The following is a 56,446-nucleotide window of genomic DNA, read 5'->3' on the forward strand; positions in this document are numbered from 1 at the left end:
CCCCCGCTCCGGCGGCGCCCCCGCACAGTCCGACCGGGCCGAAGAGTTCGGCTCGCGGGGACATGCCGAACTCTTCGAACTCTTCGAACCCTTCGCAGGCCACACGGGGTTCGGGTACCGAACTCTTCAGCGATCCCTTCGAACTCTTCGGGCCCGGTTGGGTGGTCGGTGTTTCGGGTCGGTGGGTGGTTGTTCGGGAGGCTGGAGCATCGGGGGGTGGTGCCCGTTCCCCGAGTGCTTCAGCCTGCCGGGCACTGCCCGCTGTGGAGCGGCTCTCACGGGCTCGTGAGTGGCTCACAGAACGCACGGGACGGCCCGCCCGGTGTGATCACCCGGAGGGGAGCAGTGGGACCGGCTCACACGTGGGGTGCTGCGGCACCGTACCGGGGCGGTCACTCCACTCACTTACTCACTTCTCGCGGCGTTTTCGCAGCTCGCCCCGAGTGAGTGGGAAAGTGACCGGTGAGTGGCTTTCCACTTGCCGAGTCCTGCCTCACTCGCCCCGTCACTCGACACTCACTTCCCCGCTGCGGGCCGCGAGAGCGCTGTGACAGGGCGGGGTTAGTTAGTCCGGTGGGGAAAGCCTTCCCACGGGATGTAGGGCCGCGTGGGTGCGGTGTGGGGTGGGACTAACCCGACTCACTCACTAACTTCTCGCAGGCCAGCCGGTACGCCAGGGCGACTAACCCGCACGTTAGAAAACTAACCCACCACACGCGAACTAACCCGATGAGTAACTCACGAGACAGGCTTCCAATCCCGCCCCGGACGGCAGGGAATCGCCAGGGAACCGGGCAGGGAACACCGCAGGGGTGAGGGAAAACTCCCTCACCCGTTCCCTGCCCCATTCCCTCGGTATGACCAGCAACAACGACCGGAGAGGGAACGAAGGGCACCGAAGGAATCCCCTTCCCGCAGCCTTCGAGAAGCCCGCACAGCGCGAGTTCCGTGGTTAGCTTGTCGATTCCCTCCCGCTGCGTTTGTCCACAGCTCAGACCACAAGCGAGGCCCTGCGATCGTCTCAGTTCTAGTCTCAGTTCATTCCCGTTCACACTGACCCCCAATGTTCCAGCATTGCTGCTGACCAGCATCGGAGGACTACAGCGATCCTCGTTGAACCCGGTAGCTGTGACCTGAAAAGCGGAAGGTCGGCGGTTCGACCCCGCCCCTGGCCACGCGGAACGACCAGCGAGAACGGCCCCCACCGGAAACGGTGGGGGCCGTTCTCTTGTTCAGGGGTCTCAGTTCCGGTCTCGGTTGTTGGTCCGGTGGCTTCCGATCCCGCCTCGCTGTGGGGGTGATCACTGAAGTGGCCGTGGGCCAAGCAAGTCCCAGCGGTTGCCCGCGACGTCGAGGAAGACCGCGACCTCGCCGTAGGGTTCCCGGCGCGGCTCGGTGACGAACTCGACCCCCGCCGCGCGCATTCGGGCGTAGGATTCCTGGAAGTCGCCGACGCGCAGGAACAGGCCGACCCGAGCCGCGAACTGTTCGCCCACCACTCGTTCCTGCCGCTCACCGTCAGCTCGTGTGAGCAGTAGGCCTGTGGCGGCGCCGGGCGGTCGTACGACGACCCACCGCTTCTCGCGCCCGTCGTTGGTAAAGGAAGGCGAATCCTCGACGAGCTCGAACTCCAGTGCGTCCAGGAAGAACCGGATCGCCTCGTCGTAGTCGTCGATGATCAGAGTCAGCTGCTCAAGATGCACAACGCCAGGCAACCACGACGACCAGCGTTTGTCTGGAAGCGCGGTCGCTTCGGAATCCCCAGCTCATGTGTGATCGCCTCGATCGACGCACCGTGCGACCCCCGATTCGCGCAGCCATAGCCGCTAAGTTGCTGGTTACAAACTGGATACCGTGGGGCGATGGATGGGAACACGTGGGAAGGCACCGACCTGGCCGACCACTATGCCGAAGATGCCTTCGCCTCGGCGAAGGGCTACGTGCGTAGTTACGTGCTGCATCAGCAACTGCTGGAGCACCTGCCACCGGCTCCGGCGACGGTTCTCGACGTCGGCGGTGGCGCGGGGCATCATTCGTTCCCGCTGGCCCGAGCCGGTTACGAAGTCACGTTGCTCGATCCGTCGCAGGCGATGTTGGACAAGGCTCAGCAGCGACTCGAGCGGTTGACCGAGCAGGAGCGGCGGCGGGTGACGTTCGTGCGAGCCGACGGCGAACGCGCGCACGAGGTGGTGAGCGGCGAACAATTCGCCGCTGTGCTGTGCCACGGCGTGCTCGGGTACCTGGAGCGGCCGGAGACGTTGGTCGATCAGCTGTGCCGTTGCACTGGCGCCGACGGCGTGCTTTCGATCATGACTGGCAATGCCAGGGCGATGGCGGTACTCCCCGCTTTGGAACGTCGGTGGGATGACGCCCTGGCGGCGTTCGAGGCACGGACCGAGACGAACGTGCTGGGAGTGCAGAGCCGAGCCGATACGGTGGAGGAGCTCAGCGAGCTCGTGCGGAACCACGGTGTGGAACCACTGTGCTGGTACGGGGTGTGGCTGTTCGTCGACTGGCTGGAGTTCAGCGGAGCCGAGCTGGATCCCAACGCCTCGCAGGAGGTGGCAAAGGCGGCCGCGGTCGAACTCGAGGCCAGTCGACGAGACCCCTACCGTCAGCTCAGTCGCGCTTTTCATCTCGTGGCGCGCAAAGATCCGAGCTGACGGGAAAGCAGCAGTAATGGTCGCGCGGTGAAAGGTACGATCGACTTCTGAGTCGTTCTGGATCTCGACTCGCACCGTTCGTATCGTTCGGAGTGGCAACGGGAACCGTGCTCGCCTTGGTACGGGCAGCCGAACCAGGACTTGGAGCGATCTCTCTTGGGGTACAGCCATCGCCTCGCCACACGTGAGGATCTGCCCGCGATCGTGGACATCTACAACGCCGCGATCCTGGAGAAGGCGAGCACCTGCGACCTGGAACCAGTCAGCGTCGCTTCCCGCGAGGGTTGGTTCGAGTCCTCGCGGTTGGATTTTCGCCCGATCTGGGTCGGCTACGAGACGGACGATCCCTGTACCGTGACCGGCTATCTGAGCTTCGAACCCTTTCTGAACGGTCGGCCGGGGTACAACGTGACCTCGGACGTGGCGCTGTACCTGCATCCCGAGCACCGTGGTCGGGGACAGGGGACGTACTTGCTGGGCGAGGCCGTGACACATGCTCCGAAACTCGGCGTGCGCACAGTGGCCACCACGATCTTCGGCAGCAACCGGGCGAGTCTGAGCCTGTTCCGCTCGCACGGCTTCGAGGAGTGGGGGAGGTTGCCCGCCGTGGCCGACCTGGGTGGTGGGGTGGTTCAGGACGTGGTGTTCGTCGGGCGCAAAGTGGACGGTTCCGCGGGCTAGGGCTGCCCGGTTCTCCGGGCGACGAGAAGCGGTCGTTCGGCCTGGCCGGGTCGAAGGTGTCGAGCACTTCGCCCGCAGTGAGTTCGATCCAGGTCATCGCCCCCCAACCCGTGTCGGGATCGACGGCGACGCGGAGGTAGGCGGGTGGGTACTCGGGTTGACCATCGTCGTGATGGGAGCGGGCCGGTCGGTCCCACACGGTGACCAGCGTGGTGCGGTTTCCCTCGGTGGATTCGGTGACCACGTGGTCGAGAAGAGTAGCGATTTCCTCGGCTGTATAGGCGTGATGTGACCGGCGGTACTGGTCGAACTTGACCGTGAGCACGGTCGCGGTGCCGCTCATTTCACGTTGCTGGACACTCACTTCGTAAAGCATCGTTCGCTTTTCTTGCTGGGTAAATGGAAGTGGGTAAATGCCGCCCAGTCGAGCGAGCGGAGAAGAACTGCCCGGGCGGTGGACGGCCCGATGCCGGTTGTCTTGGGTGTTTCTGCTCTGTGTCAGAGTTCCAGGATGTAGCGCTGTTCCCGTTTGGCCGTGGTCGGGTGCGGACTCGGATCGTCGAGGGGTGACCATCCGTGTCGCCGGTAGAGCCGGACGGCCGGTTCGTTGTCGGTGTAGGCCGTGAGCGTTGCTCGGGTGAATCCTCTGTCCCTCAGATGTTCGGGCAGTGCCTGGGCGAGTCGACTGCCGATGCGTTCGCCCCAGGAATTGGGAGCGACGCCCGGATAGCGAACCTCGGCTTTGTCGTTCGGACAGCCGCTGCTTCGTGGTTTGGCGGCGACGAATCCGACCGTTTCGGTGGCCGTGCTCGCTACGAACAGGGTGCACCCTGGTGCCCCGACGACCTGTTGGATGAGTGGCCGCGCTTCTTCCGGGGAGGGGGTGTCGCGTCGCCGTCGCGGGTGGCGGTGGCCCAGAGTTGGGTCGCGGCATCGACATGGGTTCGCGTGCCATCGATGATCTCGATCGAATTCATGGTCCCTCCTGAGGGATGCCAGTCGCCCCCGAAGTGCTGGTGGTGCCGTAGAGCCGGGCGGTGATCGAGCGCAGTGCGTGGGCGGTATCGAATGACCGAAGATGAGCCATTCCGGGGACATTGAGGGGACATTCCAGTCCGAACGGGGATCGAGCACCTAGGGTTGGGGACATGGCCGGGGCTTTTGCGGCACGTACCCAGAACTCAGCTCTGATCGGGCTTCGCGAGGACGCTGGACTCTCGCAGGACGATCTGGCCGAAGAGCTGAACGCGTTGGCCGCGAAGAGGCACGGGAAGTACCCGAACGTGACCAAGAAGACCGTGGGTCGTTGGGAGCGTGGTGAGGTCGCGTGGCCGCAGCCGCTCTACCGCGGGTTGTTGGCGGAGTTCTTCGACTGCGCCGCCGATGAGCTGGGATTCCAACGACCGCGTAGGACCACCGAGACCGTCCCTACCAGTGATGGGGAACTGCTGACCCTGGTGGCCTCCCCCGGCACGGTCGATCCGCGCGTGGACAAGGACCAGCAGGATTGGAAGGACACGCGTGCGGTGCTGGGCACGTTCCGGCGGGGTTTGGCCGTCGAAGCCGAGCGGCTCTATCCGGATTCGACGGTGCCGTGTTCCGAAGGGAGCGGCGTGATTGCCGGAACGGATTGGCTCCCGAGCGTGCCGGTGCCGTTGTCGGAGCTGGGGCTCGAACTCGACACGGACGACTCCGCGGTTCCGGCTGTCGATGGTTCGGAGCGGCAGAGCGCAGGCGTACGTCCGTTGGCGTCAGCCGAGCAGCGCTACCATCGCTACAGCCACGCGGTGCGAGACGTGGCCGCGCCACGCCTGTTCGAGAACCGGTTGTGCTTCCGGCTGACCGCCCTGGACCGGTCACAACCGAATCTGCGGTTGCGGTTCGGCACGATGGGGTTTTTCGACTCGATCGACACGAACGAAGTCCTGGCGCACGAGATGGCCGCGCATCACCTCGTTCGCGACCGGCACGGGGATCTCGGTGTCGGTCGTGCGTCGTGGCGGCGGCTGACGTTTCGCAAGCACGTCGGTGATCCGTTCGACCTCTCCCGGCGGCCGTTGCTGGGCGCGATCGACACGTTGACGATTCGGGCGGGGGAGAGCCCGAGCATGGTGCTGCACCAGCGGGACGGCGGCCGGGTGGCCGGTGGCGGCGGGATGGCGCACCTGTTGCCAGCCGGGATCTTCCAGCCGTCGAGCGTCATCCCCGGGGCGGTGCGCAACGACTTCTCGATCTGGCGGAACACGCAGCGCGAGTTCGCCGAGGAGCTGCTCGGGCACGTCGAGTACGACGGCAGTGGCAGGCCGATCGACTACGAGAACCGCGAACCGTTCGCGGGGATGGATCGCGCCCGGAATGAGGGGCGGATTCGGGTTTACTACCTCGGCGTCACGCTCGACGCGCTCACGCTGTCCGGTGACATCCTCACCGTGGCGGTGATCGAGCCCGACACCTACGACGAGTTGTTCGGTGCGGCCGTCACCACCAACGACGAGGGCCGAATCCCTGCCCGGCACCTGCCGTTCGAGGCCAACACCATCAGCCGTCTTCACGAGCTGGGCCCACTCTCGCCCGGAGCCTCGGCCGCGGTGAACCTGGCCTGGCAGCACCGAAGGGCATTGCTCGGCCGGAACTGAATTGTCGGCCGTATGGAGTATTCGGGTGTTCGTCCGCTACCGATGAGCTGTGACGAAGGACTGCGGCACTCTTCGGTGAACCCGGCATGCGCGACTCGAAAGGCGGAACGTCGGCGGTGTGGTGTCCGGTCAGCAGCCAGGCTGCTGGCCGGAGCCGGAAACGCGGCGGAGAAGGGAGAAGCGGCTCCGCATGCCTTCCAGCTCCTGGTTACGGAACCGACGGGGAGCGCGTGCGTTCAATCGTGCTGTTTTCCTCAATCATCCTGTTGAGCAGTGGTAGCGAGCTTCACATTGAATAATTGGGTGCTTTCGTGCTACATCTCATGGTCATGTGGATAGTCAACCTTGTCGTGCTGCTGGGTGCTGTTTTACTCGTCGTTTCGGGAAATTATCTTCTGGCTGGGGTCATCCTGCTGGCGGCGACAGTAACGGACTCCGTTGTTTCCTCGATTCGCCGCCGCAGAATTCACGCCGAGTTTCGCGAGAGATTTCCGAATTCGGATGATGTGGCTCGGGCGCTGGACCGCGAAAAGATTCGACGACTGCGTGACAACGAAGGAAAAGTGCAGGCCGTTCGTCAAGCGCGTCGGGACGTGCCGGGGCTACCGCTCGTGGAGGCTGCGAACCTGGTGGATAAGCTGTGAGTTCGCACCGTACGGACAACCACGACCTCACGGGTTTCAGACCTTGGCCCGCCGACTGCTTCGGCAGGGCCGGCTCGACACGTCGTCTCGTCGACTGTTCTTCGACTGGATTCCTGGGGGATCCACACCGGGACTGAGGAGTGCCGAGCCGGCTTTTCAGGGGATTGTGCGCGGAGCGGGAACGGCGCGCGGGTCGCGATGATGGCACCGGGGGTGGCGGCGACATTCGCGGTTTCGAGCGCCGCGATCGCCGTTTCGACGACCGTCAATGATCCGGTGGATCGTTCGAGCGGCAACACCGGCGTGAGGCCGGAAGTCGCCAGCGACAGGCGCCCGACGGTGCTCGGCAGGAAAAAGCGAGCGACTCCTCGTGTGCGCGGCACGGCTCGACAAGACGCTTGGTAAGTGGACACACAGTCCCCGGTGGAACGCACCCTCGACGTTCTGGTCCACGCCACGAATGGAAGATTTGTCCACAGGTCCGGGAAGCGCGCCCGAAAAGCGCGTTCGCCCCCGCTCGGGCCGGTGGTGGGACGCGAAGGGGGATCCGGGAACTCAGGAGACGCTGAAGTCGACCATCGAGAGATGCGCTGGTCGCCGTCGCAGAAACGATGCATTCGGTTTCGGACATGTCGAGCTGATCCGGCGTCGGAGTCCTCACCGGCCGCCGCGTGCCCGCCACCCGCCCGAGGGCTGGACCGCGCCACGGGTTCGCTCTCGGCGCAGTGCTGACGGCTGCCCGCGCACTCTCTTCCGTGACATGGTGCGGGTGTGACGGATGAGCGGATCGAAGTGTCGGTACAGGCGACTCCGGACGACGCCGGTACGTGGGCGCGTTTGGCGCGTCGCTGCGAGGACCTCGGGGTTCGGGCGCTGTTGGTGGCCGACCACCCCGGTGTGAGCGCCTCGCCGTTCGTGTCCTTGGCCGCGGCGGCCGGTGCCACCTCGACGCTGCGGTTGGGCAGCTACGTACTCAACACCGGCGTGCGGGACCCGCTGCTGATCGCCTCCGACGTGGCCACCCTGGACGTGGTCTCCGGTGGCCGGGCCGAGGTCGGCCTCGGCGCCGGGCACACCCCCGCCGAGTGGGAGATGATCGGACGTCGGCGTCCTTCCGCCGCCGCGCGGGTGCACCGGTTGCGCACCACGGCCTCGGCCGTGCGTCGGCTGCTCGACGGCGCCACCGTGCCCGCCGACGACCTCGGTGCGCTGCGCGACGTGTCCCTGCGGGACCCCCGTCCGGTCCAGCGGAAGGTGCCGCTGCTGGTCGGCGGCGCCAACCCGGATCTGCTGCGCTGGGGCGGAGCACACGCCGACGCCGTCGGGCTCTCCGGTCTGGGGCGCACCCTCTCCGACGGGCACTCCCACACCGTTTCCTGGTCGCCGCAGCGCGTGGACGCCCACATCGAGCGGGTGAACCAGGGCGCCCGAGACGCCGGAACCGGTCCGCCGCTGATCGAGGCGCTGGTCCAGCGGGTCGTGGTCACCGACGACCGTTACGCCGCCGCCGCGCCCCTGGCCGAGCGGCTCGACACCCCGGTCGAGGATCTCCTGGCTGTGCCTTACCTCTGGATCGGCACCACCGACGAGATCCTGGAGCAGCTCCGCGACGCCCGTCACCGCTGGGGCATCACCCGCTGGGTCGTCCGCGAGGACTCCCTCGGGCACGCCGAGTCCGTGATCGAACGCCTGTGAGTCACCCGATTCCGCTCACGTCGCCGACCCGGTAGGATCCGGATCGTGATTACCGGGACGGCCGCTGGCCAAGCACGGATTGGTGACCCGGCGACGCATTGACCCCGCCGTGGGCGTCGCGACGACGCCCACGGACTTCGGCGCGTGGACCGCCGAACCGAGCCCAGCTCGGTTTCCACACACCACGCGACGAACGAGAGGGACACGTCCGCATGCCAGTCACCTTCAACCACACCATCATCGCCGCGCGGGACCGGCACGAGTCGGCCCGCTTCTTCCGCGAGCTCTTCGAACTGGACGAAGCCCCGTCGTGGGGCCTGTTCACCAACGTTCAGCTCGACGAGGGAGTGCTGCTGCAGTTCGCCGAGCCACCGGTGGAGATCCAGATGCAGCACTACGCCTTCCTGGTGGACGACGAGCTGTTCGACCGCGCGTACCGGCGGATCGACGACGCGGGCATCGAGCACTGGGCGGATCCGCGGATGACTCGCCCCGGTGAGATCAACAACGAGCACGGCGGCCGTGGCGTCTACTTCAAGGACCCGGCGGGTCACTTCATCGAGATGATCACCCGGCCGTACCTGTAGTCGCACGCGGTGGGGTTTCCGGTCGTGCGAGCACCGCCGGAAACCCCACCGCGTGCGGCTCCTCGCCGAACGCCTCCTGCGGGGAGCGCGAAGCCGATCGCGACTCCCGTGACCGGGCGGTTCGTTCAAGAGCCCGTCCGCCCCGGTCGACTGGAGCGTCGCCCCATCGTTCTGTGGCGACCCCATCGACTTGTGGAAGGGGCGGCGTACGGCCGCCCGCTTCGTCAGTCGTCGAGTTCCTCGGTGAGCTCGTCGAGGTCGACGAACTTGAAGTTGGTGGCCTCGCGCCCACCGTCGCCGGGCGAGTCGTGGCCGTCCTGCACGACGAGCAGCCCGTCCTCGTACTTCTCGCCGAGCGGGGCGTTGAGCACGGCGACCCCGTCGCACTCCTCGGAACCGTCCACCGGGCCGGAGCCGGGTGCCACCCGGAAGGTGGCCTCGTGCTCGTTGTGGTCCTCGCGCTCCCGGTCGTAGAGCACGAAGGTGTCATCGCCCTGGCTGGAGGCGACCACGTACCCGTCGCCATCCGATTCGGACAGCAGGGTCAGTCCCTCCACGTCGGCGGTCAGGTGTTCCCCGCCGAAACCGGGGTCCGCACCGTTGACGCCGCACTCGTCGGTGCCGGGGTCGTACTCGGCGGGCACCCCGAAACCGCGGACCCGATCGATCAGTTTCGGCTCGCCGCGCAGGTCGGCGCGCACGCGCCACAGCCCCACGGTCTCCTGCCCCGCGTAGAGCGTGCCGTTGGCCGGGTCCACGACCATGCCCTCCACCTGGGGCAGCTCGCCCGGCTCGCCGCACGGCGACCACGAGGACCCGTCCGGCAGCCGGAAGGACGACGGCAACCGGAGCGAACGGACTTTCCGGTAGTCCACCTCGCCCCAGGCGGTGGGGATCAGCTCGACCAGCGCGATCTCGGTGCGTCCGCTCCCGCTGACCAGCGCGTACGAGCGGCCGCTGCGCTCGTCGGTCCAGGTGGTCAGGCCGTACGCGGTCCGTTCCGCGTTGATCTCCTCCTGGTCGGCCGCGAAGATCGGTTCGACTCCGGGCGCGGTGACGTCGACGAGTGGCCCTCCCCGCGCTCCGGGGGCGATGCGGTACACCCGCAGCCGGTCGCGGCCCCGGTCGCTGACCACGGCGAGATCCCGCGTGCCGTGGCGCTGTCCCGCCGCCGGGACGACGTCCACATTGTTGAACCGGCCCGGTGCGTCACCTTCGCCCGGTGCTTCGGGGGCGGGGATCGACTGCACCAGCCGCGCGTCGAGGTCGTATACGCGCAGTCCGCCCTCCTTGGCGGTGCCGATCACGAGGCTGCGTTCGGGGTTCTCGGGGTCGCGCCAGATCGCCGGGTCGTCGGCGTTGGCGTTCCCGCCCGCCGCGTCGTCGAACACGGTGGCGGTTTCGGCCTCGGCGGTCACCGAAAGCGGTTCGGTGGAGCGTTCGGCGAGCGCCTGGCCCGGTACGACGGCACCGAGCAGCGCCAGTGCACCCGCGAACGCGGCCGTCGAACCTCGCTTGGCGCTGTTTCCTGTCACGAATGGCCTCCCGGACTCGGATGTGACTTCCGGGAAATCGTGCGGGCTGTCGGTGTACCCGGATGATCGACACCGTGAGTCCGGCATGGACGGAAAATGAACGGTGGGACGCGTGCGGTTCTCCACCACGGGCTCCCGGTGCGCTCTTCCCCGCCCGCCGGTCCCCTCCGTGGCGGCTGCTCCGTACCCGGCCGCGCGGTGACGCGGGGAGTGGGACGCCGCTCCGTTGGGGACGGTGCCGGTTCGGAATCGCGTGCGCGCACCCCGAGCCGAGTGGTTTCCGCCGTGTGTGCTCGTCGAGCCCGCCGGGGCGGGGGAGTCAACCGGTCTGTGCCGACTGGGAGTCCGCGTACTTGTACACCCAGAATCCGCGCCCGAGGTGGTGGTCCCGTTCGTACCAGGCGACTCCCGCGTTCTCCTCCGAAGCGCGCGGCACGGGCAGGGGGGACAGCGGCTCACCCTCGCCGCTGACGGGAAGCGTGATCTCGCGGCCGTCCTCCGGGCCGCCGAACAGCTCGATCCGGGCGTGCAGATTCATGGCGTGCCTCCGTGTGAAAAACCTCCGCCTTTTATTACTGACGATTAGCTCTCGGGTTTGGTTCCGCTTCTTCACTCGATCGGGGGAAGGTCCGGTTGCCGAACGGGCCTTCGTTCCCTTGTTCGACATCTCCCCGGTGGGTCGCCCCGCCTCTCGACCGGAGCATCGCACGAGGCGCCCGGACTCTCTCGCCGAATCGGGAGTTCACGGCACGAGTCAGCCGGAAAGGTGACACCCGGGGTAAAGGTGCGCCCCCGCTCTCAACCGGCCTGGGGGTCACCGGGAGTGCGGGGGCGCCAAGTCCACCCCTGGGGGTCAGGTGGACGTCCCCCAGGTTACTAAATAGGACCGCAAATGTCTCTAGGGGAAGAGATCTTTTTTCGCCCCGATTCACCGGCTACAACCAGTCGCGTCTCCGGAACGCCGCGTACAGGGCGACGGCCACCAGCAGCATCAGCACCAACGACAGGGGGTAGCCCAGCGGCCAGTCCAGCTCCGGCATGTGCGTGAAGTTCATCCCGTACACCGTGCCCACCAGGGTGGGAGTGAACAGGATCGCCGCCCACGAGGAGATGCGCTTCATGTCCTCGTTCTGCCGCAGGCTCGTCTCGGTGAGCCTGGTGGCCTGCTCGTTCTGGCGCTGCGAGTGCAGCGAGGAGTTGACCAGGAGGATGTTGGCCAGCAACTGCCGGTGCGACTCGACGCGCTCCACCACGTCGGCGGCGTGGTCCCGGACGTCCCGCAGGTGGCGGTTCAGCTCCACGCCGTCGCGCAGCTGTTGGAAGGCCTCTTCCAGCCCGTCCAGCACGTCCGTGATCGGACGGGTGGCCCGCTGGAACTCGATCACCTCGCGCGAGAGGCGGTAGATCCGCTTGGACACCGTGGGCTCGCCGCCGAAGACCTCGGTCTCGATCTCGTCGAGGTCGTTCTGCAGTTCCCGCTCCACCGGCTGGAAGTCGTCCACCACCCGGTCCACCAGCGCGTAGAGCACGGCCGGTGGACCGTGCTTCAGCAGCTCGGGCTGGTCCTCCAGGCGCCGCCGCACCGCGTCGAGGTCGGGTTGCCCGCTCTGCCGCGCCGTGACGACGAAGTCCGAGCCGATGAAGGCGTGCACCTCGCCGAGGGTCACGTTCTCGGTGTCCTCCTGGTACAGCGCCGAGCGCAGCACCATGAACAGTGTCCCGCCGTAGCGGTCGAGCTTCGGGCGCTGGTGCGCGAGCCTGGCGTCCTCCAGCGCGAGTTGGTGCAGCTCGAACTCGGCGCCCAGCCTCTCCAACTCGGAGCCGTCCGGCCGGGACAGATCGATCCATCCGAAGGTGCGCCCCGAGTCCGAGGTGTTCCGCAGTTCACGCAGGGTCTCCTCGATAGCCCCGCACCGCCGCCTGGGCCTGCCGTCCACGTAGATCGCACTGTCGGCCAGCACCATGCCCCGAACCTCCGGAAGTCAGGGGGTATCAACCGTCCGGTGTGAACTCCACGACTGCCAGCGCCTGGTCGTCGTGCCGTTTCGGTCGGGGCCAGCGCCTGCCGTCCGGATCGGACCGTTCGGCGGCCCGGACCCGCTCCAGCACCGCCCCGGGGGAGTCGGTGCGGGCGTGTTCGAGCAGTTCCCGCCAGTCGCGGTAGCTGCCGTACTGGTCGACACCGCAGGAGACACCGTCGCTGGCCAGCAGCGCCGAGTGGACCGCGTCCCTGGGCCAGTCGCGCCGGATCGCGCGGTGGGCGGCGCGCGGGTCCGCTTCGGCGACCCAGAAACCACCCTCGACGTTGCGCCAGCGGCCCGTGGCGTCCACGGCGGCGCGCAGTTCGCGGTGGTGCCGCTCGTCGAACCCGCCGCCGTCGCGCAGCCACTCCCGATAGCCGCCGTTCCCCGGGGTGCGCAGCGCGTCCAGCCGGTCGTCGGTCACCGCGTCCACGCCTGAGCCGGTGAACACCACGACCGGGCTGTCGGCCAGCACCAGTGCTTCCACCAGTCGCTCGTTCCAGCGCAGCACCGACACCGTGCTGGACGGCGAGTGTCCGGGGCTCAACCCGTGCGTGGCACTGACCTCCGCGATGGCCGCTTCGAGCGACTCGGCCAGGTCCGGCTCGGCCGGGGAGTCGAGGTGAGGACGCAGCGCGGCGGCGAGTTCGGCGGCGTACCAGCCGCCGGTGCGCTCCGTCGGGCGCAGCGAGGTGGCACCGTCCAGCACCGCCACCGCGTTCGGCAACGTGAGCACCACGTCCTCGCTCGGTTCGGTTCCCGCCCGTTCGGCTACCTCGACAGTGGGCATGGCCGGATTATCCCGCCGTCGGGCTCCGTACTGCCACCACGGGCATCGCGAGTTGCGTGATCGGCCCGATCGCGAGGGCGTACAGCGCCGTGCCCGGCCCGACGGAACCGCCCAGCAGCCACCCCGCCGACAGCACCGAGAGCTCGACCCAGGTGCGCACGGCTCGCAGCGAGAATCCGGTCCTGGCGTGCAGCCCGGTCATCAGACCGTCCCTCGGTCCGGGCCCGAGCCGTGCCCCGACGTAGACGGCGGTGGCCAGACCGTTGCACAGCACACCGCCCAGCAGCAGTGCGATTCGGGGCGGCAGCGCCGTGACCGGCGGAATGACGTGCAGCGCGGCGTTCACCGAGAGGGCCACGACGCAGACGTTCGCGACGGTTCCGACGCCGGGGAGCTGGCGCAGCGGTATCCAGCAAAGCAGCACGACGGTGCCGGTGATCGCCGTCACGGTGCCGAAGTCGAGCCCGGTGCGTTCCGTCAGGCCGTCGTGCAGCACGTCCCACGGTGAGAGCCCGAGTTCCGCGCGCACCATCATCGCCATGCTCACGCCGTAGCAGGCCAGTCCGACGATCAGCCGCGGCAGCCGGGTGCTCGGCCGATACCTCACCGGTATGGGGGAAAGGTCCACTGAAGCCGGGTTTCGGGGCATATCTCCTTGGTAAGCGATACTGGTATTTCGATTAAGAGCCAATAGTGGAATATTGGCTCCTATGGAAATACCGGAAGCTGGCAGGGTCGGGGCCGAAAGCATGGCCCGGCTGCTCGGGAACTGGTCCCCGGCGGGCCGGCCAAGCGCCGAAGCGCTCCACTCGGCTCTGCGGCGATTGGTGCTGGCCGGGCAGCTGCCGCCGGGTACGCGGCTTCCTCCGGAGCGGGAGCTGGCGCGGCGGATAGGTGCCAGCCGCAACCTGGTGACCGGTGCGCTCGACCGGCTCCGGGAGCAGGGCTTCGTCCGGAGCAGACGGGGTGCCGGGTCGTGGATCGGTCTGCCCCCCACCGCTGGTGGCACGGCCGACTCCGGGGGCTGGTACCCACCGCGGGAGGGCGAGAGCATCAACTTCGCCCAGGCCACCCCGGCCGCCCCGACCGAGGTGTTCGAGGCCGTCGAACGGGTGAGCGAGGAGTTCCCCGCACGGTTCCACGGGCACGGCTACCAGCCGCAAGGGCTGACCGAGCTGCGGGAACGGGTGGCCCGGCGGTTCGAGGAGCGCGGGCTGCCCACCGATCCCGACCAGGTGCTGATCACCAACGGCGCCCAGCACGCCTTCGCGCTCGTGCTGCGCACCCTGCTCATGCCGGGGCAGCGGGTACTGCTGGAGCATCCCACTTACCCGAACGCGCTGGAAGCCGTGCGCGGGGTGCGCGCGCTGCCGTTGCCGGTACCCATGGTGGAAGGGCGCTGGGACGTCGAACTGCTGGAGGCGACGCTGGCCCAGGGCGCACCCCGGTTGGCCTACCTGGTTCCCGACTTCCACAACCCGACCGGTGCCCTGATGTCGGCCGCCGAACGGGAGCGGCTGGGCGACGCCCTGCGACGGCACCGCACGACCGCCGTCGTGGACGAGACGCTGGTCGACATCGACCTCTCGGACGAGGAGCCGCCCCCGCCCCTGGCCGCCTTCGCGGAGTCGCGGACGATCACCGTGGGCTCGGCGAGCAAGTCGTTCTGGGGAGGACTGCGGTTGGGTTGGCTCCGCGCCCCGCACGAACTCGTGCAGCGCATGGTCCTCGGTCGGGCCGCGATCGACCTGGGCAGCCCGGTTTTCGAGCAGCTGGTGCTGGCCGAGCTGCTCGAACACGCCGACGAGGCGTCGCGGCGCAACCGCGCGAGGATCCGGTGCCGGCGGGACTGTCTGGTGACGGCGCTGCGCGAGCATCGACCGCGGTGGACGTTCACGCTTCCCGAGGGTGGACTGTCGCTGTGGTGCCACATCGGTTCCCGCCGCGCCGGGAGGTTGGTCGCGGCCGCCGAACAGCGCGGAGTGCGCCTGGCCTCTCCCGGCAGGTTCGCCGTGGAGGGTGATTTCGAGGACCGCCTCCGGCTGCCCTACAGCCTGCCGGAGGACAGGCTTCGCCAGGCGGTGCGCAGGATCGCCGAGGCCGATGGCTCGCTCACCGACTCCGGTGCGTCAGACCTGGTCACCTAGCTCCCGTTCAGTGCCCCCGAAGGGTCGGCCACCCGCCGGCACGGCCCCTCGACGTGCCGGTGGGTGGCCGCTAACCCCGGTGTCACAGGGGCAGTGCGACACCGGGGCGGGGCTGTCTGCCGCTTTCGTGACGAGTCGTTCGCCGCGACGGCGGCGCCCCGGCCGATCCGGTCGGGCGCAGGCAACCGGATCGGGAGTCTCGGCGTTCGCCGGTGCCCGGCCCGGACGTCCGGTGAACGCTCGTTGCGTGCTGTTGCGTGCTGTCGGTCGGTCGTCGTCGGCTGTTCGCGCGTACTACCGGGGAGGGGAGCCGTGTATCGGGTTCCGGCCCCTCTCCGGTGGGGTGCTCGGCGTCGGTGAGCCCGGATGCTCCCCGTCGTTCGACGTCGTTCGCGTCATCGGAATCACCGCCCCGTGCTTCTCCCGCGCTTCGACCATCATCCTGCCGTGGACTCGGGGGATTGGCATCCGCAAACGCCGCCTGTCACCTGGTCAGGCGGTGTCATATTCCAACGATCGCCGGGTGTGATTCGTCGGTTCTTCACAGTGCGTCCACGGGGTGAGCTCGAACTGGTTCGTTCCGGGAGTCCGAGTCCGGTGTGGTGGCGGTGCGGGTACGTAGGACTACTCGAAAACATGCCCCGTTCGGGGGTTTGCGATCTCGGGACGAATCCGTCGACCGCCTCGGCGTCTCCTATTCGGCGAGACCCGCCGGACCGTGCCCGCTCATCGGTGGCGCGGTTCCGGGAGCGGGACCGGAGCCGAAATACGAAAGGTGTTCCAGTGACGGAGCAGGGACGAACCTGTGGTACCGCCGCGCTGCTCGACCGCGTGGCGTTGGGGGACGAACGTGCCTGGCGCGATCTGGTGGACCGCAACAGCGGTGTCGTGTGGGGAGCCGTTCGCGCCTACTCGGCCAACCGGGCCGACGCCGAGGACGCCTGGCAGGCGACCTGGTTGCTGCTGGCGGAGAACCTGCACCGGCTCCGCGACGCGGAGGGGGTGTCCGCGTGGCTGGTCACCACCGCGCGTCGCGAGTCGCTGCGGTTGGCCCGCGCCCGTCGTAGGGAGTCGCCCAGCGGTCTGGCCGGACTGCTGGCCGAGGTCGACGCCGGGACCGAGAGTCCGGAGAGCAGTGCGGTGCGTTCGGTCTCGGCGGCTCGGATGGCACAGGCGTTCGCGCAGCTGTCCCAGCGCTGTCAGCAGCTGTTGCGGATCATGGCGGTGGCTCCGGACGCCAGTTACGAACAGATCGGGGCCGCCCTGGGGCTGGCCCGCGGCTCCATCGGGCCGAAGAAGCAGCGCTGTCTGCGAGCGCTACGGCAGCGGATGCTCGTCTCGGGGAGTCCGGACAGTGTCGAGGGGGTGGCCGGGTGAACGTCGGCGTCCCCGAGGAACTGCGGTCGTTGGGGAGGTTGTTCCGGCAGGTCGACCCAGCGCCGGAGCGGGCGGTCGGCGTGGCCTACGGGGCGGCCGATCGCCTCGTCCGGCGGTGCGGGTCCGGCGTGGTGCTGGCCCGGGTCGGCGACTCCGCCGCCCCGGTACACCCGGACGGGGCCTCCGGCGCCGTTCCGCGGGTACGGACGCTGAGTTTCGCCGCCCCGGGCAGGCGCGTCGAACTCGAACTGCGGGGCCCGCTCGCCGGGGCGTTCCGGTTGCGTGGCATCGTGCTGAGCCGGTCCGGACAACCCAGCCCGTCGGGAGTGGTGACCGTTCGGCACGGCAGGGGCGAGTGCCACGGTGAGCTGGACAGCTGCGGCGGATTCACCGTTCGGGACGTCCCGACGGGGCCGGTCCGCCTGCTGCTGTTCACCCGGCGGGCCGACGGTGCTCTCGCGCACCGTGCGAGCAGCGACTGGTTCGTGTGCTGATCCGTGGGCCGGGTCCGGAACCCCGCGCACCACGAGGTTCCTCCGATCGGGCGGGCGGCCCGGCCGCCCCCGGCCGCCGGGCCCGCCGCCGCGATACCTGCCGGGAACAGTGATCAGCTCAGCTTCCGCAGCCGCCGGACGGCCTCGTCGATCACCTCGTCGCGCTTGCAGCAGGCGAACCTGACGAGATGGCGCACCGGTTCCGGGTCGTCGCAGAGCACCTGCAGCGGAATGGCCGCCACCCCGGCGCGCTCGGGAAGGGCGCGGCAGAACTCGGCCCCGTCGGTGTAGCCGAGCGGTCGGATGTCGGCGCACAGGAAGTAGGTGCCCTCGCAGGCCAGCACCTCGAAGCCGGTGCCGCGCAGTCCGGCGGCGAGCCGGTCGCGCTTGTACTGGAGTCCGGAGCGCAGTTCCGGCAGCCAGTCCCGTTCCTCGCGCAACGCGTGGGCCACGGCGGGCTGGAAGGGCGCGCCGCCGACGAAGGTCAGGAACTGCTTGGCGGCACGCACCGCGGCGACGAGCTCCGGTGGGCCGCACACCCAGCCGATCTTCCACCCAGTGACGTTGAAGCTCTTGCCCGCGCTGGACACGGACAGGGTTCGTTCGGCCATGCCGGGGAACGTGGCCAGCGGTTCGTGCTCGCGACCGTCGAACACCAGGTGCTCGTACACCTCGTCGGTGATGGCGAGCAGGTCGTTCTCCCGGCACACCTCGGCGATCTCCGCCAGCTCCGCCTCGCCGAACACGGTTCCGGTCGGGTTGTGTGGGGAGTTCACCACGATCGCCCGGGTGTTGGGCCCCACGGCCGCCCGCAGGGCCGTGGTGTCCAGGCCGAAACGTCCGTCGGTCACCCGCAGCGGCACGGTGCGCCGCGTCCCGCCAGCCAGCGACACCGCCACCGGGTAGGAGTCGTAGTAGGGCTCCAGCAGCACCACTTCGTCGCCCGGTTCGACCAGACCGAGCAGCGCCGCGCTGATCCCCTCGGTGGCGCCCACCGTCACCAGGACCTCGGTGTCCGGGTCGTGGTCGAGGCCGTAGTCGGCGGCGCGTTGAGCCGCGACGGCCGCACGTAACTCGGGTTCACCCGGTCCCGGCGGGTACTGGTTCGTCCCGTCCGCGATCGCCCGCTCGGCCCTGCGGAGCATGCCCGAGGGGCCGTCGGTGTCGGGGAACCCCTGTCCCAGGTTCACGGCGTCGTGGCGCCGGGCCAGCTCGGTGATCTCGGCGAAGATCGTCGAGGTGAACGGGCGCAGTCTGCTGGTCAAGGCTGGAGTACGCACGCGAGGCAGCCTAGTACTCGTGGTGGTGCTCACGTAGGTGGTCGGCCGGTACGTGGGACGTGCCCGGTCACCTCGCCGGGACGGCCCGATCCGCTGTGCCGCCTGCCCGCGCGCCGCGAGTCCGCCTCACCGGCCGGAATGGCCCGGTCCGTTCGGGTTGTGCTTACCGGCCGGAGGGGCCGGGCGGTATCCCCGGAGTTCCGGTGACGCGGGGCCGGACCGGTGCTGCCCCGCCGGGGGGGGCTCGGCTCGTGTCCGGAGGGCGGCGGAGCGCTGCCACAATCGTGGGGTGTCGGATACTTCGGTGGCCGAGCTCGCCCGGGTGCGCGGACTGCGCCGCATGAAGGCCGTCGCCACGGGGCTGTTCCTGCTGGCGGCACTGGTCTACCTGGTGACCGGCTGGCTGGTGCCCGACGGTTCCGGGTGGGTCGGTTACGTCAACGCGGCCGCCGAGGCCGGGATGGTCGGCGCGCTCGCCGACTGGTTCGCGGTGACCGCGCTGTTCCGCAGGCCGCTGGGGCTGCCCATCCCGCACACCGCGATCATCCCCACCCGCAAGAACGCGCTCGGGCAGAGCCTCGGCGACTTCGTGGGCACCAACTTCCTGTCCGAGCGGGTGGTGGTGGACAAACTGGACCGCGCGGGAATAGCCCGCCGTGCCGGGGAGTGGCTGTCGGAGCGGGAGCACGCCGAACGCGTGACCGCGGAGCTGGCCACGGCGCTGCGCGGGGCGGTGCGGGTGCTGCGCGACGAGGACGTGCGCCAGGTGTTGGAGCAGACCGTGCTGCGCAGGGTCGTCGAGCAGCCGTGGGGCCCGCCGCTGGGACGCGTCCTCGGCCGGGTCTTCGAGGACGGTTCGCACCGTGGCCTGGTCGATCTGGTCTGCGACCGCGCCTACGACTGGGTGAAGGACAACTACGAGACGGTCTCGCGCGTGGTCGGCCAACGTGCTCCGTCGTGGTCGCCCAGGTTCTTCGACTCGTTGGTGGCGGACAAGATCTACAGCGAGGTGCTGTCCTTCGCGTGGGCGGTCAAGACCGACCCCGAGCACCAGATGCGCGAGGCGGTGGACCGGTTCCTGGTCGAGTTCGCCGGGGACCTGCGTCACGATCCGACCATGATGGCCAGAGCCGATCGGATCAAGTGGCAGGTGCTGGAGCACCCCGAGGTTCGGAACCTGGTCGGTGACGCGTGGACGGCGGCCAAGCACACGCTGCTGGAGGCCGCCGAGGACCCGGACAGCGAGCTGCGGTCGAGAGTCCGTGACGGGCTGGTCTCGCTGGGTGGCCGCCTCGCCGCCGAACCCGAGTTGCGGGACAAGGTGGACGGCTGGCTGCGCGAGGCGGCCCGCTACGTCGTCAACCACTACCGTGCCGAGATCACCACGCTGATCACCGACACCGTCGACCGCTGGGACGCGGCCGACACCTCCCGCAGGATCGAGTTGCGAGTGGGTCGCGATCTGCAGTTCATCCGTGTCAACGGCACGGTGGTGGGGGCGCTGGCCGGGCTGGCCATTCACGCGGTCGCGGAACTGCTGTGGTGACCTTTCCGGCCGGGGCTCACTGGGCGGTGTGGCGCTCCCGCCAGGAGCGGGCCTTCTGCCGGTTGCCGCACACCCGCATCGAGCACCAGGTGCGCGACCGGTTCCTGGAGCGGTCGTAGAAGGCCCACAGGCAGTTCGTCGCGGGGCAGATCTTGATGCGGTGCCAGCGGCCCACCGTGGCGATCCGGAACGCCGCCGCCAGCACGGCGCCGAGCGCATCGCCGCCGGAGGCCACCGGCACTCCTTCCTCGAGGTGAATACGCACCGGCCATTCCGCCGTCCCGGGGGGTATGGCCGTCGATTCGACCGAACCGCGACTGATCGAGTCGCGCATCAGGTCGCGAATCTCGCGTGCTGCTGCCGTGTCCACGGATGCCTGCCCGGTGTGCCGCAGGCACCACTGCTGCCATTGTTCCGTTTCTCTGAGCACGTCCGTGCCGGTCTCGGCGTCGACGGTGTTGAGAAACGCCAGCAGAAGGTCGATGTCCTGTTCCGTGTCGGGCCCGACGGGCTCGGAGGTTGCCGCTGATAGCCCGTTCGGCGCGACGGCTGCGACGGCTTTGCTGTTCACAGTCCCATCGTATGCCAGTGCTTCCTGGCGGTAACGTGGTTGCGAGGTCATGCTCCTGGGGTGGTAACCGTCAAAGTTCTTACGGGAGTTGTGGAGATCCCGGATGGCAGGAACACAACGCGCCGCCTCGGCCCCGTGGCGTCTGGTCTCCTTCGTGCCGGACCGCCCCGATCCGCGCGGGCTGGCCGAGTTCTACGCCGAGCTGCTCGGCCGGCCGGTCGACGAGTCCGAGTTCGACGAGCGGTGGGTGGAGCCGGCCGATCCCGAGGGCGGTGCGCGGGTCTCCTGCCAGCTGGATCCGCACCACACCGCCCCCGGCTGGCTCGACTCGCCCCCGCCGCAGCAGGGCCACCTGGACATCCGGGTGCCCGATATCGAGGCCGCCGAGGACCACGCGCTGCGTGCCGGGGCCACCCGGCTGCCCCAGCCCGCGGACGAGCTCGATTCGAGGTTCCGGGTCTACGCGGATCCCGCCGGGCACCCGTTCTGCCTGTGCTGGGGACCGCCGCCCGAGTGGCGACCGTCCGAGTAGTGGGTCGCCCGCCCCGGTGAGGGGGGCTGGCGGAAGTGGAGCGGGGCCTCCGGAACGGTGCGGACGGTACCGGTACTGCCCGCAGTCGTCACCGGAATTCGGCGGCGGCGGACTCGAACAGCCGGTTCGCCTCGTCGAGAGCTCCGCGCAGCGCTTCCGGATCGGGACGCAGCCCGGCCACGATCCCGTCTATCCCGCCCAGTCCGGCGCGTCGCAGCAGCCGCTTCTCGTTGGTCACCCACTCGCCGCGCGCCGCCAGCACGGCGTGCGCCAGCTGCATGGCGGCCGTGGCCAGTGCGCCCGCTACTTCGGTGACCTGACCCCGACGGACGTGGGCGCCTTCGGCGTAGCGGAGGGTGAGCATCGCCCGGCCGTGCCATACCGGAGGTGCTGCCTCGCGCAGTGCTGCCGGGTACTCGGGATCGGGCAGCGTGCCGTGCAGCACCCGGTTGTGGGCGAGTTCGGCGACGAGCAGGTAACTGGGGATGCCCGCGAGGTGGAACATCAGCGGTTCCCAGTGGAAGCGCCCCTGCCTCGCCTCGGTGAGCTGGTGCTCGACGACGTCCAGGTCACGGTAGTGGATGTCCACGTGCCTGCCGTCGATCGTCAGCCAGGCTCCGCCGTTGAAGACGCCACCCCATTCGCCGATACCGGAGACCTCGCCCTCCCAGCCGAGGTCGCGGAGGTCGTCCGGATCGAAGTCACCCCGGTAGTACAGGGCGAAGTCCCAGTCGCTGTCGGGCTCGTGGGTGCCTAGTGCCCGCGAGCCGCCCAGCGTGACCGCTCGTACGCGGGGCAGCGCCGCGAGCCGGTCGGCGACGCGGTTCGGGAAGGTCTCGTCGTTCGTCATCGGAGCCTCCGGTGAGACAAGGGCGAAGCTGTGTCCGAATGCCAATCACTTAAGTTGTCGAACGCGGAACGCCCCGTCGATATGGCCGAGTGCTTCCCGAAGGCTCATGTCGAGCGCGACTTGACCCTGTGGAGCACCCGATTCGCGATTCGTCTGATCAACCCCGCGGCGCCACCACCTTGAACGGAGAGTCGTTCCAACTGACGGGTCAGCTGCTCGTTCTCGGAGCGCAGTCGTGCTGACTCGGCGTTTCTGGACTCTCGCTCATCCGCCAGTTCCGCTCTCAGGCGTTCGATCTCATCGTGCTGTTCGGAAACCGAGACCGCGAGACGATCGGTGTTGTCGGCGTGTGCGCTCGCCTCGTACTGCAGCTGGAGGACTCTCGTGTACAGCGCGATTCGGTTGTTCTCCATCGCATACAGCAGTCGCGAATCGCGGTAGGGCTCCAGCGCGGCCGGTAAACCGGCGGTGAATGCCTGCGAGTCCTTGCGGTACAGCACTCCCAGGCCGAAGACCGCCGGAATCAGGTCGAACTCCCAGTCGGAACCTTGCGAGCCGCTCAGTACGTCCTCTACCGCTGTGAGCAGCCCGTTGCGCTCGCCGCCGGCGTGCTGGGCACAACAGAACGCACCGTTGCCCACGAATCCGGCTTCGGTCACCTCGTCGTGCCAGATGGTGGGACCGGAGCTGGTGGTCGGATGTCGTTCCGTCGTCTCCAGTTTCTCAGGGGCGTAGTACTGATCTCGGCGGGAACACGGCCACAGCAGATCGTGCATCACCACCGTGGCCCCAGGAGCGTTGGCGAAGATCCACTCGAGTTCGTGACGCAGCGTTGTGTAGTTGTGATCGCCGTCCAGCACGTAAAGCTCGGCGAGCGGGAGCTCCGGCAGGACTTGAGGGGAAGGACGTTCCACCAGTCTCAGCCGTTCGTCGCCTTCGAGGTTCCTCCGGAGCTCATCGGTCGGCTCTGGTTCCACGCAGTGGACCGTTTCGGCACCCAGCTCGGCGTACATCGAACTGACCGCACCGGATTCCACACCGATCTCCACGACGTTCGAAACGGGCCGGTGCTCGAATATGACGGCGAAAATCTCCCGGAACAACCGCATAGAGTGCAGTAGCAGCGGTGTCTCACGGGCCAGCCGGGCCTGAACATGTGGATCATGCCGGGTGCCGAACTGGTGAGGCCCCATGAAAGTGTCTGGCATCAACGACCTCCCAAGCGACGGAAAGCGATCCGTGCGGCGCCGGCGGCGACCCCGGAAACTCCATGCGCACGGAATTCTTCTCGAGCTCGACCAGCCAGCCGCACCCGGCGCGGAGCGGGAGTCATCCGATGGCCGAACCCGGATATGGACTCCGGAAGCATAGCGAAGGCTATCGATATCTGTGCCGAGGTCAGCGGTGAGCCCGCTTTGGTCGCCAGATGCAGCCAAACCGCTGAATGCGGCGCGTTGAACTGAATCATGTTGCCGCCGAGCCACTCGCACTCGGCGAAGGTCAGGCCCGAGAAATCCTCTCCCTGGTCCCAACGCAGCACACGTACCGTCGGATCTCCTTCGGTGGTGATCTTCGCCTCGATCCAGTCGACCCGAACGATCGCTGGTCTGCCGGGGATCGCGAGCGAGACATCACGTACATCGTGGGCCTGGAAGTTGAGTCTGGCGAACGAGAGACCGTTGTGATTGATCCGTACTCGCTGTCTCGATCCGTCATGCCACTTGTCGTCGCCGGTCAGGAATCTGAGTCGCGACTCGAACGGTTCCCCCGCGGGCTCGAACATGTCCGCGCTGATCGTACCCGAGGCGCGAGCACGTACCGCGGCGCCGAGGTGTTTGTCGGAGGCGGCGATCAGGGCGGGCCAGAATGCGTCGCGCATGTGCAGGTCGTCCAGATCGTTGGGGGAGAGATACGGTATGGCCGAGTGCAGATCCTCGGGCACGATCCTCGTCAGGACTTCGGAACCGAAATTGTCGTCGTGAACCCAGTTGCCGAACACCGAAGCTTCCTGATCGGTCGGCGAAAGCAGGGCGCCGACCACGAACGTCGCGAGTTGTTCTCGGGCTCTGTCGCTGAGCTCCGGCCAGTTACCATCCGCGTTGGCCACGTACTGGTTCCAGTGCCGCTGGAAAGCGATCATGCCGTCTCGCGCCGCTTTGCGCTCTCCGTTCTGCGACTCGGTGTCACTGACCTCGCCGAGCAGCGGAGAACCGTCTTCCTCGAAACCGACCAGCGACCCGCACAGTGCGTTGGTGCACTGTTCCAGCACCTCCGGGCTCCGCCGCAGTGAATCGACTACTTCCTTGGGGTGCCCGGCTTGTCCCAGGTATCCTTGCGCTCGAAGACCTTCCCGCAACAACCTGGTGGAGCGGTGGTCGGTGGCCAGGTAAAGTCCGGAAACCCTGATGTTGATCTGTGAGCCGCGCAGTACTTGTGCGAGTTGTAGCTGGATGGTTCCGCCCCAACCGAGATCCACCAGAGTCAGTTCGGAGGCATCCAACGCCCCGGTGGAGCGCAGTGAGCGCAACAACCGGTCGCGCATGGCGGTCACATTGGTGGCCAGCCGGTTGATCAGATGAGGAGTTTCCGTCAGTGCCTTGCTGAGCCTGTCGACGATCTCATCGCTGTCGATCAGCCTGTTCAGCTCTTGCGCCAGGCTGGGCACATCGCCTGCACGCAGGTTCAGCATACCCAGCAATTGTCCGACGGTGACTCGGTAACTCTTGCGGATGAAGTCTTTGACGGAGTCGCGGTCGTAGGGATCCAGCGAAGCGATGGCTGTTACCTGACGGGACAGCCAGACCGGATGGGCCTCGACATTCCAGCCGCGTGTGCGGGCCGCGTTGTTGACCAGCGTGGAAAGTAGTTCCCCTTCCCGCATAGGACACCAGACCACGGGTGTCCCGGCCTCGTGGGCTTGTTTGGCGACCCACTCCGCGAAACCGGTTAGCACCGGACCGAGCACTGAAACGCCGAAGCGCCATGAATAAGCGGAAGCGGCGCTCCCGGTGTCCGGAGTCATGTTGAGAGCCTTCGCGCGCAGGCTGGTCAGGCCGAAATCACCGTTTTCGGGGTCGTCGCCTGCGGCTAGCGAGCCGTAACGCTGTGCGAGTGACTCCTCTCGCTCCAGAACTTGGGCGAAATTTTTGTCGATCTTGCGGTAATGCAGGGTTCGGATTCCGAGTTCCGAGGGGACCTCGTGGTCGGCTTTCTCGTTGTCACCCAGGTGAACCAGTTGGTTCGCGCTGTGTCCCAGTTCTTCGAGGACCGTTTCCCACAACCCCGATGCTTTGTCTCTGCCGTGCTGGTAGGAGCGGAATATGCGCGCTTTGTGCAGCGAGGCGAGCTCCGGGCGGTCGAGCAGATAATTAAGTTGGTCCTCGGCGAAGTAGGTGTCCGAAACCAGCACGATCGGCACGCCGTTCTTGTCGGCTGATTCGATCACCTCGGCGACGTTGAGGTCCACCACAGTGAATTCGCGTTCTAATTCGACCTCGACACGAACGAGATCCTCCAGCGGCGATTCGCCGAAAAACTCCGAAGGGATTTCTCGCCAGATGTCGAACAGTGAGACCTCGTGTCCCCAGGCCTGTTTTTTTCTTCGTGCTTTTTCTTCGGCTTCGATGCGGATTCGACGGAAAGAAGTATTTGTGATCCAGGATGGGGAGTATCCTTTGTCGCGCAGGCGTTCCCCTAGAATGTTGAACAGGTCCGTGGGTTGTGGGACTCTTCTCCAGAGTACTGTGTCGAATATATCCAATGAGAGGACGGAGCAGGACCCGTCCGCGATGACGCGGTAGACATAGTCCAGTTCGCGAGAATTTCTGCTTGAAAGTGTGTCCAATGCTACAGGCGAAACCAACATTTCCTCCAGGCCGATACTGGGACGTGCTTTACGTCACGTATCGGGTTGCATCGGCCGAACCGTGTGACACCCCAGTGAGTCGGTAGTCCGTCTCCGTCGGTTGCCCGTCAATCTGGATCGACCGCGGTGGCTCTTGACTTGTTCTGGTGCGTGCTCGGTGCGAAACCGCACCACAACCCTTCCATCAAACCCGCGCGCGAACCTGGTGAGCAAGGGTGCTTCGGAGTCGTAATTAGATCGATAGGAATCCCTCGAAAAGGTCGTGACGATACGTTTTCAAGTAAACACAATCCGTTTTTATGGTGATCTCGGTCACTCGTGCTTGTCGGTATCGGCTGTGCCGCCTGTGCGGTAGTTCTTTTTGGTCGGTGATTACCCGTGTGCCGAGCGTGCGTACTGGCGCGTCTCCGATCCGTGTGATCGGTGAGGTGCGCGGTGCTTCTCCGGCAGGTGAACCGGTGCGGGAGGTGAACCGGTTCCGTCTTCGGGTGGTCTTTCCGGGCATACCTCCGCTGCCCGAGCGCTTTGTTTCGCCCCCGGTGTGTCCGGCTCGCCGTTCGCTGGAACGTGTTCCATCGGTAGTGGGGTGGGATGTCGCCGCCATCCCTCGGGCAGGTGTACACAGCGTGCTTGCAACAGCTAGCAACGCTGCTAGCGTGGAGGTGACGGGAGGGGTGGTTCGCAAGTGGAACGGATGGACCGCCCGGTCAAGGCAGTCAACCAGGCAGTCAACGACCTGGGGGAATACATCCGCGCGCAGCGCGACACGGCCCAGATCTCGCTGCGCCAGCTGGCGAGGCGGGCGGGGGTCTCCAACCCCTATCTCAGCCAGGTGGAACGAGGGCTGCGCAAACCGAGCGCCGAGATCCTGCAGCAGATCGCCAAGGCCCTGCGGATCTCGGCCGAGGCGCTGTACGTGCGGGCCGGAATCCTGGAGAACCGCCCGGCAGGACCGGTCGTCGACGCCGTGCTCGCCGACACCGAGCTGAGCGAGCGGCAGAAGCAGGTGTTGCTCGACGTCTACGCCTCGTTCCGGGGTGAGGACGCATCGCCCGGCGCGGCGCCCACGCGTGACGGGGCGCCACGGGAGGAGACCACGAGCCACGAGGCAATTCGATCCGATTCCGAGGAGTGAGCGCCATGGCTACACGGACCGACGGCAGGGAGAACGAGCGGGCCGGGGGCCGCGCGGGCCACGTGGCCGAAAGCCTCTACGAACAGGCCCGGACACCGTTGATCGCCGCGCTCGGCGCCGGTGATGTCGCGGCGCACGCCGTGGCTGACAGCGTGCAGAAGGTCCGGGAGCAGCTCAACGAGCACGCGGGGTCGGCGCGCGAGACCGTGTCCGAGTTCCCCACCGACCTCGGCGAGCTGCGTGACCGGCTCCGTTCCGGCGAGCTGCGCGAGCTGGTCGGCAGCTACCGCGATTCCGCGGCGCGGCTCTACGGTTACTTCAGCGAACGCGGTGAGGACACGCTGCGACGGCTTCGCTCCCAACCGGGTGTCCAGCGCGCCAGGAGCCAGGTCGAACACGCCCAGGAGCGATTCGAGGGGGCCGTCGGCGAGGCGCGCGAGCTGGCCGACGACGTGCTCGGCAAGGTGAGCACGACCACCCGCTCGTTCGGGGAGAAGGCCGCTCGCACCGCGGAGACCGTGGCTGGGGAGACGGCCGGGGCGATGCGCGAGACCGGCGCCGAGGCCGCTGAGGAGACCGCCGAGACGGTGCGCGAGACCGGAGCGCGCGCCGCCTCGGAGACCAGGAGCGCGGCGCGGCGCACCGCAGACCGGGCCTCCGGAGCGAAGACCGGAGCGAAGAGCGGCGGAAGTGGTCACTCCGGCTCCCGTAGTCGTTCCGGGGCCCAGGGCGGTTCCGGTTCCCAGGGCGGTTCCGGCGGGCAGCGCGGTTCGACCGGCGGGAACAACCCCTCGAAGCAGCCCAGGTCCGCCGCGCGCGGCAGGGACCGTGGCTGATCGGCGTGGTGATCCCCGGAGGGATCGCCACGCACCGGTGCCGGGGAGACATCCCCCGAGCACCGGAGCCGCTGTCCGGGTGGGGCACGTATCCTCGAGGTGTGCTTCTAGCTCAGGTGATCGTGACGGCTCTCTGGATAGCCGGTATCCCCGTCGGGGTTTACGCGTTCGGGCACGCGCTGATGCAGCGCGCCGACGCCTTCACGGCGGCGGACAAGCAGTCCAAGCCGATCTGGCTCGGGATCACCGGCGCCGGTGCGCTGGTGCTCATACTCATGGCCGGCGGTCCCATGACGATTATCTGGATAGCCGGTCTGGTGGCCGCGTTGGTCTACATCGTGGACGTGCGTCCGAAGGTCGTCGAGGTGCAGAAGGGTAGTTCCTGGTAGTGGCGGGGGATGCCGCGGGGACGACCGGTGCCGCCGAACTCCCCTCGGGGGCGAGGTGGCGCACGTACGGCAGTGGTGGGCCGGTGACGCTGGTGGTGCACGGTCTCGGTGCCACCGAGGGTGAGGCGCGCATCCCGGCGTCCGGCCTGCGCGGCAGCCGTGTGGTGCTCACGCTGCCCGGTCACGGGGCCGCCGCCGATCCGGTGGACGGCTACTGGAGCTACGAGCGTGTGGCGAGCGACGTGCTCGAAGTCGCCGATCGGGTGGATGCCGAGCGGGCTGTCGGGGTCTCGCTGGGTGCCGGGGCGCTGACCCGCGTGGCGGCGGGGCACCCCGAGCGTTTCGAACGGCTCGCCCTGCTGCTGCCCGCCGCGGTGGACCAGCCGCGCGGACCCGAGGTGACCGGGGTTTTCGACCGGCTGGTCGATGCGGTCGCGGCGGCCGAGGCGGACGGCGGCGCGTCGCTGCGCGAGGTCGTCGGTTCCGGGTTGCCCGACGGAGCCGACGTCGGGGAATACGTCGAGCAGCGCGCCGCCACCCTGCGCCGTCTCGAACCCGCGCTGCGCGCGCTGCCCCGGCAGGCCCCGTTGACCGACGGCGCCGAGCTGTCGGCCGTCGGCAGCTCCGCGCTGGTCGTCGGCGCCACCGCCGACCCGCTGCACGAGTCCGCCGTGGCGGAGCGGCTCGCGGCCCTCCTGCCCGGGGCTCGGCTCGAGATGTTCGACTCGGCCGCGCCCATGCTCGACCGGCGCGCCGCGCTGCGACGGCTGTTGACCGGTTTCTTCAACGACTGACCCGGCCGGAGCTCATCGCGGGCCTCGTGCCTACGACCGGGTTCACCTCCCGTTGACCAGCGCGGCCAGCTCGCGGTCACCGCTGAGCGCCGCCGTGCTGGGACGTCCCCACACCCGGCGGTACACCGCGTCCGCGGCGCCCGTGATCGTCGCCCGAGGGGACTCCTCCCGGAAGTCGGTTGGGTGGCTCCGCCGGACCGTGGGGAGGCGTCCGGCCTCGAACGTCACCAGCCACGCCCGCTCGACGTCCACCGCGTGGAACAGCAGGCGTCCCGTCATCCGTTCGGCGGACCAGTCGTGGCCGACGCCGAGCAGCACGTTCAGGAACTCGTCGACGCCGTCCGCCGCGAACTCGGGCTCGAACGCCGCTACTCCGGTGTCCGGGGCACTGTTCGAGAGCGCGTACTCCGCGTCCAGGCGGTGGACGGCCGTCTCGTGCGCCATCCGCCGGGTCCAGCTCCTCGGGGAGCCGCCGGGGAAGAACGACCACACCGCGCGGTCGGGGGAGTCGCCGGCGAGCTGTCGGTCCAACTCCGCCAGACGTTCCTCCATCCAGGTCAGCGCGGCGTCGAAGTCGCGGGGCGGCGAGTCGGGGCGGGGCCTGGTGTCCTCCGGCGTCAGTGTCAACGCGTGCCCGACCATGGCGTAGACCCTGCTCAGGTGCCGGACCAGTCCCAGCACGTCCCATTCCGGGCAGGTGGGCACCGCGGCGCTGGCCCCGGCCTTGGCGGCGGCCTCGCGTAAGGCCGCCGCTTGCTCGTGCAGCGAAGAGCGATTCGGATCGTCGGTCATGTGATCGGAGTCTAGGAGCCGAGCGGGCGGTTCTCCATCCGTTGCCGCCGGTCCGCACCGGAGAGCCGTGCGCGGCGGTTCCGGGACCGCCGGGCCGAGCGGAGGGGCCGCGTCGGTCCGCCGGTCGTGGGGTGAGGGACGAGGTGTCAGCCTCCTCGGCGCAACCAGTCGGCGATGATCTCCCTTTCCCGTTCGATCACCAGCTCCAGCTGCCCGGCCAGCAGTTCCTCGGCCCGCTCCGACAGGAAGGGCAGGTGTACCGCCACCTCACCCCGGAGGGCGAACTCGCTGATCCGTGGCCGTTCCTCCTCCGAAGCCCCTTCGGGAACCGACCGCTCGGCCGGGGTGAGGTCGCGCAGCCACAGCGATCCGGTGATGGTGCTCGGTACTCGCCGCAGGGTGGCTGCCACCTCGCCGACGAAGTGACCTTCCTCCCGGACGCGCCATGACTCGCTGCGTTCCAGGAGGGGGGCCCCGCCGAGCACGCCGCGGATCACGGTCGGCAGCTCCCCTTCCGGGAGCCGCTGCCGGAGCTGGAACCGTGTCTCGTGCTCGGTGACGGTGTGGGAGACCACCTCGGCGGTCCCGTCCTTCGCCGCGCCCAGTCGCTCACGCAGGCAGTCGGCGTCGGTCAGCGCCGCGTGGATCCGCGCCGCGGGCCGGCGCGACATGCTGTGGTGCTCGATGCGGCGTGTCATGCGGCGCAGGTTACCGTTGTGCACCGTGACCTCCAGTTCGATGTCCGAAGGCGGTGCCGTGGAGGCCGCGAGGACCGCCGCGTCGAGTCGTTCGCTGGCCAGCCACACCACGCTGCGGTTGGGCGGGCCCGCGACCGAATTCGTCACCGCGGCCGATTCCGGGGAGCTGGTCGAGCTGGTTCGTGAGGCGGACCGCGCGGGCAGGCGGCTGCTGGTGCTCGGAGGCGGTTCCAACCTGGTCGTCTCGGACGAGGGGTTCGACGGCACGGCGGTGCGCATCGCCACGAGCGGGATCACCTACCACCGTTCGGGGGACGGTCTGGTGCGGCTGACGGTCGAGGCCGGTGAGGACTGGGACGCCGTGGTGGCCGACGCTGTCGGTCACGGTCTCGGTGGTCTGGAGTGCCTTTCCGGGATTCCCGGTCTGACCGGTGCCACTCCGGTGCAGAACGTGGGAGCTTACGGGGTCGAGATCTCCGAGCTGCTGGTTTCGGTCGACCTGCTCGACCGGCGGACCGGTGAGGTGCGCACGGTGCCCGCCGGGGAGCTGGGGCTGAGTTACCGGAGCAGCGTGCTCAAGCGTACGGACCGGGCGGTGGTGCTGCGGGTGCGGTTGCGGTTGCGGGAGGACGGCCTGTCCGAGCCCGTCCGCTACGGCGAGTTGGCCGGTGCGCTGGGCGTGACGGCCGGGGAGCGCGTTCCGGTCGATCGGGTCAGACGGGCGGTGCTCGAACTGCGCGGCGGCAAGGGAATGGTGCTCGACCGGGAGGATCACGACACCTGGAGCGCGGGTTCCTTCTTCACCAATCCGATCGTGGACGCCGAGCGGCTGCCCGGTGTGCTGGAGCGCATCGAGCGGCGAACCGGTGAGCGGCGCGTCCCCCGGTACCCCGCCGGTGACGGTGCCGCCAAGTTGTCGGCTGCCTGGTTGATCGAACGGGCGGGGTTCGGAAAGGGGTACTCCGGCCCCGGTGGTCGGGTGCGGTTGTCCACCAAGCACACGTTGGCGCTGACCAACCGTGGTTCGGCCACGACCGAGGATCTGCTCAGTCTCGCGAGTGAAGTGCGGGAGGGAGTGCGGGAGTCCTTCGGCGTGTTGCTGGCTCCGGAACCGGTGCTGGTGGACTGTCTACTCCGATGAACACTCGATAACCCCCGTAAGGGTGACTTTTCGTGACTAATGTCTAACCCTGCGTGTTAAATGGTGGGCGGAGGCTGCCATGATTAGCGTCAGGGAAGCACGCGATCGGGCGGCTATTCGCCCGATCAAGCGTGCTGTGGAGGATCAGCTGCTGGACCTTCCGGGCGTAGGGGCCGTCGACATCGGGGAGAAGCGGACAGCGGGCCGTCCCACCGGGCAGCAGGTGATCGTCGTCTCCGTCGCGCGAAAGAAACCGCCGGAGCGGCTCGGGGGAACCGAGTGCGTGCCGCCCACGATTCTCGGTATACCCACCGACGTGGTGGAGGAGCGTGTGGTGCTGCACCACGCCCACTACCCGCTCGACGAACTCGTTCCCGCCTCGGAGGTCTCGGAAGGGGCGGCCGTGTTCGGAGGGGTGGGGATAGCGCCCTCCCGCCCGGTCACCCTCGCGCCGGACGGTGCCGATCCGGGAGGCGAGTACCGGCGTGTCGGGACTCTCGGCACCCTGGTGTTCGGCCACGGCGCGGCCGTGCTCACCATGGGACTGACCACTTTCGACGTGGCCTGCATGGACGATGCCTGGTCGGTGGGTGACGCGATGCTCGACCCGCAGTCCGGGCGCGGCTACGCGGAGCTCTCCCGGGCGGCGCTGTCCGGGAGAGTGGACGCCGCGGCCGTCATGATCACCGAGGTGCTGGACAGCTGCCGCATGATTCCCGGAGTGGGGGCCGTGACCGGGCAGGAGGGCGTCGGGCTCGGGGAGACGGTGCGCAAGAGCGGGTTCGGCACCGGCCTCACGTGCGGTTCGGTGATCTCCACCGATGTCACCCTGCGGATCGACCACGGCGCGGCGCTGGGGGTTCGTACCCGTCGCGAACAGCTCAGGGTGGTTACCACGCGGGGCGACCCCTTCGCCGGAGCGGGGGACGCCGGTGCCGTGGTGGTCAATTCGGACGGCCGGGTGGTCGGGCTGCACACGGCGGGAAGCGCGGACGGCGGCAGCGGGTTCGCCTGTCCGATAGCGGACGTGCTCGCCGAACTCGACGTGGAACTGGCCCTGACGTTCCGCAGGTTGCGCGCCCACGACCAGTACGCCCGCTGAGCCGTCCGCGCCGCCGGTCCACCTACCCGACGTCGGGCCCGCCGCCCACGAGACCGCGAGAGGTTCCACCGCGGAAGTGGCTACGGGAGCCGGGCCGAGACGGTCCGCTGGGATCAGGTGCGGTGGGCACGGGTGGCCGATGCCTGGTCCCTGGGCTTGACCACGATCTGGTCGAGGTTGACGTGTGCCGGTCGGGTCGCGGCGAAGGTGATCACGTCGGCGACGTCCTCGGCGGTGAGCGGGGTCAGTCCGCGGTAGACGGCCTTGGCTCGCTCGGTGTCGCCACCGTAGCGGACCTCGGAGAATTCGGTCTCCACCAGACCGGGGGCGACTTCGGTGAACCGGACCGGCTCGCCGAGGTGCTCCCCGCGCAGGGTGCGGTGCAGGGCGGCCTCGGCGTGCTTCGCCGAGGTGTAGCCCGAGCCGTTGTCGTAGACCTCCAGGGCGGCGACCGAGGTCACCGTGATCACGTGGCCGTTCTCCGAAGCGACGAGCTTGGGCAGCAACGCCTTGGTAAGCCGCAGCGTTCCCAGCACGTTGGTTTCCCACATCCAGCGCCAGTCGGACTCGTCGGCCTCCGCGACCGGGGCCGTGCCCTTGGCGCCGCCCGCGTTGTTGACGAGTATCCGGCAGCTGGGCACCCGCTCGACGAAGGAGTTCACCGACTCCTCGTCGGTGACGTCGAGCGGTACCGCCGTGCCGCCGGTCTCCTCGGCGAGTTCGTGGAGCCGCTCCACGCGCCGTGCGCCGAGGACCACGTGGAATCCCTCGGCCGCCAGGCCGCGTGCGGTGGCCGCGCCGATCCCGGAGCTGGCGCCGGTGACCACGGCCACGTTTCGGTCGCTCGCGATCGCGGACGGGTTACTCGTTCCCGCTGTCGACTCTGTGCTCACGTTACGATTGTCCCGTACGCGGGATGTGTTTCGCCCGAGCCACGAAAGTGTGATGCGGCACACTTTCCGTTTCGCTCATCCCTGTGGGGCGGCCAAGCGTCCCAGGGGACGAGGAGCGAGAACACATGTCCATTCGCGATGGATCGAGGTAGGAGTGTCCACTAGGGGAAACGGTTCGCGCGGACGTCCGTCCAGGGGTGCGCTCGGTGTCGTGGCGGCGGCGTTGCTGCTGCTCTCCGGCTGTGGTGGCGGGGCGACGAGCGCGGCCGGGGCCGGAGGCGGGGAGAGTGATTCCGCGCCGGAACCACGGGTGTCACTGCGACCGGCGAACGGTGCGACCGGGGTCAATCCGAAGGACTCGATCAAAGTTTCCACCGATCGTGGGAAGCTGCGTGACGTCTCGCTGGTCAATCCCTCGGGGGAGAAGGTCGAGGGCGAGCTGGTGGACAACGGTTCGACCTGGAAGGCGACCGAGCCACTGGGCTACGACACGACCTATGAGTGGTCCGGTGAGGCGGTGGCTTCCGGCGGGGACGGTACCTCGGTGAGCGGCAGTTTCCGCACCATCGACCCGCGGCGCGTGGTGCGGGCCACCATCAACCCGATCGACGACCGGACCGTCGGCGTCGCGATGCCGATCAGCATCAAGTTCGACGCGCCGGTGGAGAACAAGGCCGAGGTGCAGCGCGCGTTGCGGGTCAACCCGTCGGAGGACGTCGAGGGGGCCTGGGCGTGGTTGAACGACAAGCAGCTCGACTGGCGCCCGAAGGAGTACTGGCCCGCCCACACCACGGTCGAGGTGGACGCGCCGCTGTACGGGCTCGACTACGGCGACGGCAAGTACGGCAAGGCGGACCTGACCACGAAGTTCGAGATAGGTCGGCGCCAGGTCGTCAAGGCCGACGTGAGCAGCCACCGCCTCCGCGTCATCCGCGACGGCGAGGAGGTGGCCGACTACCCGGCCAGCTACGGCAAGGACTCGGTTCCGGACCTGCACACCCACGACGGCACGTACATGGTCATGGCCAAGCATCCGGTCGAGATCATGGACAACCCGAAGTACGGCTACACCGACGTGAAGAAGAAATGGGCCGTGCGCATCTCCAACCACGGTGAGTTCATCCACGAGAACGAGCAGAACCGCGCCAACATCGGCAAGCGGAACACCTCGCACGGTTGTGTGAACCTCACCAACGCCGACGCGAAGGACTACTTCGACAGCGCGTTGATCGGTGATCCGGTGGAGGTCAGCGGTTCGGGAACCGACATGCCCGCCAAGTACGCGGTCTATGACTGGATGCTGAGCTGGGACCAGTGGCAGAGCATGTCGGCCCTCTGAGCTCGGCTGTCGCTGCCTCCCGGCTCCTGTGGTCTCCCAACGGTGCGGGCCCGGCCGCCGGGCCCGCACCGAGTTCGTCGGGGGAGACCGCGGGAGATCCCGACGGGCTGGTGTTCCGAGGAGAGGTACCGGCGGTGATCCGACGATCCTGTCGGCTCCCCGGCTTCGCTGATCCGGTTCGGACGTGGTCCGCTCGGCGAGATCGCCCTCCGGTGTGTCCTGACACACATCCACGGTTTCGGCCGCGGTGCGCGGTGGTTCGTGAGGATCGCGGTTTTCGCCGGTCAGCGCTGTGGTGTCCGGTTATGGTCCACGAGCTCGCCCATCGTTCGGCGACGGTTCCCGGTCGGCTCGCGGAATGTTTCCGGCGGCTTGTGTGTCGTGACCGCACGGGCCCGAAGGTCTCGGGCGTGCACGACGAGCTTGCGATGAGCGTTAGATGACTTCCAGCAGACTTCAGACGCGCCCTCGGCGTGTCGCCGTGTTCTCGTTGCACACCTCGCCACTGGAGCAGCCCGGTACGGGTGATGCCGGTGGGATGAACGTCTACATCGCCCAGACGGCAACCAGGATGGCCCGGATGGGGACCGAGGTGGAGATCTTCACCCGAGCCACTTCCTCCGAGGTTCCGCCGGTCGCGGAACTGGCTCCCGGTGTGACCGTGCGCCACATCGTGGCGGGGCCGTTCGAGGGGCTGGACAAGAACGACCTGCCCGCCCAGCTCTGCGCGTTCGGCGCGGGGGCGCTGCGGGTGGAGGCGCGGCACCAGCCCGGTCACTACGACATCGTGCACTCGCACTACTGGCTGTCCGGGCAGGTCGGCTGGCTGGCGCGGGAGCGTTGGGGCGTACCGCTGGTTCACACCGCCCACACCCTGGCCAAGGTGAAGAACGCCTCGCTGGCCGAGGGCGACGAACCCGAACCCAGAGTGCGGGTGGTCGGCGAGGAGCAGGTCGTCGCGGACGCCGACCGGTTGGTGGCCAACACCGGGGCTGAGGCGCGGGAGCTGGTGTCCCGCTACGACGCGGACGCCGAGGACGTGACGGTGGTTCCGCCGGGGGTGGATCTGGAGCGGTTCACGCCCGGGGACGCCGGTGCGGCGCGGGAGCGGTTGGGGATCGAGCCCGATGCCCGGGTGCTCGCCTTCGTCGGCCGTGTCCAGCCGTTGAAGGGGCCGGACGTGTTGCTGCGTTCTGTCGCCGAGTTGCTCGCCAGGCACCCCGAGCTGCGGGACGGAACGCGGGTGCTGCTGGTGGGAGGGCCCTCGGGCAGTGGAACCGAACGCCCGGAGGCCATGCGGCGACTCGCGGAGTCGCTGGGCATCACCGACGTGGTGCGCTTCCTGCCCCCGCAGCGAGGCGGGGAGCTGACCGCCGTCTACCGGGCGGCGGATCTGGTCGCGGTGCCCAGCTACAACGAGTCGTTCGGCCTGGTGGCCCTCGAAGCCCAGGCGTGCGGCACACCGGTCGTCGCTGCCGCCGTGGGAGGGCTGCCCTACGCGGTGGCCGATGGTGTCTCCGGCAGGCTGGTCGAGGGGCACGATCCGGTCGACTGGGCCGACGTGCTGGCCTCGTTGCTCCGACGCCCCGAGGTGTTGGCCCGGTTGGGGGAGGAGGCCCCCACCCACGCGGCCCGGTTCTCCTGGGAGCGCACCACCGAATCGCTGCTGGAGACCTACGCGCGTACCAGGCGGGACTTCCGGGGGACGTCGCTGCCGTTGAGCGGGGTATCCGCGTGAGCTGAGGCGTCGGGGTACCGTTCGGGGCGACACGCTCCGGTGCCCGGAGACGGTTCCGGGGGCACGGATGGGCAGGACTCGGCGAGGACGGCGATGAGCGAAACGACACGGGACTCGTTGGATCGGGTCATCCGAACCACGCTCGACGAGGGGGAGCTCGAGTACGAGCACCCCGAGCCCGGTCGTTTCTTCGTCACGCTGCCGGGGACCAGGAAGCTGCGGACCAACTGCTGGCTGATCGTCACCGAGCACGCGCTGCTCGTCGAGGCCTTCGTCTGCAGGCAGCCCGACGAGTCGCACGAGGAGTTCTACCGGTACGTGCTGCGGCGCAACGCGCGGCTGTACGGGGTGCACTACACGATCGACGACACCGGTGATCTCTACCTGGTGGGGCGGACGGGCACCCACGCCGTGACGGAGGGGGAACTGGACCGGATTCTCGGTCAGGTCCTCGAAGCCGCCGACGGTGATTTCAACACCCTGCTGGAGATCGGTTTCGCCACCGCGATCAGGCGGGAGTGGGGTTGGCGCGAGTCGCGAGGTGAGTCCCTGGGGAACCTGCGCGCCTTCAGCGAGCTCGTGCGGCGGGAGGGAGCCCTGCCACCCGTGTCCGAGGGTGAGTGAGCCCTCCCCGCACGCCTTCGCGGGGGTGCCCGCTCCGCCGCGCGAGCTTCGCGGGCTCCGGGAGGGCGTCCGTGGTCCGAACCCGGCGCGGGGACGGCTCGGGAGAGAGGGGGAGTCACGAGCTCGAGCCGCCCCCGCGCGGGGGTTTCGCTGTGCCGGGCGCAGTAGGCGGGGAGACCCTGGCCCGGCAGGCACGACCCGACGGGGGGAAGCGGGCCGTACACCAACTCCGACGAGATCGGGGAGTGCGTGGGAGCCGATCACGCCAGAGCGTTGCCAAACTTCGCAGAGTCGGGCTGCTGACCACAAGGCCATTACCCTGCTCTATTCGAGTGAAGTTTGAATTGAAAAGTAACTCTGCGAAGCGGCTTTGTCGTCACTTCACACGAATATGTGACGAGTAACACTTTCAGGGGAACGAAAAGGCGGCGAAACAATAACTCTCCGATTTCGCTCCTCCTCGTTGTCCCACGTCGGGCGGCCGATGGGCGTGTTTTGGGGTGTGCCGAAAAGGGAACGAAATTCTTCGTTCGCGGGGCGAACCACCAAGAGGAGATCCATTCCGTCCGTGGAGAACTCCGGCGGTTCGCCCCCGGCGGGCGATCACCAGCCTCCGCTCCGACTCCCGTCGAACCTCACGAGCTCGCCCCGGGCAGGGGCCGATGCCGGAGCGCTCCCGCTGTCCGGTGAACCGCCCACCCGCGTCTCGCCCTCCCCGGTCCGAGGCGGGATAGCCTGGCGGTATGACTGCTGTCGGGACTCTTGTACTGCTCCGCCACGGTGAGAGCACCTGGAACGCGCAGAACCTGTTCACCGGCTGGGTGGACGTTCCGCTGTCGGAGGACGGCGAAGCCGAGGCGCGTCGGGGCGGCGAGTTGCTCGCCGCCAACGAGCTGCTGCCGGACGTGCTGCACACCTCGCTGCTGCGCCGCGCCATCAGCACCGCCAACATCTCGCTGGACGTCGCCGAGCGCCACTGGATACCCGTGCGCAGGCACTGGCGGCTCAACGAGCGGCACTACGGCGCGTTGCAGGGCAAGAACAAGAAACAGACCATGGAGACCTACGGCGAGGAACAGTTCATGCTCTGGCGCCGTTCGTACGACACCCCGCCCCCCGAGATAGACCCGGGCGATCCGTACAGCCAGGAGGGCGACCCGCGCTACGCCGATCTGGGCGACGAGATGCCGCGCACCGAGTGCCTCAAGGACGTGGTGGCGCGGCTGCTGCCGTACTGGGAGTCCTCGGTGGTCCCCGACCTGCGGGCGGGCCGTACGGTACTCGTCGCCGCGCACGGCAACTCGCTGCGGGCCATGGTCAAGCACTTGGACGGGATCTCCGACCAGGACATCGCGTCGCTCAACATCCCCACCGGCATCCCGCTGCGCTACGACCTGGACGAGAACCTCCGTCCGGAGAACCCCGGCGGCACCTATCTGGATCCGGAGGCGGCCGAGCGGGCGGCCGCCTCGGTGGCGAGCCAGGGGCGCTGAGCCCGGCGGTTCGTGGGGCGGGCGCGACGCCCGGTGCCCGTTGTCGGTGGTTTCGACGCCGCTCCGGCGACGGTGGGCACCCTCCGGGTGCCGATGCCCCGCCTCGCCCGGTGGTCCGGGGTGGGGCGCTCGGAGCGCTCGCGTCGGGAAGCCGGGCTCCGCGAGGAACCGTGGCCCGGCTCCCACATCGTTCCGGGAAACGTTGCTCGCTCCCTCGGGAGATGTGTGTGGAGCGGGTGACGAAGCGGGAGCGCGATGCCACTGATCGCCACGCCCGGTGTCCGTTCGTTGAATCCCTGGTCACTCGAAAGTGAAGCAGGAGTGAAGAACTTCACTTTTGAGTGTCAGAGGCGTCACTGAATGGCCGAATACTATGGCCGACCCCTGCCCCGCCTTGCTTACGATGCGGTTGTGACCGCATTGGGCTATAGCGCCCTGTTGATCGGCGTGCTGGCGCTGGGCTTGGTGGCGGGGTACCGCCTCGCCGTGACCAACGGGCGTTCCCGACGCACCCGGCCGACGGGGCCGACAGTCGCGGAACTGCTTCAGCGTTTGGTGCACACCAGCAGCAACGGGATCGTCGTGCTCAACAGCTTCGGCGACGTCGTGGTGCACAACCCCCGTGCCGACGAGCTCGGCTTCATCAGGGACAACCGTCCCGACGCACGTGCCCGCAAGGCATCCGAGCAGGCGCTGAAGACGGGCAAGCCGGTCCCGGTGGATCTCTCCCCGCTCAACCGCGACGAACCCCACGGACGTTCCCCGGCCGCCGTGCTCGGGGAGGTTCGCCCGCTGGGCGACGGCTTCACCGTGGTGGACGCCGCCGACGAGTCCGAGGCGGTGCGGCTGGAGGAGACCCGCCGCGATTTCGTCGCCAACGTCAGCCACGAGCTCAAGACCCCCGTCGGTGCGCTGGCGCTGCTGGCCGAGGCCGTACTGGACGCCGCCGACGACCCCGAGGAGGTCAGGCGGTTCTCGAACAAGATCCTGCACGAGTCGACCAGGCTGGGTACGCTGGTCTCCGAGCTCATAGCCCTGTCCAGGCTGCAGGGCGCCGAACCGCTGCCCGAGCTCTCCAGCGTCGACGTCGACGACGTGGTCGAGGAGGCCCTCGGGCGTTGCAGGATGGCCGCCGAGTCGGCCGGTATCGAGATCACGCTGGACGAGGCGAGCGGGTTGTGTCTGGAAGGCGACCGGACACTGCTGGTCACCGCGTTGAGCAACCTGATCGACAACGCCATCTCCTATTCGCCCGACGCCAGCCCGGTCTCGATCAGCAGGCGGTTCCGGGACGACTACGTGGAGATCGCGGTCACCGACCGCGGCATCGGCATCGATCCCGCGGACCAGGAGCGCGTGTTCGAGCGTTTCTACCGGGTGGACCGGGCGCGTTCCAGGGCGACGGGCGGTACCGGGCTGGGCCTGGCCATCGTCAAGCACGTAGCCGCCAACCACGGCGGTGAGGTGAAGGTGTGGAGCAAGCCGGGGACCGGCTCCACCTTCACGCTGCGGGTGCCCAGATCCCCGGAGAACGGGGCCGCCCGAACCACTGAAAGCGCGCCTGTCCGGGAGGATCACTCCGAGGGCGATACCGAGGACCGCGCCGAGCGCGGTGCGCGAGGGGCGCGAACCGTCGAAACGGGAGGAGTACGGTGACCAGGGTGCTGATCGTGGAGGACGAGGAGTCCTTCGCCGACCCGATGGCTTTCATGCTCCGCAAGGAGGGATTCACCGCATCCGTGGCCACCACGGGCCAGCAGGCCCTGGAGGATTTCGATCGCAACGGTGCCGACATCGTGCTGCTCGATCTGATGCTTCCCGGGATGAGCGGTACGGACGTCTGCAAGGAGATCCGGCAGCGTTCCTCGGTCCCGGTCATCATGGTCACGGCCAGGGACGCCGAGATCGACAAGGTCGTGGGCCTGGAGCTGGGCGCCGACGACTACGTGACCAAGCCCTACTCGGCGCGGGAGCTCATCGCCCGGGTGCGGGCGGTGCTGCGGCGCGGTGGGGAGAGCGAGGAACCGGCCCAGCCGGGGCATACCCTGGAAGCGGGACCGGTGCGGATGGACGTGGAACGCCATGTCGTCACCGTTTCGGGTGAGGAAGTCGGGCTGCCGCTCAAGGAGTTCGACCTGCTGGAGTACCTGCTGCGCAACGTCGGGCGGGTACTGACCCGGGCACAGCTGATCGACCGGGTCTGGGGAGCCGACTACGTCGGCGACACCAAGACGCTCGACGTGCACATCAAGCGACTGCGGGCCAAGATCGAACCGGATCCCACCGAGCCCAAGTACTTACTGACGGTGCGCGGGCTCGGGTACAAGTTCGAAACGTAGGAGGTCCGCGAACGGGTGCCCCGGGTCTCGTAGCTGGTGTCGTGGCGGAACCTCTCGCGGGCTCGTGAGCGGGGCCGGAGACATCGGGGGTACACAACGTCTCCGGGGTCCTCGCGAGATCCTCCGGGCAAGCCGCACCGAAGTCTCGCACGCATCCCCGGAACACGCCCGGGAAAGCGCCGCCGCACGTCGGAACTCGGAGGAACGCGTCATCAGGCGGGGCTCGCGCGGTAACGGGTGCGCGGAGTGACCGTCGGTCGTCGAACGGTGCCGGAGAATCCGGGGCGAGTTCGACACACCGCGCACCCGTGATCCCCTCACGCACGGTAGGTTGGCCGCCATGCGCCTAGGGGTGCTCGACGTGGGTTCCAATACCGTCCACTTACTGGTGGTGGATGCGCACCCGGGTGCGCATCCCACCCCGATGACGTCCGAGAAGTCGGTGCTGCGCCTCTCCGAGCGGATCGGTGCCAACGGTTCGCTCACCGACCCCGACGTCGAGGAGCTGGTCCGCACCGTGGAGGCGGCGCGGGACTCGGCTCGCGGCCTCGGGTGTGCCGAGCTCATGGCGTTCGCGACCTCCGCGATCCGCCAGGCGGACAACGCCGCGACCGTGCTCGACCGCGTGCGCGGGCGGACCGGCGTTCGACTGGAGGTACTGTCCGGCGAGCAGGAGGCCAGGCTGACGTTCCTGGCCGCACGCCGTTGGTACGGCTGGTCGGCCGGAAACCTGCTGCTGCTCGACATCGGCGGCGGTTCGCTGGAGATGGCGCTCGGCATCGACGAGCAGCCCGACCTCGCGGTCTCGCTTCCGCTCGGCGCCGGGCACGTGGCGCGTACCGGACTGAGCGGGGACCCACCCGGTCGCGATGAGGTGAAACGGCTCCGGAACTGGTTGTCCGAACAGCTTTCGGAGACCGTCGAGCGGTTCGCGGCGTTCGGCGCGCCGGACAAGGTGGCCGCGACGTCCAAGACCTTCCGCTCGCTCGCCCGGTTGACCGGCGCCGCGCCACCCTCGGCGGGTCCGAGGGTGCGGCGCACGCTCACCGACACCGCGCTGCGGCAGTTGCTGGCGTTCATCACCAGGATCTCCGCGCGGGATCTCGCCTCGCTGGACGGGGTCAGCGGCTCCCGGGCCCACCAGCTGGTCAGCGGTGGGCTCGTGGCGGAGGCGGCCATGAACGGCATGTCGTTGCGCGAACTCGACATCTGCCCGTGGGCGCTGCGCGAGGGTGTGATCCTGCGCCGTCTCGATCATGTGAACGGCGTGGAGCGACCGGATGACGGGCTGGCGACACCGTCACCGACAGCTACGAGCGATACTGGGTGACGGCCGCGCGATCGCGGAGTGAACTGGACGCGAGATCTAGCACGGGGCACGGTGGAGTCGATGAGTCGGGACAGTGGGTCCGGTGACCCGAGCCAGCGCACCGTCGCGGAACTGCTGGCCGAACACGGCGGTGGCGGGCAGCGCGGCTCCCGCCGCAGGCGCAGGCGTGCCGAGGACCCGTCCGAAACGGCTCCGCAGGCGATCATCGAGCGGGTGAACTCGGACAGCGGAAGGATGCTGCCCGTCGAGCCCGCCGAGACCGAGGAAGCCGCTTCCTCCGGGGATGGCACCGCGTCCGGTTCCGGGGCCACCGCCCTGCCCGGTGCCGCGAGCACGCCTCCGGCCGTCGCCCCGTCGGAGTCCCCCACCTCTCAACCGCCCCAACCGCCGACGACGGGTTCGCCCGTCGAACAGCCGACCTCGCCGCCCACCACGACGCCACCGCGCAGACGCGTTTCGGGGGCCGGGCCCCGCAGGCCGGACTCCTTCGGCGCCGGGGCCGCCGAAACCGGCGCGCGACAAGCACCGGACGAGGAACCCGGCCAGTGGTCCACCCCTGCCTCCGGTGAGCAACCGGCCGTTCCCGCGGCCGAGCAGGACGTGACGGCGAGCGCGGCACCTCCCGCCGTGCCGGGGCCGTCGGCAGCCGCGAACTCCGCTCCAGCCGCGGAGGACGCCGAAACCACCGCCCAGCACCCGGCGTTGCCCGTGCGGGTTCCCGGGACCAGCGGTATGAGCCGGAAGGATACCCCGCCACCCGAGGTGGAGACCGCCCAGTGGCAGGGCCCCCCTTCCCGAACCTCCGCCCGGGACGCGCCGGTGCCGGACGCGAGCGACTCGGAGGACTCGGCTCCGGCAACCGTCCCGGAGGACGCCACCGAGCGGTTTCCCCCGGTCGGCGGGAGGGTTACCGGCGACCCGGAGGTCACCGACGGTGACGGGACCGCGCTGCTGGAGTACCCGATACCCGCCGGGACCGAGCCCGCCGACTCCGAGGAGTCCGAGCCCGGAGCGGCCGTTCCGAGCGGTTCCCGCGGCCCCGCCCACTACGATCCCTACGAGGAGGTGGGAGCTGGGCTGGGGGACTCCGACGAGTTCTACACCGGCATGGTGGACGACCCCTACGCCGAGTCGGAGGACTACGACGAGGCCCCGAACGGCCACGTCTCCGACCAGCCCCCCACCGGGTTGCGGGTCGAGGACGACGAGGACGAGCCGGAGTCGGCCGAACTCGGACGTTCCAGCGTCAAGGAGTGGGCCATTCTGGTGGCCCAGACGCTGGGCGGTCTGCTCGGTGGTGGTCTGGTGTGGATGGGATTCCGCTGGTTGTGGAGCGGGTTCCCGCTACCGGCCCTCGCGGCCGCGCTGGCCTTTACCGGCGCCCTGGTGCTCGTGGCGAGGAAGGTCCTGCGCACCGACGACCTGCAGACCATCCTGCTGTCCGTGCTGGTCGGGCTGGTCTGTACCGTTTCGCCGGTGGCCTTCCTGCTGGTGGGGTACTGACCGTGCGTCGGGTCCGGCACCGGCTGAGTTCGTCCCGGAACTGTCACCGGGTTCCGGTTCCCGAGCGGGACGGGTCGGTGACCGGCCGGTGGCGGAGTTCCGGGGACGGGTGATCACGGAACCGGTGGTCGGTGCGCGGTCGATCGCCGATCGTTCCGTGTCCGGAGTGTTCCGCTTCCCGGAGCCCGGACTGGGCCCCTGCCGCGAGCTGTTCCCGGCTACCGTGGTGACGCCGTGTACACCCAGTCCGCGTCAGCGCCGAACCTGACGGACACGAGCAGTGAAACGGTTCCAGTGATGTCCGAACCCCATCGACCGGCTGTTCCGGTCGGCCTCTCCAGTGCCTCGGTCTGGCCGCAGCCGGTACGCGCCGCGTTCGAGATGGCCGCCGATCTCGGCTACGACGGTGTCGAGGTGATGGTCTGGGCCGACGCGACCAGCCAGGACGTCTCGGCGCTGCGGAGGCTGGTGGAGCGGCACGGCGTTCCGGTGCTGGCGGTGCACGCGCCCTGCCTGCTGATCACGCAGCGGGTGTGGTCCTCCGAGCCCGAGGAGCGGTTGCGCCGGGCGGTGGTGGCGGCCAGCGACCTCGGGGCCGCCACGGTCGTCGTGCACCCGCCGTTCCGCTGGCAGCGCAGGTACGCCGAGAACTTCACCGAGCTCGTCTCCGAGCTGGAGGAGGCCAGCGGCATCCGGATCGCGGTGGAGAACATGTTCCCGATCCGACCTCCGAACAGCTGGGACAGGTTGCGCGGCAGCCGGGCCTCCGGGCTGTCGGCGTTCCGGCCCTCCCCCGATCCGACCGAGGTCGGTTTCCGCAACTACACCCTGGACGTCTCGCACGCCGCCGCGGCGCAGGTCGATCCGGTGGAGCTGATGCACCGCATGGGTGAGCGGCTCGTGCACGTCCACCTCACGGACGGCACGGGGGCTCCCCGGGACGAGCACCTGCTGCCCGGGCACGGCACGCAGCCCTGTGCCGAGATCTGCGCCGCCCTGGGTTCGGGAGGCTACACCGGAGCTGTCATCGTCGAGGTCAACACCAGGAAGGCCAGGACGGCGGACCAGCGTGCCGCGCGGTTGGCCGAGGCGCTGCTGTTCGCCAGGCTGCACCTGGAGCCGTTGCGGGAGAACCCCGGCTGAGGCCGGGTCGATGTTCCGATCGGGTTCTCCGCGCGGACCACCGGGGCGATCGAGGAGTACGGCGGCCCGCGGTCGGGCGCCGACCGGGCCACGAACTCGCGACCATTGCCGTTCTGGCACCCTGACCGCATGTCGACGATCGCCGTACTCGGGGCCGGGAAGATCGGGGAGTCGTTACTCTCCGGCCTGATCAACGCGGGGTACTCCCCGGAGGATCTGCTGTTCACGGAGCGGTACCAGCAGCGTGCCGACGAGCTGTCCGAACGATACGGCGTGCGGGGGGCGGACCTGCCCGACGCGGTGCGGCGGGCCGACGTGCTGGTCGTGTCGGTCAAGCCGCAGGACATCGAGGCGCTGCTGGACGAGACCGCCGAGATCGTGACACCGGACAAGCTGGTGGTCACCCTCTGCGCGGGGTTGCCGACCTCGATGTTCGAGCGGCGGTTCGCCGCCGGAACACCCGTGGTCCGGGTGATGCCCAACACACCGATGCTCGTCGGTGAGGCGATGAGCGCCGTGTCCGGGGGCAGCCACGCCACCGAGTCGCACCTGGAGCTGGTCGAGCGGATGCTCGGTAGCGTGGGGCGGGTCGTGCGGGTCCCGGAGAACCAGCAGGACGCGGTTACCGCGCTGTCCGGCTCCGGACCGGCCTACTTCTTCTATCTGGTCGAGGCCATGATCGACGCGGGCATACTGCTCGGGCTGCCCCGCGCGGTGGCCGCCGAGCTGGTCGTGCAGTCCGCCGTCGGTTCGGCCGCGATGCTGCGTGAGGGGGAGGGCCACCCGGTGATCATGCGCGAGGGGGTGACCTCCCCCGCCGGAACCACCATCTCCGGTGTTCGCGAGCTGGAGAAGCACGGCGTGCGGGCGGCTCTGATCGACGCGGTCGAGGCGGCCCACTCCCGCTCGGTGGAGCTCGGGGCCAAGCACCGGCAGGACCCCGGGGAGAGCGACTGACCCCGCCCTGGTCGTGCCGGTTCGCCGGTCGCGGTGCCGAGGCGGAGCCCCCGACGCGCCCTGACCGCGTACCGGGGCGACTCCTCGCCTCCCGCGCCGAGGAGCCCTCGCCGCTGCGGCGTCGTGATACCGCGTGTCGTGACGGCGCTGATACACGGTGGTGACACCGTCGCGGTTACGATCGTCGTCGAGGCCCGGTGTCGCGTGGTGGTTCGAGGCACCGGTCCTGCCCGGTTCTCGCGCGTTCGGCGGTGACCGGTGCCCCTGAGAGGGGTGTGTCGTGACCGTCCCGCCGGAAGTGGTTCGGCCCCGAGGCCGAACGCGCTCAGGGAGGCTCCATGGTCCCGAACGTCGTGCTCGTCACCGGAGTCAGCCGTTTCGTCGGCGCGCACCTGGCGGGCAGGCTCGCCGAACACCCCGGTGTCGACCGTGTGCTCGGTGTGGACAGCGAACGCCCGCACCGCGAGCTGTTCCGCCGCATGGGGGCGGCCGAGTTCGTTCGCGCCGACATCCGCAACCCGTTGATAACGAGGATCATCTCCGAGGCGGCCGTGGATACCGTGGTGCACGCCGCGGGCAACTCCGACGAGATGCCGGCGGCGCGGGCCGCGATGAAGGAGATGAACGTCCTGGGCACGATGCGGCTGCTCGCCGCGTGCCAGGAGTCGCCGCACGTGCGGAAGCTGGTGGTCAAGTCCACCAGCGCCGTCTACGGGGCCAGCTCCAGGGACCCGGCGGTGTTCGACGAGGAGATGGCCCCGAAGGACCTCCCCTCCTCGGGGTACGTCAAGGACGCCGTCGAGGTCGAGGGGTACGTGCGCGGTTTCGGCAGGCGTCGTCCCGACGTCGACATCACGCTGCTCCGCTTCACCGATCTGGTCGGCCCACGCATCGATTCCATGCTGACCAGGTACTTCTCGCTCCCCGTCGTTCCGACCGTGGTCGGCCGCGACGCGCGCCTGCAGCTGTTGCACCCGGAGGACGCGCTCGCGGTGCTGCGGCGGGCGACCCTGGAGGACCACCCCGGGGTCTTCAACGTCGGGGCCGACGGGGTGCTCATGCTGGGGCAGGCCATCCGACGCGCCGGTCGGATTCCCGTGCCGATCCCGGGGACGGCGGTCTCGCCGTTGGCCGGATTCTTTCGGGGGGCCAACCTGGCCTCGCTGTCCGCCGAGTGGATGCGGTTTCTGAACTTCGGTCGCGTGGTGGACACCGCGAAACTGCGTGACCGGTTCGGCTTCGCCCCGAGGTGGACCACGCGGCAGGCTTTCGACGACTTCGTGCACGGGCGCGAGCTCCGCCCGGTGATCGACCCCGAGATGGTCGAGGCGGCCGAGCGGGAGATCAACAGGACGATCACCCGGCTACGTTGAGGAGGCGCGATGGCGGACGCACGAGTGATTCCGCTGCGTCCCGAGGAGGACGGTGACGGTCGGCCCGACTCCGAGCTCGGGGATGGCGGTCACTCCTCGGGGGACGGGCCCGCCGGGGCGGGTGAGGAGCCGGACGAGGGGAGCGGTAGGGGCGCGGACCGGCACGAGGCGCTCGTCGAGGCGGTGGCCTTCGTCCGCGGGCGGCTGCTCGGGCAGTACGAGGTGGACGAGTTCGGCTTCGACCGCGAACTGACCGAGCGGGTCTTCCTGCCGCTGCTGCGCACCGTCTACGACAACTGGTTCCGGGTCGAGGCCACCGGGCTGCACAACGTGCCCTCCGAGTCCGGTGCCCTGGTGGTCGCGAACCACTCCGGCACGCTGCCCTGGGACGCGTTGATGACCACGGTGGCGTTGCACGACCACCATCCCGTCGGCAGGCAGCTGCGAATGCTCGGAGCCGACGTGGTCTTCGGGACGCCGGTGATCGGACCGCTGGCTCGCAGGAGCGGGCAGACGCTGGCGTGCAACCCGGACGCGGAACGCCTGCTGCGCGGTGGGGAGCTCGTCGGTGTCTGGCCGGAGGGGTTCAAGGGGATCGGAAAACCCTTCCGGGACCGCTACAAGTTGCAGCGCTTCGGCCGGGGCGGGTTCGTCTCGGCGGCCATGCGCTGCGGCGTGCCGATCGTGCCGTGCTCCATCGTCGGGGCGGAGGAGATATACCCCAAGATCGGCGACATCCGCCCGCTGGCCCGTCTGCTGGGGCTGCCCTACTTCCCGGTGACGCCGTTCTTCCCTCACCTGGGACCGCTGGGGACGGTGCCGTTGCCGTCCAAGTGGTACATCGAGTTCGGCGAGCCGATCCGCACCGCGGACTTCGAGGCGGAGGCGGCGGAGGATCCGATGGTGGTCTTCAACCTCAGCGACCAGGTGCGCGAGACGATCCAGGAGACGATCTACCGGTTGCTCGCCCAGCGCGGGAGCGTCTTCTTCGGTTGACCGGTGCTTCACGGCTCGACCAAAGGTCCGCTAACCGACCGGCGGGGTCGTCGTTTCGTCAGCCTCGTCCGGGCCGGGACGGGAGTCCGAACGGGGGATCCGTGGTGGTCACTCCTGGTTGTGGGGGGTGGGATCCGGACGGGCGGTGAGCAGGTCGGCGGGTTGGGTGGTGCGGTTGGTGAGACTGTTGGCGAGGTCGGTGAGGTGGCGGTCGTGGACGCGGGCGTGCTCGCGTAGCAGTTGGAACGCCTGTTGCATGGTCAGATTTCCGGCTTCGGCGAGGATGCCCTTGGCCTGTTCGATGACGACGCGGTGGTGCAAGGTGGCCTGCAACTGTTCGGACAGGGTTTCCTCGCGGCGCAGCGCGCGGTGGTGCAGTAGGCCCACTGTTGCCTGGTCGGCCAGGGCCTGCCCCAGTTGGACGCCGTTGGTGTCCACGGCGGCGGGGGTGGTGTCCAGTAGCGTGAGAGCACCGATGGTCTGACGGCGAAGCCGCATCGGTACGGCGGCGGCGGTGTGGAATCCGGCGGATACGGCCGCTTCGCTGAAGGTGGGCCAGCGGGCGTGCTCGGTGCTGAGATCGCTGCTGGTTACCGGAGCCGAGGTGGTGATGCTGTCCTGGCAGGGCCCTTCGTGGGTTTGGGTTGCCAGTAGTTGCAGCAGGTGGGCGTCCTCGGTGGACGCGGCGGTGGGGTGCCAGCCACCGCGCTGGTCGGACAGGATCACTCCGGCAGCGGTGACTTCGAGCAGGGTGGTGGCTCGTTCGGCCAGCAGGGTCAGGAAGTCGAGCACGTCGAAGTCGTCGACCAGGGTGTCCGACAGCGTCACGAAGGTCTGGGCCAGCCGTTGTTCGCGCCGGGTAGTCATCGCCGATCTCGTTTCCTTCTCGGTATCGAATCCGTCGTGCCGACTCAGGCGGGTGTGTCCTGCTGATCGTCGTCGGGCTCGTCGGTGAAGCGCAGTTGTCTGTCGGTGACCCGGCGGGCCACGTCGATCAGGGGCAGGGCATGGGTGTAGGCGTGGGCGCGGAGCCGCAACAGCGCGACCTCGGTGGTGGTGTTCAGCTGGGCCTGGATCATGCCGGTGGCCTGGTGTATCTCGGCGTGCGGGTCGGCCAGCCAGCCGGCGTCGCCGCTGGCGTGACCTTCGAGTTCGGTGACGACGGCGTGGGTGGCCAGATCGGCCAGGATCAGCGCGTCGGAGATCTGGGTGTCCGACAGTTTGCCGGGCCGGTCGTGGTACACGTCCAGCGAGCCGAGCCGGGCGGCGCCGATGTGCAGCGGGAACGAGAACACCGCGGCCGCCCCCAAGGCCAGTGCGCCGGGCGTGAAACCGGGCCACCGGGTATGACTGTCCGTCAGATCGGCGACGAGTACCGGCCCGCCGGTGACGAAGGCGTCCAGGCACGGTCCCTCGCCGACGGTCAGCTGCAAGTCCTCCAGACCGGTGCTGACCTCGTTGGTGGCGTGCACCAACCCGCGACTCGGATCCTGTCCGTCACCGTCGGCCAGCGAGGCCAATACCGTGGCTCCTGCCCCGGACACGGCCAACTGCTCGACGGTCAGCGCGCACAGCACGCCCATCCGTGATGCCGTCCCATCGGCGGCGTCGAGCCGGTTTTCCAGCCGGGACATCAGCACTGTTCGCCGGTCCTGACTCATCACCATCTCCCACCGCGAAGGCGGTCTCGATGTACTGTGCGCGGCCGTGCCGACTGCTGGACGGTGAAACGGCACGACCCGCGGCCTCATCGTAGCCCGGGCCACGAGGACGACTCGCCCAGCAGGGGCGTGCCCCGCCGCCACGGCAGGCGGTCCTCACGCGTCCTGCTCGTCCGAGGCCTCGGCTCGGGTCAACCATCGTGCCACCGCCACGAGTTTCATGTTGGCGTCCTGGGAGCTGCGGACCAGCAGCTGAAACGCCGCATCGGCATCCAGGTCGAAGCGTTCCATGAGGATGCCCTTGGCCTGCCCGATCAGGTCACGAGTGGCCAACGCTCGGTGCAGTTGAGCCACGTGGCGGGCCCCGCCAAGGGCGGTGGCCGCGTGCGCGGCGAACAACCCGCCCAACAGCTGTGATTCCGTCCCGAAACTGCGCGGGCTCCCGGAGTACAGGTTCAACGCGCCCACGGTGTCGTCGCGGGTGAACAGGTGAAACGACAGCATGCTGGCCACTCGTAGCGCGGTCGCGTCGGGCGCGAACCGGGGCCAGCGGTCCGTCTCGACGGTCAGATCGTCGACTATGACCGTGTGCTGCTCCCGCAGGGCGGTCACACAGGGGCCCTCCTGGTAGTCGGCCTGCAGCTGATCCACCTCGTCGACGGTGGGGTCGCTGGTCGCCGCCGAGGTGACCCCGCCATCGCGATGTAACAACGACACCCCCGCCTGCTCGGCGCCCGGCACCGTGTCCACGGCGCCGGACACGATCAATCGCAACGCCTCGGTCTCCGAGCTCGACCGCTGTAACCGCTGTGCGGCCCGCGACAGCTCGACCACGAGGCCGCTCTCCTCGTCGGTCGTCTCGCTCATCATCACCACCTGACTGAATTGCTGAGGCACGTCGCCCGGTTGGTCGTGCTGTCCGCACCCGAGGTCGGCCGATCCGCCCGGTCGCGGCGGTGTCACGCGGCTTCGATCACCCGCCTCCTTGTCGTGGCGGTCCGCGCCGTGGCCGTTGCGATGCCGGGCGATGAGATCAGTCGCCGGGGCTCGGTCGTGTCACGGAAGTGTCGACCTCGTACGGCGGCGAACGTTCCCTTGTTGGACGGGCGGGCCGCCCCCGCGTTCTTCGATCGGGATGGCGACAACGGCTCGTCCCGGCCGACCCACATGTGTTGACGCTCCCGTCCGTACCAGCGGTCGGCTGGCCGTGAGGGGCGAACAACTCATACGTACTCACTAGAACCGGGGTCAGTCTCCCGGAGTATCCGAGAGCCCGTCGACGGCCCGACGGTGTTACCCCCTTCTCGTCACCTCGAGTGTATACAACTACACAACGTGTGGTGGTGCCGACCTGGCCGTTCCTTTGGTAGGCTAAACATAGCTGGTTGAGCAGAAGCTGGCACGGTTTATTGATCCTGGCTACGAGCCCGCTTCGACGAATGAGAATTTCTGTGGCTCGACTTATCTCGCTCGATCGGCCCGTGGGGTGGAACCGCCTCTCACGGTTGGCCACGAAGATTCCGAGGCTCACGCCGTTCGCATGGGTACGGTTCAGTCCCGCCTCCGGGGGGACTGATGATTGATTCGCGCCATTTCCTGCGGCGGGACGCCTTGGTCAGCTTGCGGGAGCGGCTGAGCGGCTCGGATGGGCACCACGACGGTGTGCTGAGCCATCTGGAAGCGCTCGATGACGCCATTCGAGTGGCGGGACGGCCGCCACCACCGCGGCTGATACCGGGCCTGTTCGACCTCGTACCGGTGGCCCTGTTCATCGTCGGTGAGTCCGGCGGAGTGCTGGATGCCAACGACGCGGCCGGGAGGTTGATCGGCCGCGACCGCACGGAACTGTTGGGCACGAACGAAGCCTCGTTGCCGGGCGAGGGTGGTTCCGGACCTGCGGCGACACCGGAGAGCCCGCTCCACGGCGAGCTCCGGGTGTTGCCCCACGCCGACGGGCACACCGTGTACTGCCAGGTCCACACCGCTGTCTCGGTCCAGCACGACGGCACTCGCCTGTGGTTGAAGGTGGCCCAGGACGTCACTACGCAGCAGCAGCGCATCGAACAACTGCACCACCGGGCCAACCACGACGAACTGACCGGACTTCCCAATCGCCAGGGTCTGCAAGCCCAGCTGGCCCCCGACCTCGCCCAGGGGCCCCCGACAGGCTTCGCCGTGTTGTTCTGCGACATCGACAACTTCAAACGTGTCAACGACTCGTGGGGCCACGTCATCGGCGACGAACTGCTGATCACCGTGACCCGGCTGTTGACCGACGCGTTGCCCCAGGACTGCCGCGTGGGCCGCTTCTCCGGCGACGAGTTCCTGATCACCTGCCCCGACGTGGCGGCTCACGGGGGGATCGAAACATTCGCCGCCCGCGTGTCCGGAATCCTGCGGGTCAGCCTCCCCCTCGGAGGGCGCCTCGTGCGGATCTCGGGCTCTGTCGGTGCCGCCGCCATCAACGGCGACGCGGCCACCTTCGGCGACCTCGTCCGCTTCGCCGACGCCGCGATGTTCGACGCCAAACGACGCGGAACCGGCCGCTTCGCCATCGCCGACACCACCCTTGACAACAACAGCACCGGTCAGCTCGATCTGGAGGACCAGCTCCGCGACGCCCTGGCCAACGAAGGGCTCGCACTGCACTATCAACCCCTCGTAGACGCCCAGGGCAGGATCACCGGTGCCGAGGCGCTCCTGCGGTGGCCGCACCCGCAGCGAGGCCTGCTCGCTCCCGACGTGATACTGCCCCTGGCCGAACAGGGCGATCTGCTCGCCGAACTCGATCGCTGGGTTCTGCGCACCGCTCTGGCCGAGGCGGCCACCTGGCCCGAGATCGACATCGCCGTCAACCTCTCCGGTCCGCCCACCAACGAACCCGGCCAGCTCGAAACCCTGGCGACGCTCGTCACAGCTTCCGGCGTCGATCCCCACCGGGTCATTCTCGAACTCACCGAAACCGCACTACTGGAACTGCCACTGCGTCAGCAGCACACGATGAGCAACCTGACCGAGCGCGGCGTGGCCTTCGCCATCGACGACTTCGGAACCGGCTACTCCTCACTGGCGCGCCTGCGAGAAATGCCGGCGCAGATCATCAAGCTCGACCGCACTTTCCTGCCCACCACCGATGTCGACGACACCAGCGTGGCCATCATCCGCGCCATCGTGGACCTGTGCCGGGCCACCGGACACCACTGCATCGCCGAAGGCGTCGAAACCCGAGCCCAACGCGACCTCCTCGCCGGCCTCGGTATCGACACCTACCAGGGCTGGCTCTTCGGTCGCCCCGTCCCCGCGGCCGAATTCCGCCAAACCGCGATCACGGCGCTCGACAGGCGGCGGGGTTAGTCGCGGGGCGGCCTGACTGTTGTGGCGCGAGAAATTGTCGACGTTGAGGTGAGGGGGCGTGGCGGGAGCGGATGAGAACCGCCGAGTACCTCGCCCGCCGAACCGCATGGCCCCGTCCCGTGCCGCACCGCGACGTCCCGCCCTGTCGGAGGGGCCGTCGCGCTCGGTACCGCCACCGAGCGATCGCTCATGCGGTCGCCGGGACGGGAGCTCACTAGCGGTCCCTCGACGTGGGACAAGCCGCTACTGTCGGTTCCGCGAACTCGGTTCGGCCGCCCGGGCGTCCCGGACGGCCGAACCGGAGGAGCGTGTCAGCCCCAGCCGTACTGGTAGCTGACGCAGTCGGCGCCGATGTGCCAGCGCATCGCGTCACGGGTCTGAGGCCCGTACACGCCGTCCCGCGCGATCCCGGCCCGCCGCTGCACGTTCAGCACGGCGTCGCGGGTGGCGGGGCCGTAGATGCCGTCCACGGCGATGGACTGCCCCTCGCAGGCTCGCAGCGAGCGCTGCAACGCGGTCACGGCCGAACCGCCGTTGCCCACTCCCATCACGCAGTGGTGGGAGCCGCCGGAGGTCGCCGGGATCACTCCGTCGGCGGTGGTGCAGCTCGGAGTCGCGCTCGTGGCCGCCGAGGACGCGAGCGGAAACGTCGCGACGGCCGCCGCCGAGGCCGCCATCACTCCGAGCGCCCTGAGAGCGCGTCCCGTTCCGGTACTCGTTCGTGACATGGGTGGTCCGCCAATCCTGGGTTCAGTGGGGGAGGTGCGCCGGGGGGCGACGCCGGTCGTGCTCCGTCCGAGCAGGACCGGCGCTCCGACACCCGACCACCGCTCGTTCCCGCCGGGTCACGGCCGGGTGTAGCCGTAGATGTCGGCCGCGTACGGGTCGATGTTGTACTTGCGGCTGACGGCGTTGGAAACGTTGCCGCCGATGAGGTTCAACGTGCCGTCCGCGTTGACCGACTCGACGAGGTCCACGTGGACACTGCTCGAAACGCTCGAGGGTCCGGTGCCCCAGAACACCGCGTCACCCGGTTTGATGTCGGAGAAGCCCTGCGAGGCGGGCACGGAGTGCCCGTTGTTCAGGCCCCACATGTACCAGTTACCGGTGAACCAGTAGCTCGGTACGTCGACCCCGGCCTGCTGCCACACCCAGGTGCCGAACTTGGCACACCAGGGCTCGCACATGCCGCCGTACTTCTGGCAGTTCGAGCTGCCGTCCTCATGGTAGCCGTGCTCACCGACCGCGATCGCGACGATCCTCTCCCGTGTCGAGCCGTCGGCCGGCGGGGCCGGATCTCCCGAGCCGTAGTCGCACATCGTTCGGTCGATGCCCATCTCGCTCATGGTGTTCGGGCCGGCCATGCCGTCCACGGCCAGCCCGTGGGCGCGCTGGTAGTCCTCGACCGCGGCGCGGGTGCTCGGGCCGTAGGCACCGTCGACGGACGCTCCCGCCTCCCGCTGGATCTTCCTGACCTGCTGGCTCATGTGGTCACCGGTCACCGGGCCCGCGATCGCGTCGGTGGAGATGCAGGCGTCCCGCTGGAACTCCATGGTCGCCGAACGCGTCTGCGGCCCGACGATGCCGTCGATCCCGCTCCACGGCAGGTAGCCCATTCCCGCCAGGTTCCACTGCACCTGGTGGGTGTACGAGGAGGGATACGGCAACCCCTCGACGTCGTCGGAGCAGCCCTTCCGCCGTTCGATGCCCATCGAGCTCATGGTCCGCGGTCCGGCTATGCCGTCGTGGGTGAGGTTGTGCTCGAACTGGTAGATCGCGACGCTATGGAGCGTCGACATTCCGTAGACGCCGTCGTCGATCGTGTGGGCCGCCCGCTGCACCTCCTCGACCTTGTCCATCAGCGCGGTGGTCGTGTTGGGGCCGGCGATGCCGTCCACGGCCAGGCACTGTGCGGACTGGAACTTGGTGATGGCCCCGGAGGTCTGCGGGCCGTCGACCCCGTCCACCCCCGCCCAGGGCAGGTAGCCGAGCCCGGCGAGGTTCTGCTGGACCTCTTGGACCGACAGGCTGGGGGAGGCCGTCGACTGGCCGGGGGTGGCGACCGCGCCCGTGGTGGCCAGCAGCAGTGCCAGCAACCCGAACAGCAGGTTACGCGCACCCGCCTTCGGTAAACGTGACTTGCGCATGGATTCCTTCCCGAGGAAATCGAGTCGCCGGTCGTGCTGGAGGGGCCGCCGGGCACCGGAGGCGCACGGCGGTGGATCGGTCCGCGATCCGGGCATCGCTTACGCCCAACCCCCAGCGAGGACGCGTGTCGGAACACGGCCACGGCCGGCGAACCTGTCGGACCGGATCATCGCGGTGATTCGCCCTCGTGGCCAGGGCCGGTGGGAACCGACGGGAATTCCCGGGGCGCGGGTTCCGGGCGCGAGAGGGTGGTGAATCCGGTAATGGGGGCCGTATTCCCACTTCCTGAGTTGTCCACTATGGATAAATCAGTGCGTCCCGAACGACACGGGGCCGGGAATTCCCGGACACGCGTCGAGGAACACAACCGTCCCGGGGGGACACGCCGTTTAGAGTCGATCCGACCGCGGTGACCGTCGAACGGTTCGCCGCACCGCGTCGAGTCAGGGGGACGCGCCACAGCCACGAGAGGACCGGGACATGGCACGACAGGAAGATCGGAACTCCGAGACCGGGGGCGTCGACGAGCTCGTGACCCAGTTGCGAAGACTGCGGGCCCGCAGCGGGCTGACGCTGACGGCGTTGGGGGAACGGACGAATTACAGCAAGTCCTCGTGGGGGCGTTACCTCAGCGGCAGGACGCTGCCGCCGTACCAGGCGGTGCTGGCCTTCTGCCGGGTCGTCGAAGCCGACCAGGAGCGCGTGCTGGCGCTGTGGGAAGCCGCCCACCGAGAACGCGCACGACGGGCGAGTC

Annotated in this window: 51 protein-coding genes (1 of these 51 cut by a window edge); 31 read left to right on the top strand and 20 right to left on the bottom strand. The window is 68.7% G+C overall.

Annotated elements, in window-relative coordinates; translation table 11 throughout:
* Positions 1–1,301: 1,301 nt before the first annotated feature.
* Complete coding sequence (locus BLQ75_RS16410) at positions 1,302–1,703, bottom strand: VOC family protein (RefSeq protein WP_092603329.1); 402 nt, start codon at positions 1,701–1,703, stop codon at positions 1,302–1,304.
* 159 nt (positions 1,704–1,862) lie between these two features.
* Here BLQ75_RS16410 and BLQ75_RS16415 point away from each other — a divergent pair, with 159 nt between their 5' ends.
* Positions 1,863–2,663: a class I SAM-dependent methyltransferase gene (locus BLQ75_RS16415; RefSeq protein WP_092603331.1), complete on the top strand. Its 801-nt coding sequence runs from the start codon at positions 1,863–1,865 to the stop codon at positions 2,661–2,663.
* Between the two features lie 156 nt (positions 2,664–2,819).
* The gene (locus BLQ75_RS16420; protein WP_092603333.1) at positions 2,820–3,344 is read left to right on the top strand and encodes a GNAT family N-acetyltransferase; all 525 of its coding nucleotides are present in this window, start codon (positions 2,820–2,822) and stop codon (positions 3,342–3,344) included.
* Between the two features lie 498 nt (positions 3,345–3,842).
* Here BLQ75_RS16420 and BLQ75_RS24735 read toward each other — a convergent pair whose 3' ends face one another.
* Positions 3,843–4,442 carry a GNAT family N-acetyltransferase gene (locus BLQ75_RS24735; RefSeq protein WP_092603335.1) on the bottom strand — a complete coding sequence of 200 codons (600 nt, stop codon included), beginning with the start codon at positions 4,440–4,442 and terminating at the stop codon, positions 3,843–3,845.
* Positions 4,443–4,492: 50 nt separating this feature from the next.
* On the opposite strand from BLQ75_RS24735, the gene BLQ75_RS16435 reads away from it, so the two are divergent.
* From BLQ75_RS16435 to BLQ75_RS16445, 4 genes are all read left to right on the top strand, one after another.
* The gene (locus BLQ75_RS16435; protein ID WP_092603337.1) at positions 4,493–5,980 is read left to right on the top strand and encodes a helix-turn-helix transcriptional regulator; all 1,488 of its coding nucleotides are present in this window, start codon (positions 4,493–4,495) and stop codon (positions 5,978–5,980) included.
* Between the two features lie 311 nt (positions 5,981–6,291).
* Complete coding sequence (locus BLQ75_RS23100) at positions 6,292–6,624, top strand: hypothetical protein (RefSeq protein WP_139183005.1); 333 nt, start codon at positions 6,292–6,294, stop codon at positions 6,622–6,624.
* Between the two features lie 771 nt (positions 6,625–7,395).
* Positions 7,396–8,319, top strand: coding sequence for an LLM class flavin-dependent oxidoreductase (locus tag BLQ75_RS16440; RefSeq protein ID WP_211481418.1), 924 nt, complete (start codon positions 7,396–7,398; stop codon positions 8,317–8,319).
* 212 nt (positions 8,320–8,531) lie between these two features.
* Positions 8,532–8,906 (top strand): VOC family protein, encoded by a 375-nt coding sequence (locus BLQ75_RS16445; RefSeq protein WP_092603339.1) that lies wholly within the window; start codon positions 8,532–8,534, stop codon positions 8,904–8,906.
* Between the two features lie 224 nt (positions 8,907–9,130).
* Here the strand turns inward: BLQ75_RS16445 and BLQ75_RS16450 are convergent, their stop codons facing one another.
* The 5 genes from BLQ75_RS16450 to yczE form a co-directional block, all read right to left on the bottom strand.
* Positions 9,131–10,441, bottom strand: a complete 1,311-nt coding sequence (locus BLQ75_RS16450; protein ID WP_244515638.1) for a phytase — start codon at positions 10,439–10,441, stop codon at positions 9,131–9,133.
* A gap of 319 nt (positions 10,442–10,760) precedes the next feature.
* A complete protein-coding gene (locus BLQ75_RS16455; protein WP_092603343.1) occupies positions 10,761–10,979 on the bottom strand; it encodes a hypothetical protein in 219 nt (72 codons plus the stop codon).
* A 397-nt stretch (positions 10,980–11,376) separates the two neighbouring features.
* Positions 11,377–12,405: a magnesium and cobalt transport protein CorA gene (locus BLQ75_RS16460; RefSeq protein WP_092603345.1), complete on the bottom strand. Its 1,029-nt coding sequence runs from the start codon at positions 12,403–12,405 to the stop codon at positions 11,377–11,379.
* A 28-nt stretch (positions 12,406–12,433) separates the two neighbouring features.
* Positions 12,434–13,252, bottom strand: a complete 819-nt coding sequence (locus BLQ75_RS16465) for a protein phosphatase 2C domain-containing protein (protein ID WP_092603347.1) — start codon at positions 13,250–13,252, stop codon at positions 12,434–12,436.
* Positions 13,253–13,259: 7 nt separating this feature from the next.
* On the bottom strand, positions 13,260–13,901 hold the full coding sequence (yczE, locus tag BLQ75_RS16470) for a membrane protein YczE (RefSeq protein ID WP_092603349.1): 642 nt from the start codon (positions 13,899–13,901) through the stop codon (positions 13,260–13,262).
* A gap of 61 nt (positions 13,902–13,962) precedes the next feature.
* Between yczE and yczR the strand changes: the two genes are divergently transcribed.
* From yczR to BLQ75_RS16485, 3 genes are all read left to right on the top strand, one after another.
* Complete coding sequence (gene yczR, locus BLQ75_RS16475; protein WP_211481419.1) at positions 13,963–15,399, top strand: MocR-like transcription factor YczR; 1,437 nt, start codon at positions 13,963–13,965, stop codon at positions 15,397–15,399.
* A gap of 783 nt (positions 15,400–16,182) precedes the next feature.
* Positions 16,183–16,776, top strand: coding sequence for an RNA polymerase sigma factor (locus BLQ75_RS16480; RefSeq protein WP_170837538.1), 594 nt, complete (start codon positions 16,183–16,185; stop codon positions 16,774–16,776).
* Positions 16,773–17,270, top strand: coding sequence for a hypothetical protein (locus BLQ75_RS16485; RefSeq protein ID WP_092603353.1), 498 nt, complete (start codon positions 16,773–16,775; stop codon positions 17,268–17,270). The genes BLQ75_RS16480 and BLQ75_RS16485 overlap by 4 nt, the downstream gene beginning before the upstream one ends.
* A 113-nt stretch (positions 17,271–17,383) precedes the next feature.
* On the opposite strand, the gene BLQ75_RS16490 is transcribed toward BLQ75_RS16485, so the two are convergent.
* Positions 17,384–18,550, bottom strand: a complete 1,167-nt coding sequence (locus tag BLQ75_RS16490; RefSeq protein ID WP_092603355.1) for a pyridoxal phosphate-dependent aminotransferase — start codon at positions 18,548–18,550, stop codon at positions 17,384–17,386.
* Between the two features lie 340 nt (positions 18,551–18,890).
* Here BLQ75_RS16490 and BLQ75_RS16495 point away from each other — a divergent pair, with 340 nt between their 5' ends.
* Positions 18,891–20,096: a DUF445 domain-containing protein gene (locus tag BLQ75_RS16495; RefSeq protein WP_092603677.1), complete on the top strand. Its 1,206-nt coding sequence runs from the start codon at positions 18,891–18,893 to the stop codon at positions 20,094–20,096.
* Between the two features lie 16 nt (positions 20,097–20,112).
* Here BLQ75_RS16495 and BLQ75_RS16500 read toward each other — a convergent pair whose 3' ends face one another.
* Positions 20,113–20,667 carry a CGNR zinc finger domain-containing protein gene (locus tag BLQ75_RS16500; protein ID WP_092603357.1) on the bottom strand — a complete coding sequence of 185 codons (555 nt, stop codon included), beginning with the start codon at positions 20,665–20,667 and terminating at the stop codon, positions 20,113–20,115.
* Between the two features lie 103 nt (positions 20,668–20,770).
* On the opposite strand from BLQ75_RS16500, the gene BLQ75_RS16505 reads away from it, so the two are divergent.
* Complete coding sequence (locus BLQ75_RS16505; protein ID WP_092603359.1) at positions 20,771–21,199, top strand: VOC family protein; 429 nt, start codon at positions 20,771–20,773, stop codon at positions 21,197–21,199.
* An 88-nt stretch (positions 21,200–21,287) separates the two neighbouring features.
* On the opposite strand, the gene BLQ75_RS16510 is transcribed toward BLQ75_RS16505, so the two are convergent.
* The 3 genes from BLQ75_RS16510 to BLQ75_RS16520 form a co-directional block, all read right to left on the bottom strand.
* Positions 21,288–22,049, bottom strand: coding sequence for a nucleotidyltransferase domain-containing protein (locus BLQ75_RS16510; RefSeq protein WP_092603361.1), 762 nt, complete (start codon positions 22,047–22,049; stop codon positions 21,288–21,290).
* 104 nt (positions 22,050–22,153) lie between these two features.
* Positions 22,154–23,257, bottom strand: coding sequence for a class I SAM-dependent methyltransferase (locus BLQ75_RS16515; RefSeq protein WP_211481420.1), 1,104 nt, complete (start codon positions 23,255–23,257; stop codon positions 22,154–22,156).
* Entirely contained in the window at positions 23,257–25,914 is a 2,658-nt protein-coding gene (locus BLQ75_RS16520) for an HAD family hydrolase (protein WP_092603365.1), read from the bottom strand. Before BLQ75_RS16520 ends, BLQ75_RS16515 begins: the two co-directional genes overlap by 1 nt.
* 685 nt (positions 25,915–26,599) lie before the next feature.
* Here BLQ75_RS16520 and BLQ75_RS16525 point away from each other — a divergent pair.
* The 4 genes from BLQ75_RS16525 to BLQ75_RS16540 all read left to right on the top strand — a co-directional run bounded on the left by BLQ75_RS16525 (position 26,600) and on the right by BLQ75_RS16540 (position 29,068).
* A complete protein-coding gene (locus BLQ75_RS16525) occupies positions 26,600–27,049 on the top strand; it encodes a helix-turn-helix domain-containing protein (RefSeq protein WP_425286465.1) in 450 nt (149 codons plus the stop codon).
* 5 nt (positions 27,050–27,054) lie between these two features.
* Positions 27,055–27,885, top strand: coding sequence for a hypothetical protein (locus BLQ75_RS16530; RefSeq protein ID WP_211481421.1), 831 nt, complete (start codon positions 27,055–27,057; stop codon positions 27,883–27,885).
* A 101-nt stretch (positions 27,886–27,986) separates the two neighbouring features.
* Entirely contained in the window at positions 27,987–28,274 is a 288-nt protein-coding gene (locus BLQ75_RS16535; RefSeq protein ID WP_052427781.1) for a DUF2516 family protein, read from the top strand.
* Positions 28,274–29,068: an alpha/beta fold hydrolase gene (locus tag BLQ75_RS16540; protein ID WP_092603367.1), complete on the top strand. Its 795-nt coding sequence runs from the start codon at positions 28,274–28,276 to the stop codon at positions 29,066–29,068. The genes BLQ75_RS16535 and BLQ75_RS16540 overlap by 1 nt, the downstream gene beginning before the upstream one ends.
* Positions 29,069–29,110: 42 nt before the next feature.
* Here BLQ75_RS16540 and BLQ75_RS16545 read toward each other — a convergent pair whose 3' ends face one another.
* Both BLQ75_RS16545 and BLQ75_RS16550 read right to left on the bottom strand, forming a co-directional pair.
* Entirely contained in the window at positions 29,111–29,860 is a 750-nt protein-coding gene (locus tag BLQ75_RS16545) for a maleylpyruvate isomerase N-terminal domain-containing protein (RefSeq protein ID WP_092603369.1), read from the bottom strand.
* Positions 29,861–30,006: 146 nt separating this feature from the next.
* Positions 30,007–30,558, bottom strand: a complete 552-nt coding sequence (locus tag BLQ75_RS16550) for a DUF2505 domain-containing protein (protein WP_139183006.1) — start codon at positions 30,556–30,558, stop codon at positions 30,007–30,009.
* A gap of 40 nt (positions 30,559–30,598) precedes the next feature.
* On the opposite strand from BLQ75_RS16550, the gene BLQ75_RS16555 reads away from it, so the two are divergent.
* Positions 30,599–31,699 carry a UDP-N-acetylmuramate dehydrogenase gene (locus BLQ75_RS16555; protein WP_425286467.1) on the top strand — a complete coding sequence of 367 codons (1,101 nt, stop codon included), beginning with the start codon at positions 30,599–30,601 and terminating at the stop codon, positions 31,697–31,699.
* A gap of 79 nt (positions 31,700–31,778) precedes the next feature.
* Complete coding sequence (locus BLQ75_RS16560) at positions 31,779–32,801, top strand: chymotrypsin family serine protease (RefSeq protein WP_092603375.1); 1,023 nt, start codon at positions 31,779–31,781, stop codon at positions 32,799–32,801.
* 113 nt (positions 32,802–32,914) lie between these two features.
* Here BLQ75_RS16560 and BLQ75_RS16565 read toward each other — a convergent pair whose 3' ends face one another.
* Complete coding sequence (locus BLQ75_RS16565) at positions 32,915–33,694, bottom strand: SDR family NAD(P)-dependent oxidoreductase (RefSeq protein WP_092603377.1); 780 nt, start codon at positions 33,692–33,694, stop codon at positions 32,915–32,917.
* 154 nt (positions 33,695–33,848) lie between these two features.
* On the opposite strand from BLQ75_RS16565, the gene BLQ75_RS16570 reads away from it, so the two are divergent.
* The 12 genes from BLQ75_RS16570 (at position 33,849) to BLQ75_RS16630 (ending at position 48,529) form a co-directional block, all read left to right on the top strand.
* Entirely contained in the window at positions 33,849–35,033 is a 1,185-nt protein-coding gene (locus tag BLQ75_RS16570) for a L,D-transpeptidase (protein ID WP_244515642.1), read from the top strand.
* Between the two features lie 439 nt (positions 35,034–35,472).
* Positions 35,473–36,771, top strand: a complete 1,299-nt coding sequence (gene mshA / locus BLQ75_RS16575) for a D-inositol-3-phosphate glycosyltransferase (protein ID WP_092603381.1) — start codon at positions 35,473–35,475, stop codon at positions 36,769–36,771.
* A gap of 93 nt (positions 36,772–36,864) precedes the next feature.
* Positions 36,865–37,395, top strand: a complete 531-nt coding sequence (locus BLQ75_RS16580; RefSeq protein ID WP_092603383.1) for a type III secretion system chaperone family protein — start codon at positions 36,865–36,867, stop codon at positions 37,393–37,395.
* A gap of 743 nt (positions 37,396–38,138) precedes the next feature.
* Positions 38,139–38,888 (top strand): phosphoglyceromutase, encoded by a 750-nt coding sequence (locus BLQ75_RS16585; protein WP_092603385.1) that lies wholly within the window; start codon positions 38,139–38,141, stop codon positions 38,886–38,888.
* Between the two features lie 411 nt (positions 38,889–39,299).
* Positions 39,300–40,544, top strand: a complete 1,245-nt coding sequence (locus BLQ75_RS16590; protein WP_280137851.1) for a sensor histidine kinase — start codon at positions 39,300–39,302, stop codon at positions 40,542–40,544.
* A complete protein-coding gene (locus BLQ75_RS16595) occupies positions 40,541–41,227 on the top strand; it encodes a response regulator transcription factor (RefSeq protein ID WP_092603389.1) in 687 nt (228 codons plus the stop codon). The genes BLQ75_RS16590 and BLQ75_RS16595 overlap by 4 nt, the downstream gene beginning before the upstream one ends.
* Before the next feature lie 340 nt (positions 41,228–41,567).
* Positions 41,568–42,557, top strand: a complete 990-nt coding sequence (locus tag BLQ75_RS16600) for a Ppx/GppA family phosphatase (protein ID WP_092603391.1) — start codon at positions 41,568–41,570, stop codon at positions 42,555–42,557.
* A 60-nt stretch (positions 42,558–42,617) separates the two neighbouring features.
* Entirely contained in the window at positions 42,618–44,060 is a 1,443-nt protein-coding gene (locus BLQ75_RS16605) for a hypothetical protein (RefSeq protein ID WP_139183007.1), read from the top strand.
* 297 nt (positions 44,061–44,357) lie between these two features.
* Positions 44,358–45,203 carry a sugar phosphate isomerase/epimerase family protein gene (locus BLQ75_RS16615; RefSeq protein WP_092603397.1) on the top strand — a complete coding sequence of 282 codons (846 nt, stop codon included), beginning with the start codon at positions 44,358–44,360 and terminating at the stop codon, positions 45,201–45,203.
* 129 nt (positions 45,204–45,332) lie between these two features.
* Positions 45,333–46,160 carry a pyrroline-5-carboxylate reductase gene (gene proC, locus BLQ75_RS16620; protein WP_092603399.1) on the top strand — a complete coding sequence of 276 codons (828 nt, stop codon included), beginning with the start codon at positions 45,333–45,335 and terminating at the stop codon, positions 46,158–46,160.
* Positions 46,161–46,498: 338 nt separating this feature from the next.
* A complete protein-coding gene (locus BLQ75_RS16625; protein WP_092603401.1) occupies positions 46,499–47,533 on the top strand; it encodes an NAD-dependent epimerase/dehydratase family protein in 1,035 nt (344 codons plus the stop codon).
* A 9-nt stretch (positions 47,534–47,542) separates the two neighbouring features.
* A complete protein-coding gene (locus tag BLQ75_RS16630; RefSeq protein ID WP_092603403.1) occupies positions 47,543–48,529 on the top strand; it encodes a lysophospholipid acyltransferase family protein in 987 nt (328 codons plus the stop codon).
* 108 nt (positions 48,530–48,637) lie between these two features.
* On the opposite strand, the gene BLQ75_RS16635 is transcribed toward BLQ75_RS16630, so the two are convergent.
* From BLQ75_RS16635 to BLQ75_RS16645, 3 genes are all read right to left on the bottom strand, one after another.
* Positions 48,638–49,396: a GAF and ANTAR domain-containing protein gene (locus BLQ75_RS16635; protein WP_092603405.1), complete on the bottom strand. Its 759-nt coding sequence runs from the start codon at positions 49,394–49,396 to the stop codon at positions 48,638–48,640.
* Between the two features lie 44 nt (positions 49,397–49,440).
* Positions 49,441–50,190 carry a GAF and ANTAR domain-containing protein gene (locus BLQ75_RS16640; RefSeq protein WP_092603407.1) on the bottom strand — a complete coding sequence of 250 codons (750 nt, stop codon included), beginning with the start codon at positions 50,188–50,190 and terminating at the stop codon, positions 49,441–49,443.
* Between the two features lie 156 nt (positions 50,191–50,346).
* The gene (locus tag BLQ75_RS16645) at positions 50,347–51,057 is read right to left on the bottom strand and encodes a GAF and ANTAR domain-containing protein (RefSeq protein WP_043571370.1); all 711 of its coding nucleotides are present in this window, start codon (positions 51,055–51,057) and stop codon (positions 50,347–50,349) included.
* A 708-nt stretch (positions 51,058–51,765) separates the two neighbouring features.
* Between BLQ75_RS16645 and BLQ75_RS16650 the strand changes: the two genes are divergently transcribed.
* Positions 51,766–53,544: a putative bifunctional diguanylate cyclase/phosphodiesterase gene (locus tag BLQ75_RS16650; protein ID WP_092603409.1), complete on the top strand. Its 1,779-nt coding sequence runs from the start codon at positions 51,766–51,768 to the stop codon at positions 53,542–53,544.
* 311 nt (positions 53,545–53,855) lie between these two features.
* Here BLQ75_RS16650 and BLQ75_RS16655 read toward each other — a convergent pair whose 3' ends face one another.
* Together BLQ75_RS16655 and BLQ75_RS16660 are read right to left on the bottom strand one after the other, a co-directional pair.
* Positions 53,856–54,272 (bottom strand): peptidoglycan-binding domain-containing protein, encoded by a 417-nt coding sequence (locus tag BLQ75_RS16655; RefSeq protein WP_092603411.1) that lies wholly within the window; start codon positions 54,270–54,272, stop codon positions 53,856–53,858.
* Between the two features lie 117 nt (positions 54,273–54,389).
* Positions 54,390–55,691 (bottom strand): peptidoglycan-binding domain-containing protein, encoded by a 1,302-nt coding sequence (locus BLQ75_RS16660; protein WP_170837539.1) that lies wholly within the window; start codon positions 55,689–55,691, stop codon positions 54,390–54,392.
* Positions 55,692–56,172: 481 nt separating this feature from the next.
* Between BLQ75_RS16660 and BLQ75_RS23105 the strand changes: the two genes are divergently transcribed.
* A protein-coding gene (locus tag BLQ75_RS23105) for a helix-turn-helix domain-containing protein (protein ID WP_139183008.1) crosses the window boundary here: on the top strand, positions 56,173–56,446 show its 5' portion. Its footprint extends 206 nt past the window's final position; 274 of the gene's 480 nt are visible here — the first part of the coding sequence; the start codon lies at positions 56,173–56,175; its stop codon lies beyond the right edge, outside the window.

This window comes from Actinopolyspora xinjiangensis (assembly GCF_900104475.1).
Taxonomy (GTDB): Bacteria; Actinomycetota; Actinomycetes; order Mycobacteriales; family Pseudonocardiaceae; genus Actinopolyspora; species Actinopolyspora xinjiangensis.

What these genes read in the sequence shown, in the direction of transcription:
- BLQ75_RS16415 (WP_092603331.1), top strand. Translation starts at nt 1,863, where the DNA reads ATGGATGGGAACACGTGGGAAGGCACCGACCTGGCCGACCACTATGCC.
- BLQ75_RS24735 (WP_092603335.1), bottom strand. Translation starts at nt 4,442, where the DNA reads ATGTCCCCGGAATGGCTCATCTTCGGTCATTCGATACCGCCCACGCAC.
- BLQ75_RS16435 (WP_092603337.1), top strand. Translation starts at nt 4,493, where the DNA reads ATGGCCGGGGCTTTTGCGGCACGTACCCAGAACTCAGCTCTGATCGGG.
- BLQ75_RS16445 (WP_092603339.1), top strand. Translation starts at nt 8,532, where the DNA reads ATGCCAGTCACCTTCAACCACACCATCATCGCCGCGCGGGACCGGCAC.
- BLQ75_RS16455 (WP_092603343.1), bottom strand. Translation starts at nt 10,979, where the DNA reads ATGAATCTGCACGCCCGGATCGAGCTGTTCGGCGGCCCGGAGGACGGC.
- BLQ75_RS16460 (WP_092603345.1), bottom strand. Translation starts at nt 12,405, where the DNA reads ATGGTGCTGGCCGACAGTGCGATCTACGTGGACGGCAGGCCCAGGCGG.
- BLQ75_RS16465 (WP_092603347.1), bottom strand. Translation starts at nt 13,252, where the DNA reads ATGCCCACTGTCGAGGTAGCCGAACGGGCGGGAACCGAACCGAGCGAG.
- yczE (WP_092603349.1), bottom strand. Translation starts at nt 13,901, where the DNA reads ATGCCCCGAAACCCGGCTTCAGTGGACCTTTCCCCCATACCGGTGAGG.
- yczR (WP_211481419.1), top strand. Translation starts at nt 13,963, where the DNA reads ATGGAAATACCGGAAGCTGGCAGGGTCGGGGCCGAAAGCATGGCCCGG.
- BLQ75_RS16495 (WP_092603677.1), top strand. Translation starts at nt 18,891, where the DNA reads ATGAAGGCCGTCGCCACGGGGCTGTTCCTGCTGGCGGCACTGGTCTAC.
- BLQ75_RS16505 (WP_092603359.1), top strand. Translation starts at nt 20,771, where the DNA reads ATGGCAGGAACACAACGCGCCGCCTCGGCCCCGTGGCGTCTGGTCTCC.
- BLQ75_RS16510 (WP_092603361.1), bottom strand. Translation starts at nt 22,049, where the DNA reads ATGACGAACGACGAGACCTTCCCGAACCGCGTCGCCGACCGGCTCGCG.
- BLQ75_RS16515 (WP_211481420.1), bottom strand. Translation starts at nt 23,257, where the DNA reads ATGCCAGACACTTTCATGGGGCCTCACCAGTTCGGCACCCGGCATGAT.
- BLQ75_RS16520 (WP_092603365.1), bottom strand. Translation starts at nt 25,914, where the DNA reads ATGTTGGTTTCGCCTGTAGCATTGGACACACTTTCAAGCAGAAATTCT.
- BLQ75_RS16530 (WP_211481421.1), top strand. Translation starts at nt 27,055, where the DNA reads ATGGCTACACGGACCGACGGCAGGGAGAACGAGCGGGCCGGGGGCCGC.
- BLQ75_RS16545 (WP_092603369.1), bottom strand. Translation starts at nt 29,860, where the DNA reads ATGACCGACGATCCGAATCGCTCTTCGCTGCACGAGCAAGCGGCGGCC.
- BLQ75_RS16550 (WP_139183006.1), bottom strand. Translation starts at nt 30,558, where the DNA reads ATGACACGCCGCATCGAGCACCACAGCATGTCGCGCCGGCCCGCGGCG.
- BLQ75_RS16555 (WP_425286467.1), top strand. Translation starts at nt 30,599, where the DNA reads ATGTCCGAAGGCGGTGCCGTGGAGGCCGCGAGGACCGCCGCGTCGAGT.
- BLQ75_RS16560 (WP_092603375.1), top strand. Translation starts at nt 31,779, where the DNA reads ATGATTAGCGTCAGGGAAGCACGCGATCGGGCGGCTATTCGCCCGATC.
- mshA (WP_092603381.1), top strand. Translation starts at nt 35,473, where the DNA reads ATGACTTCCAGCAGACTTCAGACGCGCCCTCGGCGTGTCGCCGTGTTC.
- BLQ75_RS16580 (WP_092603383.1), top strand. Translation starts at nt 36,865, where the DNA reads ATGAGCGAAACGACACGGGACTCGTTGGATCGGGTCATCCGAACCACG.
- BLQ75_RS16585 (WP_092603385.1), top strand. Translation starts at nt 38,139, where the DNA reads ATGACTGCTGTCGGGACTCTTGTACTGCTCCGCCACGGTGAGAGCACC.
- BLQ75_RS16600 (WP_092603391.1), top strand. Translation starts at nt 41,568, where the DNA reads ATGCGCCTAGGGGTGCTCGACGTGGGTTCCAATACCGTCCACTTACTG.
- BLQ75_RS16605 (WP_139183007.1), top strand. Translation starts at nt 42,618, where the DNA reads ATGAGTCGGGACAGTGGGTCCGGTGACCCGAGCCAGCGCACCGTCGCG.
- BLQ75_RS16615 (WP_092603397.1), top strand. Translation starts at nt 44,358, where the DNA reads ATGTCCGAACCCCATCGACCGGCTGTTCCGGTCGGCCTCTCCAGTGCC.
- proC (WP_092603399.1), top strand. Translation starts at nt 45,333, where the DNA reads ATGTCGACGATCGCCGTACTCGGGGCCGGGAAGATCGGGGAGTCGTTA.
- BLQ75_RS16625 (WP_092603401.1), top strand. Translation starts at nt 46,499, where the DNA reads ATGGTCCCGAACGTCGTGCTCGTCACCGGAGTCAGCCGTTTCGTCGGC.
- BLQ75_RS16630 (WP_092603403.1), top strand. Translation starts at nt 47,543, where the DNA reads ATGGCGGACGCACGAGTGATTCCGCTGCGTCCCGAGGAGGACGGTGAC.
- BLQ75_RS16635 (WP_092603405.1), bottom strand. Translation starts at nt 49,396, where the DNA reads ATGACTACCCGGCGCGAACAACGGCTGGCCCAGACCTTCGTGACGCTG.
- BLQ75_RS16640 (WP_092603407.1), bottom strand. Translation starts at nt 50,190, where the DNA reads ATGAGTCAGGACCGGCGAACAGTGCTGATGTCCCGGCTGGAAAACCGG.
- BLQ75_RS16645 (WP_043571370.1), bottom strand. Translation starts at nt 51,057, where the DNA reads ATGAGCGAGACGACCGACGAGGAGAGCGGCCTCGTGGTCGAGCTGTCG.
- BLQ75_RS16650 (WP_092603409.1), top strand. Translation starts at nt 51,766, where the DNA reads ATGATTGATTCGCGCCATTTCCTGCGGCGGGACGCCTTGGTCAGCTTG.
- BLQ75_RS16655 (WP_092603411.1), bottom strand. Translation starts at nt 54,272, where the DNA reads ATGTCACGAACGAGTACCGGAACGGGACGCGCTCTCAGGGCGCTCGGA.
- BLQ75_RS16660 (WP_170837539.1), bottom strand. Translation starts at nt 55,691, where the DNA reads ATGCGCAAGTCACGTTTACCGAAGGCGGGTGCGCGTAACCTGCTGTTC.